The organism is Kineosporia mesophila, assembly GCF_021129235.1.
GTDB classification, from domain to species: Bacteria; Actinomycetota; Actinomycetes; order Actinomycetales; family Kineosporiaceae; genus Kineosporia; species Kineosporia mesophila.
In genome coordinates this window covers 1-56,529 of the sequence record NZ_JAJOMA010000001.1, presented here as the reverse complement: position 1 = coordinate 56,529, position 56,529 = coordinate 1, and the positions used below count along the sequence as shown (strand labels likewise).

Below are 56,529 nucleotides of genomic sequence, written 5' to 3'. Positions count from 1 at the left end.
GGTGGGCCCGGGATCGGCCGGTCGTTCGTCGGGTGCCCCGGCCGATCCGCCCGATGTGGTGGCTGTTCCGGCATAGGGGATCCCGGGGTTGGTCGTCTCGCTCTCGACCGAACCCCTGATGTCGCCGCTGCCGCCGTACCCACGTGCCATGAGGAGCAGCAGGGCAACGCCGGCGAACAGGATGACGACCAGCCAGCCCCGACTGATGGAGTTCACTTCGGCATCGAATCATGTCGGGACACTTGGTGCACATGTCCTTGCCGTCGTGTCTTCCGGGCCGGGAGCACGTCCGGCCCTTCACCGGGCCTTCACGATCCGGCCCCGACCGGGAGGCCGGGGTCCCGGCCAGGGAAGTTCGCGGGATCCGGTCCTGGTTCAGGGGGTGCTCGCGGGGTGCAGGACCACGGCTGTTCAGTCGTGGTCGGGCGGGGCGAGGTAGATCCGCATCGGCAGGTACCGACCGTCCGGGGTGGCCCAGTCCGCGACCCGGCGGTCGGCCTGCTGCCACCCGAGGCGCTCGTACAGGGCCACCGCCGATCCGCCGTCCTCCACCACATCCAGCATCAGAAGACGGTGGTGGTCGCGGGCCCAGGCGCGGGCCTCCCCCAGCAGACGTTCGCCCAGGCGCAGTCCTCTTCCCCGGGCGGCCGGGGTGACGAACAATCTGGAGACGCCCGCCAGTTCCGTTTCGGTCCGGCCGGTGGACCTCGCCAGGGCCGTCGCCGCGGGATCGTCGACACCGGTCACGACGCACAGGTGCCCCAGGACGCGGTCACGGTCGGCTGTCTCCACCGCCACCCAGGCCGCGGCGGTTCCCGGCGGGCTCAGCCACTTCTGCGGATCGTCCGGCCAGAGCGAGGGATAGCCGTCCTGTTCGTGCACGGTGCGCAGCTGTACGGCCGCGGTCGTCACGTCGGCTTCGGTGCGTGGACGCAGGACGACGGGTTCCTGGGGCATCTATCCTCATGGCGGTTCCGGGGATGGGTGGGTGCCCGGAAATTGTCGGGGGTGGGACCTCACGTTCGGGTCTTGGGTGGCGTTTACCAACTGTGAAGCGAGAACCTTTCGAGCGAGTGGTCGAGCGCCACGGGCCCACCGTCCTGCGGGTCTGTCGTGCTGTCGTCGGGCCGGTCGCTGCCGACGATGCCTGGTCAGAGACCTTTCTCGCCGCGCTGAGGGCCTATCCCCGACTGGCTCCCGACAGCGACGTCGAGGCCTGGCTGGTCACGATCGCCCACCGCAAGGCCGTCGATCAGATCCGGTTGGCCTCGCGCCACCCGGTGCCGGTGCCCCAGATCCCGGCCGGGAGCGATCCTCCTGACGATGCACCCGACATCGACGAGATCGTGCTGGGCCACACCATCGCCCAAGGGCGCGAGGCCGAGCTGAACGGGGCCGAGGTGGTCGGCGCCGTACCGAACGCCGATCACCTGCTCGACCCGTGGCCGGCCGTGCTGGCCCTGCCCCTGCGACAACGCCAGGCCGTCGCCTATCACCATGTGGCAGGGCTTCCCTACGCCGAGGTCGCCGCCATCCTCGGCTGTTCGGTGCCCGCTGCCCGCCGGGCCGCAGCTGACGGTATTGCCACGCTGCGGAACATTTTTCAGCCACAGAAGTCTGCCCTGACCTTGGAGACGCCGTGAACATTTTTCACCAGCGTGCCGCGCTTTCGACGCCTAAGGAGGCCGCGGTGCTGACCGACACCGACGAGGCGTTCCCCGAAGAACTGGCCGAGCTCGACGCGGTGGAGTTGAGTGCCGTCGAACACGCGCTGACCGACCTGCTCGACCGTGGACCGACCGAGCACGGGAAGGGCTTCGGGCCCCGCACCGATCACGCTGATCATCAGGCCAGGTTGCGAGCGCGCCTCGCCCGTGCGGCCGGTGAGCACGAGCTGCTCGATGTCGCGTACCGCACGATCGATACGGAGCTGGGCCCGTTGCTGCTGGCGGCGACGCCGCAGGGGCTGGTCCGGGTCGCGTTCGCGGTGGAGGGGCACGAGAAGGTGCTGATCGATCTGGCCGATCGTGTCGGTCCGCGGGTTCTGCACGCGCCGGCGCAGCTCGACCTGGCCGCGCACCAGATCGACGAGTACCTGCACGGTGACCGGCACCGTTTCGACCTCACGCTCGATCTTCGCCTGGCGTCCGGCAGTTTTCGGCACAGTGTGCTCACCCACCTGCAGACTCTCGCGTACGGCAGCACGGCCAGCTATGCCGCCGTCGCGGTGGCCGCTGGCAGCCCTAAGGCCGTGCGGGCTGTGGGCACGGCCTGCGCCCGCAATCCCCTGCCGGTGGTGGTCCCCTGTCACCGGGTGGTGCGCAGCGACGGCACGATGGGTCAGTACGTCGGCGGGCCCGTGGCCAAGCAGACGCTGTTGCAGCTGGAATCGTCCGGTGCCGCGGCTTAGGTGGCAGCAGAAGAGGCAGGTAGCCAAGGTCCGACCTAAGGTCGCATCATGATGACGGATGCCGCCTTCGCCCATCGTCGGCGCGCGAGAATCATTGTCGTGGGCGCGGGCTTCGCCGGGTTCGAGGCTGCCCGTGGGCTGAGCCGGACCGCGGGTGAGGCTGCCGAGATCGTCCTGATCAATCCGACCAACTACTTCCTCTACCTGCCGCTCCTGCCCGAGGTGGCGGCAGGGACACTCGATCCCCGGCGGGTCACAGTGTCCCTGTCGCACGCGCTGCCGAAGGTGCGGCTCGTGCTCGGGTCGGTAGAGGGCATCGACCTCGCGGCCCGGGCGGTGACCTACGTCGATGCCGAGGATCGGAAGGGCACGCTGGGCTACGACCGGCTCGTGATCGCTGCGGGAAGCGTGAACAAGTTGCTGCCGGTGCCGGGTGTGGACGAGTACGCCCACGGTTTCCGCGGTATCCCCGAGGCCGTTTACCTGCGCGACCACATCGTCCGGCAGATCGCGCTCGCCGACACCACCGACGACCAGGCCGAGCGTGACCAGCGGTGCACCTTCGTCGTGGCCGGTGCCGGGTACACGGGCACGGAGGTGGCGGCGCAGGGTCCTCTGATCACGGATGCCCTGCTGGCCGACCGGCCCCGGTTGGCGGGGCAGAAGATGCGATGGCTGCTGCTCGACACCGCGGAGCGGGTGCTGCCCACGCTCGACCAGCGGCTGTCGGAATCGTCAGACCGGGTGCTGCGCCGGCGCGGTGTCGAGGTGATGATGGGTGAATCGGTGAAAGAGGCCACACCCGAGGGTGTTCTGCTCACCAACGGAGACTTCGTACCCACCCGCAGCCTGATCTGGTGCGTCGGGGTGCAGCCCGATCCGCTGGTGTCCGACCTGGGCCTGCCGGCCGAGAAGGGGCGCCTCGTGGTCGACGAATACCTCAACGTGCCAGGGCATCCCGAGATCTTCGCGTGCGGAGACATCGCAGCCGTCCCCGATCTGACCCGGCCCGGTGAGGCCACCGCGATGACCGCCCAGCACGCCACCCGTCAGGGCAAGCGCGCCGCGGCCAACGTCGCGGCCTCGTTCGGGCACGGTGAGCGCAAGGCCTACAAGCACCACGACCTGGGCTTCGTCGTCGATCTCGGCGGAACGCAGGCGGCCGCGAACCCGTTGCAGATCCCCCTGTCCGGCTTCCCCGCCAAGGCAGTGACCCGCGGCTACCATTTGCTCTCGATGCCCGGGAACCGCGTCCGCACCGCCGCCGAGTGGGCTCTCAACACCGTGCTCCCCCGGGAGTCCGCCGAACTGAACCTGGTCCGGGCCCACGCCGTCCCTCTCGACTCCGCCTCCCCCGAAATTCCCCGCCGCTGAGCCCTTTCGAAGATTGAGCAACCCGGCGCCCCGATCGGCCGCGAGGCAATACTGCGGTGCGGTGGGCGTTGGGCAAAGCGCGGTGGGTGCCGGACGAAGTGGCCGCCGCACGAGGTGGCTACCGGACGAGGTGGCTACCGGACGAGGTGGCTACCGGACGAGGTGGCTACCGGACGAGGTGGCTACCGGACGAGGTGGCTACCGGACGAGGTGGCTACCGGACGAGGTGGCTACCGGACGAGGTGGCTGCCGGACGAGGTGGCTGCCGGACGAGGTGGGTGCCGGGCGCGGTGAAGTGCGCGCCGGACGCTCGCCGAGGCACCGTATCCGACTGGTCGAGTACGGCTGGTCAAGGCGGCGGGAATCAGCACCGGTGTCATCACGTACAGTCGGGCGCATATTGAGCTGCCCCACAAGGCTTTGAACATCATTGGGTAGGTTCCGTGCGGTCAGGGCGCACGAAACTCACCCAGCGATTGATGCAGCTTGAGCGGGAACCGGTCGAGGTTCGTGACCACCGCCCAGGCGACCCAGTCGAAGCCACCGGAGACCCTCAGACCCTCAGAGCCTTCGAGCCTTCGAGCCTTCGAGCCTTCGAGCCTTCGAGCCTTCGAGCCTTCGAGCCTTCGAGCCTTCGAGCCTTCGAGCCTTCGAGCCAGGAGAAGCCCCGCGCCGGAGCTTGAGCCAGAGCAGATCTGGAGCCGCCTGGGCGCAGCCGATCCCTGCCTACCTGGCGAGGTGCCGCTCTTCCCCCTGAGGCCTCCCTCCCATGGTGGCAACCGGGGAGACTTTGCATGATCACGAACAACTAGTCGAGTGGCACCGCGCACCGCGGGGATGCCGGCACGGCCCAGTACCGTCGTACTCGTGGAATCCGTGGTCAGCCCTGCCGACGGCACGCGCATCGTCTACCGCACCTTTCCGTGCGACTCGGGTGACGAGGCGGCTCCAGCTGTGCTGATGTCCCACGGCACCGCGTTGTCCCAGGCGATCTGGCGGGGCTTCGGGTACGTCCGCGCCCTCACCCACACGCATCGGGTGATCACGGTGGACCTGCGGGGCCATGGGCGTAGCGAGGGCCCGCACCAGGCTTCCGCGTACGGCTTGGACTCGTTCGTGGCGGACCTTGTCGCGGTGCTGGATAAGACCGGGACCCCGACGGCGGACTACGTCGGCTACTCGCTCGGCGGGCGGGTCGGGTTCTCCCTGGCCGCCGCCCACCCGGAACGGCTGCATCGATTCGTCAGCATCGCCGGTGCCGCGAGCACGGTCCGGGGCACGTTCGACCGCGTCTTCTTCCCCGGCTGCATCGCGACCCTGGAGGAAGAGGGGATGGACGGGTTCCTCCGGGGCTGGCAGGCCCACACCGGTGCACCGCTCGACGCCGCCACCCGCCACGCCTTCTCCGCGAACGATCCCGTGGCACTCGCTGCCTACATGTCCCGCGCGGAAGAGGACCCGGGTGTGGATGACGAGACGCTGAAACGGTTCGACATACCGACCCAGATGATCGTCGGCTCCCTGGACCTCGAGCGCGTGACCACTGCGCTGCACGTGCACGAAGTGCTGCCCGATGCACAACTTCTCGTGGTGGACGGCGCAACGCACGGCACGATCCTGCGGGAGCCGCGCACGCTGGAGACCGTGACCGGTTTCCTCGCGCCGGTCTGAAGCGCTCCAGCGGGCCAGAGCGCATCAGACCGCCCCGAAACGCTCCACACCCTCCCGAACCGCTTCACGCGAATCGCTTCAGCGACCGCCCGAAGGGGCTCGCGAATCGTTGCACGAGCGTGACACGCCGGTGAATCGCTTCGCCGTTGACCGCTTCGTGCAGCGATCCGTGCGAAGCGATGCACCCGCAACGTCCCCATGAACAACCTGTTCAGGCAGGTGAACAGCAGCTGTCCGGCCTTGATCGTTCCGTGGTCAACTCTCATGAAACCGCAGGTCAAAGCCCCATTTCCGAAACCTCGCCAAGGCCGCGAACCACCCCCGGCCCGCCTTCCGCGGCAAACCGTTCACCTCGGATCACTGAACCTTGAAGTACCCCTGAACAAGTTTCGGATCGAAGGGCTTGAACAATTGCTGACTCGGTTAGTAAGGTCTAACCACTCGATCAGCCGAGGGGCTGGTCACTGCAACACAGCGGAGGTTTCCCATGGCTGAGCTCTCTCGTCTCCCCGTCCCCGTCGCCGACGTGTGGGAGTGGCAGTACCAGGGTTCGTGCCGCGAGGCCGATCCCCAGCTCTTCTTCCACCCCGAAGGCGAGCGTGGCCCGGCCCGTCACAAGCGTGACGCCGCAGCGGTCGCCGTGTGCGCCGGCTGCCCGGTCATGCAGCAGTGCCGTGAGCACGGCCTGTCGGTGCGGGAGCCGTACGGTGTGTGGGGCGGTCTCACCGAGGAAGACCGCGAGGGTATCTACACGGCGGAGCGCAAAGAGCGTCGTGAGGCCCGCAAAGAAGCTCAGCTGCGCGAAGCCAGCTGAAACCAGCAATTCCCCCCGCTGAGCAGTACCAGTACCTAGAAGCGCCAGAACCTGACAGCCGAGTCGAGCCCGTTCGGGGCCGCACCAGGGTCACGTGAACGGCCAGCACCACAGTCACACGGCACGACAGCAACACCCCACGGCAGGCGTCCTGAAGACGGCGCACTCCACGGGCAAAAATCCAGAGCGGCACGAAATGCCAGAGGGAACACGATGAGGGCCACTCGACCCGAGCCGGTGTTCTCCCGACCGGGGTCGGCACGGGAGTCGTGCGACACCGACCAGATAGTTAAGAAAATATGGGACGAGCTCCTGGTCCTGCGATGAGCATCGCAGGATCGGTGGAGCCACCAGAAGAGGTGGGCCCGCCCCTGAAGCGGGCCCCCTCTCCTCAAAGCCTTTAACAAGAACTACCCGCGGCCGGTGATTCGGCCGCCCCGGGGACGGTCATCCGCAGCGAACCGGCAGCCTGTCCGTGAATCTCTCCCCACGGTCAGGGGAGAACTGCCGAAACGCGCGAGCCGGGCCGCTGCTGGAGTCGCCGAAACACCGGCCGCGGGTTCATATCATGAAGAAAACACAGAGCGCAGCGCCGGATCATTCTCCGGCGGTGTACTCCCAGTGCCATGGCTCGTAGGGGCCGCCACCACCGGTCTTCGCCCAGTTGGGGTTGTCCCAGCCGTACGACGCGGCGTTGTCGACGAGCCACTGGAAGCGGGCACCGCTACCGGTCTCGACGCCGTCACACATGTCGACGGCCAGACCCCAGCCGTGCTCGCTGGTACCGGGAACGGCCGCGAGCGTGGGCTTACGGGCCTTCACCGAGTACTGCTGGCTGAGCGAGCGGTACGAGTCGGTCAGGCACATGTCGTCGCCGAACTGCTGCTTGTACGCGATGTTGAGCTTCGCCAGGGCGACAGCGGCATCGGCGCGCAGACGGTGGTTCGTGTCCCACAGCGTGCAGAGCGAGCTGTCCGGGAGCTGACCGTTGCTCGCGGTGCTCGTGGTCGGCACACCGCTGCAACCGGGGAGCACCGAACGCTCACCCGAGCGCGAGGCCCGGTCGACGATGATCGTCTTGGGCGCGGCGAGCAGGTCGGGCGTGTCGGCCGAGACCGAGTCGGTGGTGACGACCTTGAGGGTCGTGACCCCGACACCCGCGGCGTCGGCCCGGGTCGGGAAGGCCACCGTGCTGACGCTGGCGACCGTGCTGCTGATCTGGTTGACCTTCGCCTGCGGCATCGGGTCGGCCATCGCACCACTGATGGGTGCGGCGATCGTGGCGATGCCCAGCGCGCCGGCGATGCCGACCTGGGGGGCGCTCAGCGATGAGCGGGGCTTACCGATGGGACGACGGGCAGAGCTGGAACCTGAACGACGCTGCGGTCCGGTGGACCGCGATCCCTTGTTGTTTCTGGGACGTAACGCAGGGGCAGCTGTGTCGGCGCGATGCGACGGCACTGGTGATCCTCCTGGAGGCTGAAGGAGGTGGAGGGGGTTCCTACCAACCGCACTCTGGGTGATGAGTCACGGAACTATAAAGGCCACGGGGTGGGGTAAATCAAGTCGAGACGCGCTGCGGGTCTTAACCCGTTCGTACGACGTCCAATATCCCGCACTTGGAGCATGAAATCCTCAACCCAGTGTTATCACTTCCGTGACACCGAGCACGGATCGAATCCGATCAGTGACACATCGTGAAAATCTTGATGTGGCACGGAACTCAGTGACACCCCGCTGTGCCATTCGCAGTCAGAACCTCGATCGAAGCGTCTGAAACCTGCGGGACGACGGCGCGTCCGGACTTTTATCGCGCAGTGCCATTAAGCCGTTACGCCGGATCCACGTGAAGAGGCTCACTCCCCGGGCTGCCGGGAAATGAGCCTCTTGACCACCACGACTGATCAGTGCCACCAATCGTCAGGCCTTGGCCGGTGCCCGCTCCTGATCGCGACGGGTGGCGTCACGGACCTCACCGACGAGCTCCTCGAGCACGTCTTCCAGGAAGAGCACGCCCAGCGTGCGGCCCTCGTGGTCGACGACCCGGGCGAGGTGACTGCCCGCCCGCTGCATCGTCGCCAGGGCCTCCTCCACCTCGTCCTCACCGCTGACCGACACCAGCGACCGCACCCGCTTCTCCGGGATCGGCAGGGTGTGACGCTCGTCGTCGGCATAGAGCAGGTCTTTCAGGTGCAGGTAGCCCAGCACCTCGAGCTCACCGGTCACCGACCGCACCACCGGGAAACGGCTGAACCCGGTGCGGGTGACCAGCCGCTCGACCTCGGCCGGCGTGCTGCCGACCGGCACGGTGACCAGCCGGCCCACCGGGATCATCAGGTCGCCGGCGGAGAGCTCGCTGAACTCCAGGGCGCCGGTGAGCAGGCCATGGTCGTCGAGCAGACCCTCACGGGTCGACTCGTTGACGATGGACGCCACCTCGTCGGCGGTGAAGGTGGAGGCCACCTCGTCCTTCGGCTCGACCCGCAGCAGCCGCACCGCGTGGTTGGCGAACCAGTTCAGCAGCCGGATCACGGGCGACGTGGCCCGGGCCACCGCCATCAGCGGCGGGGCCAGGAGCAGCACGGCCCGGTCGGGGCCGGCCAGGGCCAGGTTCTTCGGCACCATCTCGCCCAGCACCACGTGCAGGTAACTGACGACGGCCAGGGCGATGGCGAAGGCCATCGGGTGGATCAGGCCCTCAGGCAGGTGCGCCGCCTCGGCCGGGGCCTCGATCAGGTGCGCGATCGCCGGCTCGGCCACCAGACCGAGGCCGAGCGAGGCGATCGTGATGCCCAGCTGGCAGCAGGCCAGCATCAGCGAGACCTGTTCCATGGCGACCATCGCGGTCTTCGCCGCCCGGCTGCCGGCGTCGGCCAGCGGCTCGACCTGGCTGCGCCGGGCCGAGATGACGGCGAACTCGGCACCGACGAAGAAGGCGTTGAGGGCCAGCAGCAGGAGGGCGATGAGCAGGTTGGTCATGAGCGCTCCCCTCCCGAGGACGTGAGGACCGAACGGGTGCGGGTCTCCTGACCACGCACCGGGGCAGCTCCCTCGGCCAGCACCAGCCGGACCCGGTCGACCCGGCGTCCGTCCATCCGCTCGACCCGCACCCGCCCGTCGTCCAGCAGCACCTCGTCACCGACCACCGGGATCCGCCCGAGACCGGCCATGACGAACCCGCCGAGAGTTTCGTAGGCGTGCCCGTCCGGCACACCCACCCCGGTACGCTCACGCACCTCGTCGGGCCGCATCAGGCCCGGCACCAGCCAGGCCCCGTCGCGCCGGCGCACGATGCCCGGGCGGCTGCGGTCGTGCTCGTCGGACACGTCGCCGACCAGCTCCTCGACCACGTCCTCGAGGGTGACGACGCCCGCGGTGCCGCCGTACTCGTCCACCACCACGGCCAGCTGCAGGCCCAGGGCCCGCAGCTCGACGAGCAGCGGGTCGAGCCGCATGGTCTCCGGCACACGCAGTGCCTCGGACATGATCGCGGCGACCGGCACCTCGTCGCGGCGCTCCATCGGAACAGCCACCGCGCTCTTCAGGTGCACGACACCGACGACGTCGTCGAGGTCACCGTCGACCACCGGGAACCGGGAGTGCCCGGTGCGGCGCGCCATGGTGATGACGGCCGAGGCCGCATCCTCTTTCTGCAGCACCAGCATGCGCACCCGCGGGGTCATCACGTCGGCCGCCGAGCGGCTGGAGAAGCCCAGCGACCGGGTGAGCAGCGTGGCCGTCTGCTGGTCGAGCGTGCCGGCCGCGGCCGAGTGCCGCACCAGCGCGGCCAGTTCCTCGGGCGAACGGCCCGCGGACAGCTCTTCCTGCGGCTCCACGCCGACCAGGCGCAGCAGCCGGTTCGCCGAGCCGTTGAGCACGGTGATCAGGGGCTTCATCACCGTGGAGAACGCCCGCTGCGGGCCCGCGACCACCCGGGCCGTGGGCAGCGGCACGGAGATCGCCAGGTTCTTCGGGATCAGCTCGCCGACGACCATGGAGAAGCCGGTGGCCATGATCAGCGCGATCGCGACACTCACCGACCCGACGGCCGCGCCCTCCAGGCCGACAGCCTCGGCCGGGCCCTCGAGCAGCGACGCCAGGGACGGCCGCACCAGGTAACCGACCACCAGCGTGGTGATCGTGATGCCGACCTGGGCCCCGGACAGCTGGGTGGAAAGGGTACGGATGGCGGCCAGAACGCCGACGGCGCGCTTGTCGCCGGACTCGATCGCCCGCTCGACGGTGGAGCGGTCGAGCGCGACCAGGGAGAACTCGGCCGCGACGAAGATCGCGGTTCCCAGCGTGAGCAGTACGCCGAGGCCGAGCAGGATCCATTCGGTCATAAGACTGTGACGCCGCGGCGGAACGAGACGTTCCGCGACCGGCTGTGCCCGTTCGGGCCGAACTCGGGGGCAGGCGCCGGAGCAGTCGGAAGCGGGCCCGAGCGGGCCGTTCCGGACGGCGCTCGGTGCGAGCCGCTGGTGGATGCCGCGCGACGTTGGCGCGACGGCGACGTACAGGACTGGGGTAAGCCGGCCACAGGCCGGCACCTTCGTGGAGGCATGGTAAATCCATCTTACGGCAGGTCGTGGCGCAGCCCACCCCGCGGCGGCGCCGAGTGGAAGTGCTAATCCCTCGCACTCCCACTCGATCGGGTTAGGGTTGACACACCCTTCAGCCCCGCACTGAAAGAAGGCGATTCTCGCCGTGTCCTCCGAGCCTGTGGTGACCGAGTTCGGACCGAACGAGTGGCTGGTCGACGAGCTGTACCAGCAGTACCTGTCAGACAAGTCCTCGGTGGATCCCGCCTGGTGGGAATTCTTCGCGGACTACCAGCCGAGCGAGACCCCGCACCTGCGGGCCAGCTCCCGGCAGCCTGACGAGACCACCTCGGATCCCTCGGACACCATTCCTGCGACGGGCCCGAACGGGGCGGCCGAAGGCCGTCCGGTCGCGACCGCCGCGCTGCAGCCACCGAAGCCTGCGGCCCCACCTGTTACCGCCCCGGCCACCCCGGCCGGCCGGAGCGAGACCAGGCCGAACGAGGCGACACCGGCGCAGCCCGCCCCCGCAGCCAGTGCCACGACCACCCCGAACTCAACGAACTCAACGAGCACCCCGGCCAGGAAGCCCGCGCAGCAGCCGGCCACCCTGCCGGCCGCCCGCACCCCCCGGGAACCGGCGGCCGCCGCCCCGGCGAAGACCAACCGGGACGCCCCGCAGGTCACCCGGCTGAAGGGCCCGGCGGCCCGGGTCGTGACGAACATGGAAGCCAGCCTGGAGGTGCCCACCGCCACCAGCGTGCGGGCCGTCCCGGCAAAGCTCCTGATCGACAACCGGATCGTGCTCAACAATCACCTGGCCCGCTCCCGCGGCGGCAAGGTGTCGTTCACCCACCTGATCGGTTTCGCCCTCGTCGAGGCGCTGGAACTGATGCCGTCGATGAACACCTCGTACACCGAGGAGGACGGCAAGCCGGCGATCGTGCAGCCGGCCCACATCAACCTCGGTATCGCGATCGACATGCCCAAGCCGGACGGCACGCGCCAGCTGCTGGTGCCGAACGTGCGGCACTGCGACGGCATGGACTTCGCCGAGTTCTGGGCGGCCTACGAGGACGTCGTGCGCCGGGCCCGTAACGGCAAGCTCGGGGCCGACGACTTCGCCGGCACCACGCTGAGCCTGACCAACCCCGGCACCATCGGCACCGTGCACTCCGTGCCGCGGCTGATGAAGGGCCAGGGCGCCATCATCGGCGTCGGCGCGATGGACTACCCGGCCGAGTACCAGGGCGCGTCGGAAGAGACCATCGCCCGCCTGGCGGTCAGCAAGATGATGACGCTGACCTCCACCTACGACCACCGCATCATCCAGGGCGCCGGGTCCGGCGAGTTCCTGCGCGTGGTGCACAGCAAGCTGCTGGGCGAGGACGGTTTCTACGACCGGGTCTTCCGCTCGCTGCGCCTGCCCTACGAGCCGGTGCGCTGGGTGCGCGACATCTCGGTGTCGCACGACGACCAGATCAACAAGACCGCGCGGGTGCAGGAGCTGATCCACTCCTACCGGGTCCGGGGCCACCTGATGGCCGACACCGACCCGCTGGAGTACAAGCAGCGCCGTCACCCCGACCTCGACATCACCACCCACGGCCTGACCCTCTGGGACCTCGAACGCGAGGTGCCGACAGGCGGTTTCGGCGGCAAGCCAGTGGCCAAGCTGCGCCACATCCTCGGCGTGCTGCGCGACACCTACTGCCGCACGGTCGGTATCGAGTACATGCATATTCAGGACCCGGAGCAGCGGCGCTGGCTGCAGGCCCGGCTGGAGCGGCCCTACGCCAAGCCGACCCGCGAGGAGCAGCTGCGCATCCTCGGCCGGCTCAACGCGGCCGAGGCGTTCGAGACCTTCCTGCAGACGAAGTTCGTCGGCCAGAAGCGCTTCAGCCTCGAGGGCGGCGAGTCGGTCATCGCCCTGCTCGACGAGCTGCTGTCGAACGCCGCCCGGGAGAAGCTCGACGAGGTCTGCATCGGCATGCCGCACCGCGGCCGGCTGAACGTGCTGGCCAACATCGCGGGCAAGAGCTACGGCCAGATCTTCCGCGAGTTCGAGGGTCAGCAGGACCCGCGCAGCGTGCAGGGTTCCGGCGACGTGAAGTACCACCTCGGCACCGAGGGTCATTACACCGCCGAGACCGGCGAGAAGACCAAGGTCTACCTGGCCGCGAACCCCTCCCACCTGGAGGCGGTCAACCCGGTGCTCGAGGGTGTGGCCCGGGCCAAGCAGGACCGGCTGAACCGGCAGGGCGAGATCTTCTCGGTGCTGCCGGTGCTGATGCACGGCGACGCGGCGTTCGCCGGGCAGGGTGTGGTCACCGAGACGCTGAACCTGTCGCAGCTGCGGGGTTACCGCACCGGCGGCACGGTGCACGTCGTCATCAACAACCAGGTCGGCTTCACCACCGCCCCCTCCTCCTCGCGCTCGTCGGTCTACTGCACCGACGCCGCCCGGATGATCCAGGCGCCGATCTTCCACGTGAACGGGGACGACCCGGAAGCCTGTGTCCGGGTGGCCCAGCTGGCCTTCGAGTTCCGGATGGCGTTCGACAAGGACGTCGTCATCGACATGGTCTGCTACCGCCGCCGCGGCCACAACGAGGGCGACGACCCCTCGATGACCCAGCCGCTGATGTACAACCTGATCGAGGCCAAGCGGAGCGTTCGCAAGCTCTACACCGAGGGCCTGATCGGGCGCGGTGACATCACCGTGGAAGAGGCGGAGCAGGCGCTGCGCGACTACCAGCAGCAGCTGGAGCGCGTCTTCGCCGAGACCCGCGACACGGTGAACCACCCGCCCACGGTGAACCGCGACGTCACGGCCGGTCTCGACCTGCCCAAGGCGCAGCAGCAGGACAGCAACGCCGGCAACGGCCACACCAGCGCGGTCCCGGCCGAGGTGCTGAAGCAGATCGGCGACGCGTACGTCTCGCCGCCCGCGGGCTTCTCGGTACACCCGAAGCTGCAGACGCTGCTGGAGCGCCGGGCCACGATGGCCTCCGACGGCGGGGTCGACTGGGCGTTCGGCGAGCTGCTGGCGCTGGGATCGATCCTGATGGAGGGCACCAACATCCGGTTCACCGGGCAGGACACCCGGCGCGGCACGTTCACCCAGCGGCACGCGGTGCTGACCGACAAGATCACGGCCGAGGAATGGACCCCTCTGCTCAACCTGAACGAGAACCAGGGCAAGTTCTGGATCTACGACTCGCTGCTGTCCGAGTTCGCCGCGATGGGCTTCGAGTACGGCTACTCGGTCGAGCGGCCCGACGCCCTGGTGCTCTGGGAGGCGCAGTTCGGTGACTTCGCCAACGGCGCCCAGACCATCGTCGACGAGTTCATCTCCTCGTCCGAGCAGAAGTGGGGCCAGCGGTCGTCGGTGACGCTGCTGCTCCCCCACGGCTACGAGGGCCAGGGGCCGGACCACTCCAGCGCCCGCATCGAGCGCTACCTGCAGCTGTGCGCCGAGAACAACATGTTCGTCGCCCAGCCGTCGACCCCGGCCAGCTACTTCCACCTGCTGCGCCGTCAGGCCTACGCCAAGCCGCGCAAGCCGCTGGTGGTGTTCACACCCAAGTCGATGCTGCGCCTGAAGGCCGCCGTGTCGCCGATCGAGGAGTTCACCAACGGTGAGTTCCTCCCGGTCATCCCCGACAACGCCAAGCTGGGGCAGGTCGACCGGGTGCTGCTGTGCAGCGGGAAGATCTACCACGACCTGGTAGCGGAGCGCACCAAGCGTGGTGACACCAGCACCGCGATCGTGCGGCTGGAGCAGCTCTACCCGCTCGACGCCGAGGGTGTGCAGGCGGCCATCCAGCCGTACCGCGACGCCCAGCTGGTCTGGGTGCAGGACGAGCCGGCGAACCAGGGTCCCTGGCCGTCGATCGCCCTGAGCCTTCCGCAAGACCTGGGCGGGCGTCCGCTGCTGCGCATCTCCCGCCCCGCGGCGGCCTCCCCGGCCACCGGTTCGGCCAAGAAGCACCAGGCCGAGCAGGCGGCCCTGATCGCTCAGGCGTTCAACCGCTAAGCGGGACAACGCGAAACGGCTCCGCATCCATGTGGGTGCGGAGCCGTTTCAGCGAAATCGCACTACTCAACCGGTCCACCTACGAGATCTTGCGGATGAAGTCGGACAGAATACGACCATGTACTTCACCGACCGAGGGATCGAGGAGCTCGAGCAGCGCCGTGGGGACGAAGAAGTGTCGTTCGCCTGGCTGGCCGAGCAGCTGAAGCATTTCGTCGACCTCAACCCGGATTTCGAGACCCCGGTCGAGCGACTGGCCACCTGGCTGGCCCGGCTCGACGACGATGACGACGAGGTCCAGTGAGCCGATTGCGCCTAGCCTCCAGCACCCCCGCCGGTGCACCGGAGGTGAGGATCTGCGTCGTCGGTGACGCGCTGGTCTCCGGGGTGGGCGACCCCAAGGCGCTGGGCTGGGTGGGCCGGGTCGCGGCGCGCACCCCTCAGGACGAGATGGCCCTGTCCGTCTACACTCTCGGTGTTCCCGGGGAGAACACGGCCGACCTGGGCACCCGCTGGTGGTCGGAGGCCGGGCGCCGCTTCGGCGACCACCAGGGCGAACACCGCGTGGTGATCGGCCTGGGCCGGGCCGACATCGAGGCCGGCCTGAGCATCCCGCGCTCGCGGCTGAACCTCGCCAACATGCTCGACGACGCGCACGCCCGACGGCTGCCCGCCTTCGTGGTCGGCCCGCCCCCGGCCGCCGACCACGCGCTGAACCTCCGGATCGAAGAGCTGTCAGCCACTTTCAGTGACGTCTGCCGCCGTCGCAGCGTGCCCTACGTGGATTGCTTCGACCCGCTCTACGCGCACGAGGACTGGCTCACCGACCTGGCCTCCGGCGACGGGGAGCACCCGCGCCAGGCCGGCTACGGCCTGATCGCCTGGCTGGTGCTGCACAACGGCTGGTACGAGTGGCTCGGCGTGCCCCGGCCCTAGAAAGAAATTGCCTGAAGACACGCGTGCCCGCTCGGCTCCCCGAAGGGGAGCGGGCACGCTGGGAGCACCCCCGGCCCTCCAGGGCTGGGGGACCTCCATTTTCAGCGCGTGAACACGACCTTGCCCACCACGTCTCCCGACGCGAGCTTCTCGAATCCCTCGCGAGCGCGTTCCAGGGGCAGCACCGTGTCGATCCGCGGGCGCACCCCGCTGGTGAGCAGGAAGTTCGCCAGGCGGCCGAGTTCCTCGCGGGTGCCCATGGTCGACCCGAGCACCCGTAGTTGCAGGAAGAAGATGCGGTTGAGCTCGGCGTTCTTCGGGGCGGCGCCGCTGGTGGCACCGCAGATCACGATCGCCCCGCCGGATTTCAGCGACTTCACCGAGTGACTCCAGGTGGCCGCGCCCACGGTCTCCATCACCGCGTCCACCCGCTCGGGCAGCCGGGCCCCGCTCTCGAAGGCGCGATCGGCACCCAGCTGTACCGCCCGCGTCCGTTTGCCCTCGTCGCGACTGGTCGCCCAGACCCGCACCCCCGCGGCCCGGCCGAGCGCGATCAGCGCCGTCGCGACCCCACCACCCGCGCCCTGCACCAGGATGGTCTGGCCGGGAAGCACCTGGCCCTGGGTGAAGAGCATGCGGTAGGCGGTGAGCCAGGCCGTGGGCAGGCAGGCGGCTTCTTCCCAGCTCAGCCCGGCCGGCTTGGGCACCAGGTTGCTCTTCGGCACGATCACCTCGTCGGCGAGCGCGCCCTGGTGCAGCTCGGAGAGCAGGCTGCGGCGCGGGTCGAGGGTCTCGTCGCCCTTCCAGTCCGGATCGCTGATGACGGCGTGCACGATGACCTCGTTGCCGTCGTCGTCGAGGCCCGCGCCGTCGCAGCCCAGGATCATCGGCAGGCGCTCGTCGGGCAGGCCGACCCCGCGCAGGCTCCACAGATCGTGATGGTTCAGGCTGGCGGCCTTCAGCCGGACCCGGGCCCAGCCTTCGGGCACGTCCGGGGCGGGGCGCTCTGCGACCTGTAGTGCGGAGAGCGGGTCGTCGGCATCGGTTCTGGTGACGAAGGCAGCCAGCATGGGGACGACGCTAGTCCTGCCGCCCCCACGACCTCTAGGCCGGTCCTGTGACCACCCTCACACCACGTAGATCGATCTGACCGGTTCCGAGGGGATCGCGCGGATCGATGTTGAGGTCGTCGTCGATGGTCGCGTGGCTGCCGGAGTGCCCGTGCGAGGAGTAGTCGTCGCGCACGTCGATGACCTCGTGCAGGTCGGGCGGCAGGGCGTCGTCGTAGATCTCCCCCTCGACCGGCTCACCCTCGGGCCGTTGTTCGTCGCGGTTGTTCATGGCGGCCTCGACCGCGGCGGACAGCGAACCGGCCGCGGCATCGGCGCTGAGCAGCTGGCTGAGCACGTCGCGGATCTGGGCGAGCCGGTTCAGGGCCTCGCTGTGAGTGCCGGTGAGCGCGTCGAGACGCTGGGCGGCCAGGCCGTTGACGGCACCGGAGCGGCGCTGGGCGTCGTCGATCAGGTGCTCGGCGTGCCGCACGGAGTCGAGCCGCAGCTGATCGGCCTCGGTGCGGGCCGAGGTGATGGTGATCTCGGCCTCGCTGTGGGCGCGGGTCAGCTCGTTCTCGGCGGCCTGCCGGGCCTCGTTCACCTCCCGCGTAGCCGTCTCGCGGGCGATCGTCAGCTCCTGCACGGCACTCGCGCGGGCCTGCTCCAGGTCTTGCTGGGCCTCGGCCCGGGCCTGGGTGACGATGCGCTCGGCCTCGACCTGGGTCTCCTGCCGGAGCCGGATGATGTCGTCGCTGGCGCGCGAACGCTCCTGCTCGGCCTCCTCGTTGGCCAGCCGCAGGATCTGCGACATCCGGTCGCTGAGCTCGGCGTGCACCGGCTGCGGCTTGGGCGCGTCGCGCAGTTCCTCGACCTGGGCCTGCAGCCTCTGGGTCTCCGCGACGGCGGCCTCGGCCCCGGCGCGGGCGCGCTGGCCCTCGGCCCGCGCCACCGCGAGCTGCCGCTCGAGGGTGCTGAGTAACGCGTGCGTGCGGGTCATGTACTCCATGACCTGCTGCCGGTTGAAACCTCGCACAGCGATGTCGAAGGAATCTTCCCGAGGTGCCCCGGATACGACCGGTCGATTCTCGTCCATGAGCCTTCACAGGGGTGGGAGCCGAAGTGTGATGCGAACTCTTCCGCGCACGGGCAACCTTATGCAACTGGTTGCCCAACAAATGCCGTTCAGGTCCGAGTTTGCCGTCACACAGGGTCAGCCCCGGGCCACCCCTTCGTCCCGCGCCGCCTGCCCGACTGCCCTCGCCACCGCTCCGGCCACGCGTTCGTCGAAGACACTGGGTACCACCTCACCCGCGGTGGGGTGCTCCACACAGTTCGCGATCGCCCGGGCCGCGGCCAGCTTCATGCCCTCGGTGACGGCCGTGGCCCGCACGTCGAGCGCGCCGCGGAAGATGCCCGGGAAGGCGAGCACGTTGTTGATCTGGTTGGGGAAGTCGCTGCGCCCGGTACCCACCACCGCGGCGTACCGGTGGGCCAGGTCCGGATGCACCTCGGGCGTGGGATTGGCCAGCGCGAACACGATCGCCCCGGGCGCCATCGAGGCCACCACCGGCTCGGGCACCTGGCCTCCGCTGACCCCGATGTAGACATCGGCCCCTTCCATCGCCACGGCCAGGCCACCGCTCAGCCGACGCGGGTTGGAGCGCTCCGCGAGGCCTTCCTTGTACCCGGCCAGATGCGCCCGGCCCGGCGCCAGCACGCCCCGGCTGTCGCACACCACGATGTCGAGGATGCCGGCCCCGGCGAGAATGGCCGCGATGGCCACTCCCGCGGCACCCGCCCCGGCGACGACGACCTTCAGCCCGGCCAGGTCCCGCCCCGTCACCCGGGCGGCGTTGGTCAGGGCCGCGAGCACCACCACCGCGGTGCCGTGCTGGTCGTCGTGGAACACCGGCAGGTCGAGCCGCTCGCGCAGCCGGGCCTCGATCTCGAAGCAGCGCGGCGCGGCGATGTCCTCCAGGTTGATGCCGCCGAAGGTCGGGGCCAGCCGGGCGACGGTGTCGACGATCTCGTCCGGATCGGTGGTGTCCAGGCAGATCGGCACGGCGTTGATGCCGGCGAAGTGCTTGAACAGCATCGCCTTGCCCTCCATCACGGGCATCGCGGCGCCGGGGCCGATGTTGCCGAGGCCGAGCACGGCCGTGCCGTCGGAGACCACCGCGACCGTGTTGCCGCGACCGGTGTAGACGTCGAGCAGGTCCGGGTCGGCGGCGATGGCCAGGCAGACCTCGGCCACCCCCGGCGTGTAGGCGAGTGACAGGTCGTCGCGGGTCTGCAGGGGCACCCGCAGCGCGGTCTCGATCTTGCCGCCCCGATGCAGGGCGAACACCGGGGCCAGGGCGGTCACGGTAGGAATGTCGGAATCAGTACCGGTGGGCATGTCGATGGTCACGCGAGCACCTCGGGACAGGTCTGGACAGGTCGGTGGGAACGACGAAAAGACCGCCAGGATGCGGCGATACGCGCGCAGTGAGAGGGCGGGAGATACGCGGGCGGCGGGGTGGCGCCACCGGCCCAGGTGAACGGGGGTGACCCGTGGCGCTCATCGTGGCACAGCGATGCGCCCCTACGAGCACGTACGGTGTAACCGGCCCCACCTTTCGTCATCAATGAAAAGATCAAGACTGAGGACGCGGATGAGCTCCCCTACGGTGCACCGGCCACTGCTGCCGATCGGCCAGGTGATCGTGCGCGGCCGTTCGATGGAACCGTCCCTGCGGGACGGCGACCGGCTGCTGGTGCACTGGGGAGCACGGCCCCAGGTGGGCCGCGTGGCGGTGGTGCGCCTGCCCGGCGACCGGCCGCTCTCGGTGAAACGGCTCTCGTTCCGCGAGGACGGCGGCTGGTGGGTGGAACGCGACAACCCGGCCGAGGGCGTCGACTCCTGGCAGGTGGGCGCGGTGCCGGACGACGACGTGCTGGCCGTGGTGCTGTTCCGGATCTGGCCCGACCCGGGGAAGATCACGGGCCCGCGGCGCGCAGATCAACAGGGTGCGGAGTAGGTTACGAGTCCTCAGCCTCTAGCCTCGCGAAAAGGAGTACCCATGCTCTCGCGGTTCCTCAACGCCTTCACCGCGGTCGAGGTCAGCGCCCACTGCGACCTCCCCTGTGGCGTCTACGACCCGGCCCAGGCCAAGATCGAGGCCCAGTCGGTCAAGGCCTGCATCGCGAAGTTCAACGCCTCGGACGACTCGGTGTTCAAGGAGCGCGCGATCTCGATCAAGGAGGAGCGCAGCGACCTGGTGAAGCACCACCTCTGGGTGCTGTGGACCGACTACTTCAAGCCCCCTCACTTCGAGAAGTACCCGCAGCTGCACGGCCTGTTCAACGAGGCCACCAAGCTCGCCGGTGCGGGTGGCACGAAGGGCAGCACCGACGAGGCCGTGGCCGACCAGCTGCTGGCCAAGATCGACGAGATCAGCACGATCTTCTGGGAGACCAAGGCTGCTGCCTGAGTCTTTCGAGCACGCGACAGCGCCCGGTGGGTCCGATCGGACCCACCGGGCGCTGTCGTTTCCGGAAACGTGGGATGAATTCTGGCCATAGTGACCCACGCCACAGTGTTTACGAGTCGCGCTTTAAATGTAACAACTTGATAATGGACCAATCGGGCGTTGCGAGGGCAGTCTCAACGCCCCAGCTCCCTGGTCACGACGACGAGACCGGGTGAGCCCGTAGGAGGTGGAGGGCGGAACGGGACCCCGCCGTCCATCTCCTACGGACCCTCGCCGGCCGCAGGGCAGGCCCTAGGCCACCAGCCCCAGCCGGCGTAGTTCCACGGTGAGGTCGTGCGGGTTGCTGGCCACGGCCATCCCGTCGTGCAGGCTCACCACCCCGTCGCGGATCAGCTCCACCAGGTGCATGTCGAACGACTGCATCCCGTAGAAGGCACCTTCCTTGATCAGGTCGGTGATGGTGCTGGTCTTGTCCGGGTCGGAGATGGCTTCGGAGATGCGCCCGGTGTTCACGCAGATCTCCATCGCGAGCGCCCGGCCCGAGCCGTCAGCCCGTGGCACCAGGCGCTGGCAGATGATCCCGCGCAGCGACCCGGCCAATGAGAGCCGGACCTGCTTCTGCTCGTGCGGCGGGAAGAAGTCGATGATGCGGGAGATGGTCTCCTTGGCGTCCTGGGTGTGCAGCGTGGACATCACGAAGTGACCGGTCTCGGCCGCGGACAGCGCCGAGTGCACCGTCTCCTGATCGCGCATCTCACCGATCAGGATGACGTCGGGGTCCTGCCGCATCGCCGCGCGCAGCGCCACCGAGAAGTCCTGGGTGTCCACCCGGACCTCCCGCTGGTTGACCATCGCCAGCTTGTCCTCGTGCAGGACCTCGATCGGGTCCTCCACGGTGACGAGATGCACCTCGCGCTCGGTGTTGATCTTGTCGACCATGCCGGCGAGCGTGGTGGTCTTGCCCGAACCGGTGGGGCCGGTGACCAGTACCAGGCCACGGGGCTCGAGGGCGAGGCGGCCGATCACGTCGGGCACGCCGAGCTTGTCGAGCGGGATCGCGCCGACGTTGACGCGGCGGAACACCAGGCCGGCCGACCCGCGCTGGCGGAAGGCGTTCACCCGGTACCGGCCGACGCCGCTCAGGGAGTAGGCGAAGTCGGCCTCGTTGGTGCTCTGGAACTGCGCCCGCAGGTCGTCCCGCAGCACCTCGGCCACCATCGCCTCGGTGTCGGCCGGGGAGAGCGCGGGCACGTCCAGGCGGCGCAGCTTGCCGTCGATCCGGATGCGTGGCGGCGAACCGACCTTGCAGTGCAGGTCCGAGCCGTACAGCTCGGACAGGGCCCGCAGGAAGGGCACCACGGAGACAGGAGGGCGGCTCACGGGTACTTCGATCGGCCGTCCTGAGCAACTCTTGAGAATCCCGGGTCAAGGCCGCCCGGTCCCGGCTCGATCCCTGCTCCATCCCGGCCTGGCCGGAGCACCGGCCCGGGCATGAAATGATGGCGGGTAGTCGAGTGAAGGAGAAGTGCCATGAGCAAGCGCGGACGCAAGCGCCGCTCGCGCAAGGGCAGCGCGGCCAACCACGGTCGCCGTCCCAACGCCTGAGCCAACGCGCATCAGCGAAACACACAGAAGGCGTTGCCCCCTCACGGGAGCAACGCCTTCTGTGTGTACGGGCCAGGCTCTAGGTCCTGTCCTGCGGATCATCGCCTACTGTGGGGCAACCGGTGGGCCGGCTGGACAGGTCCTAGCCGTTCAGCTCGATCCGGGCCTCGGTAATCTTGATCATGATGCGGTCGCGCAGGTCGGCGGGGGCCGTCTCCCGGCAGCAACGGCGCACCAGGGCCTTGAGCGCTACGTCGAGGTCGTACTGCTGCAGGCAGGGCGAGCAGTCGTCGAGGTGCTGGCGGATCTGGTCCAGATCCGCCTCGCCGAGCTCACCGTCCAGGTATTCGTAGACCTGGTCGAGCACCTTGGAACAGTCGGGCTCATTGCAGCTGCTCATGCCGCACCATCCTCTGACCGCGCGGCGACGAAGCCGCGTTCCGCAGCGTACTCCTCGAGCAGGTCACGCAGCTGCCGTCGGCCGCGGTGCAGCCGCGACATGACCGTGCCGATCGGGGTGCCCATGATCTCGGCGATCTCCCGGTAGGCGAAGCCCTCGACATCGGCGAGGTAGACCGCGATGCGGAACTCCTCGGGGATGCGCTGCAGAGCCTCTTTCACGTCCGAGTCGGGCAGCCGGTCGAGCGCCTCGGCCTCGGCGGAACGCAGCCCGGCCGAGGTGTGCGAACCGGCCCGCGCGATCTGCCAGTCCTCGATCTCGTCGGTCTGGGCCTGCTGGGGCTCGCGCTGCTTCTTGCGGTACGTGTTGATGTACGCGTTCGTCAGGATCCGGTACAGCCAGGCCTTCAGGTTCGTGCCCGGCTGGTACTGATGGAAGGACGCGAACGCCTTGGTGAAGGTCTCCTGGACGAGATCCTCGGCGTCCGCGGGGTTACGCGTCATCCGGAGGGCCGCCGAGTAGAGCTGGTCCAGGTACTGCAGGGCATCCCGCTCGAAGCGGGCAGACCGCTCCTCGGGGTTCTCAGTCGCCGGTGCGCGACCCGCTTGGGCATCCATCACCGACGAGCCTAGCTGCACCGGAGCGGCTTTTCCCGCCCAGGTTCGCCCTGTGGACTGGCCGGACGACTGATTGGTCCCGGAAGACCGTTCTTCCACCGTCGTCACGAGTAGCAACGGCGCACTCCTCACTCTTCGCGGACGCCCATGAACAACCCCGCCGTCACGATCACGGTTGCTGTCATGAGGGATTTACGTAACGGTCACCGAAGGTCACGAACCCACCTGCCTGGATTCTCCGACACGCCCGGGCCCACGGGCCGATGATTACTTTCGCAGTGGTCACAACGCACGAAGCCGGGAGGTCATTCCGCTCCGTCGACCGCGGTTGGCCACGCCCTGGCCCATTCGGGCAGGCGGTCGGCGACCGCGTCCGCGACCGGTCCGTACTTCTTCAGAGAGTGATCACCTTCGACGCCGCGGACCTCGACGCCGGGCAGTTCCAGCGCCGCGATGTCGGGCCCGGAGCCGAACGCGTCGCGGTGCCCCTGCACCACCAGCACGTCGATATCGGCCTCGTGCGGCAGCGCCAGTTCGTGGGCCCGGGATTTTTCCGGACGGCCGGGCGGGTGGAGGGGGAAGGCCAGGCAGAGCACCGCCCGGGCGCCGTGGGCGGCGGCGGTGCGGCAGGCCACCCGGGCCCCCGCGCTGCGGCCCCCGACCACGAGGGGCACCCCGGGCAGGGCGGGCAGAGCCTCCATCACGGCGTTCCAGCCGATGTCGAGCCGGGGCGGCGGCGAGGCGACCTTCTTGCCGGCCACCCGCCAGGGCTGCTCGACCAGCACGGCCTGCCAGCCGGCGGCCACGGCCCGATCGCGCACCGCGACCAGGTCGGCCGCACCGATACCGCCCCCGGCTCCGTGCCCGAGCACGATCCGGCCCACCGGCGGCCCGTCCGGCGTCCAGAGGTGGGCGCGGGCCGGGCCCGTCCCGGTCGGGATCTCGACCACGACCGACGCGAGCTCCCCCACCGGACGCTCGGCCTCGTCCTCAATCACTCGGCTCGCCATCAGAACAGGGAATCCTCGACCGGACCGCCGAGCAACTCCCCGGTGGCCGGGTCGACCACGCCGATCAGGCTGTCGGCGGGGGCCGGCTCGAGCAGGGCGGGCCCGTCGTTGCGCACGGAGTTCACCCGGGTGGTGATCGGCAGCGCCGAGAATCGGCCCGCCGGAAGGTCAATGGTCAGATTGTGGACGTCGGCGGCGGCCTTCACGCCCGGGTCCAGCCAGGCGGCCCAGCGGTCTTTCGGCAGCACCAGCGGCATCCGGTCGTGGATCGTGTCCAGACCGGGCTCGGCGGCGGTGGTGATGACGGCGAAGGTGACCAGCCAGGCGACCGGGCCGTCGGGGTCCGCGGCCCGGTCGCGCCAGAACTCGTAGATCCCGGCCAGGGCCAGGCCCGGCGAACCGTCGGCGGGGCTCATGAAGAACGGCTGCTTGCGGGGCTTGCCCTTGGCATCCTTCTCGGTCGGGCTGACCTGCCACTCGTACCAGCCGTCGGCCGGCACCAGGCAGCGCCGCGACAGCGCGGCCTTCTTGAAGGCGGGTTTGTCGAGCAGTGTCTCCAGCCGGGCGTTGATCATGCGGGCGCCCCCGGAGGCGTCCTTGCTCCACGACGGCACCAGACCCCACCGCAGCGGGCGCAACTGCCGCACCGCCCGGGCGTCGTGCTGCGCATCGTTGGCCAGGGCAGCCGTCACCAGGGCATCCACATCGGACTCGTCGGGCGCCGGTTTCTCCATCCGTTCCATCACCACGGGCACGGTGTCGGTGGGCGCGATGTTGTACTTCGCCTCCACCGCCCGGGGATCGTCGAGATGGTCCTCCTCGACCTCGAACTCGACGACGAGCTCCTCGTGACCGCGACTCGACGCGTACCGTCCGCACATGTGATCCAGCCTAAACGCCGCGCCGGGCTGTGAACCGGTGCTGATTTAGGTGCTTTTCCGGCCTGTCCGTTCGCGTCGGAGGGCGATCAGGAGTAGCAAAGGACCATGACGATCGTCCGCCGTATTGCCCGCCCCCTGCTTGCCGCTCCCCTGATCCAGTCCGGGGTCGAGGTCGCGCGTCATCCCGCCTCCCACGCCGAGGCCGCCAAGCCGGTCCTGAACCAGGTCTCGGGGCCCCTGCGCCTGCCGAACGACCCGGTGATGGTCGTGCGTTCCGCCGGTGCCGTGACGGCCGTCGCGGGTTCGCTGCTGGCCGTCGGCCGCCTGCCGCGGCTCTCCGCGCTGGCGATCGTGGCCACCGCCCCCGTGGTGCAGCCGATCGAGCCCTTCTGGAAGGAGAAGGACCCGACGCTGCGTCGCGAGAAGCAGGCCACGTTCGTGAAGACGCTCGGCCTGATCGGCGGCGCGCTGCTGGCGACGGTGGACACGCAGGGCAAACCCAGCGTGGCGTACCGCGGCCGCAAGGCCCGCAAGGCCGCCGCCGTCGCGGTGCGGGAGGCGCGCGTGGACGCGTCCGAGTCGCTGATCGAGGTGCGCGACTCCGGCCGCAAGGCCACGAAGAAGGCCAGGAAGGCCGCTCAGCAGGCCGCGAAGGACGCCGGCAAGACCAGCCGCCGGGCCCGCCGCAAGGCCGAGAAGGTCACGGCCAAGCAGTACGCCAAGGCCCAGAAGGCGGCTCGCAAGGCCGGTGACAGCCTGCACGTCTAGGGCGTGTGCTCCCCGGGCTGCACGAGCCCGGGGACACGGGGCTGCCTCCGCACGCTCACGGCGGATAGTCTCGTCGCTCGATACCTGTGTTAACGGTGAAGGCGATGACGGAAGTGGCGCGAGCGAAACGATGAGTACCCCGGTGAGCGACGAGGCGACAGAGAACTGGCCGGCCCCGACCGTGGAAGGCCCGGTCTCCGCGACGGTGTTCCTGCCCGGTTCCAAGTCGCTCACCAACCGGTATCTGGTGCTGGCCGCGATCGCCGACGAGCCGTCCCGGCTGCGCGCTCCCCTGCGGTCCCGCGACACGCTGCTCATGGCCGAGGCCGTGCGCAGCCTGGGCACCGACCTCCAGGACGCGGGCGCCACCGGGGCGTTCGGCGCCGACTGGCTGATCACGCCTGGGCGTCTGCGTGGCCCGGCCTCGATCGACGTCGGCCTGGCCGGCACGGTCATGCGTTTCGTGCCGCCGATCGCGGCCCTGGCCGACGGCGACATCTTCTTCGACGGTGATCCGCACGCCCGGGTCCGGCCGATGGGCCCGATCATCAACGCCCTGCGCGGTCTCGGGATCGACGTCGACGACAACGGCGGCGGGCGTCTGCCGTTCACCGTGAAGGGCACCGGCTCGGTGCGGGGCGGCACGCTGGAGATCGACTCCTCGGCGTCGTCCCAGTTCGTCTCCGCGCTTCTGCTGGCCGGCGCCCGGTTCGAGGAGGGCCTGACCCTGCGCCACATCGGCGGTCAGGTGCCCAGCGAGCCGCACGTCACGATGACCGTCGAGGCGCTGCGTGACGTCGGCGTGGTCATCGACGACTCCGAGCCCGACGTGTGGCGGGTCGAGCCCGGCCGGGTCGGCGGCCTCGACGTGATGGTCGAGCCCGACCTCTCCAACGCCGCGCCGTTCCTGGCCGCGGCCATGGTCGCGGGCGGGCAGGTGACGATCCCGGGCTGGCCGCAGTACACCACCCAGGCGGGCGACCACCTGCGCGACCTGTTCGACGAGATGGGTGCCGACGTCACCCTCGACCGCGACGGGCTGACCGTGCGCGGCACCGGCGAGGTCTACGGCCTCGACGCCGACCTGAGCGCGGCCGGTGAGCTCACCCCCACCGTTGCCGCGATCGCGGCGCTCGCCGGTACCCCGTCGCACCTGCGCGGCATCGCGCACCTGCGGGGCCACGAGACCGACCGGCTCAAGGCCCTGGCCACCGAGCTGAACCGGCTCGGCGGCGACGTCACCGAGACCGAGGACGGCCTGATCATCAAGCCGGCCCCGCTGCGCGGCGGCGTGTTCCACAGCTACGCCGACCACCGGATGGCCACGGCCGGTGCGGTGATCGGGCTGAAGGTGCCGGGCATCAGCGTGGAAGACATCGGCACCACCGCCAAGACCCTGCCCGAGTTCACGCAACTCTGGGAGCGGATGCTGACCGGTCCGGACGGCACCGGACACCGGTGAGTCCCCGGCGGAGGGGCCAGGACGACGAGTCCCAGATCCGGTTCCGGCCCAACCCCAAGGGGAACCGTCCCCGCACCAAGGAACGCCCGCTGCACGCGGACGCCGTGACGGCCCAGGTCGTCACCGTCGACCGCGGCCGGTTCGGCTGTCTGCTGGGTGGTTTCGGCAGTGAAGAGGCCGACGACCTGGTCATCACCGCGATGAAGGCCCGCGAGCTGGGCCGCACCGCGGTGGTGGTCGGCGACCGGGTGGGCCTGGTCGGCGACGTGACCGGGTCGGCCGGTTCGCTGGCCCGCATCGTCCGGGTCGAGCCGCGCACCTCCCTGCTGCGGCGCAGCGCCGACGACACCGACGTGGTCGAGCGGGTGATCGTGGCGAACGCCGACCAGCTGGCCATCGTCACCGCGCTGGCCGACCCGGTGCCGCGCCCGCGCATGGTCGACCGCTGCCTGGTCGCGGCCTACGACGCCTCGCTCGACCCGCTACTGGTGCTGACCAAGGCCGACCTGGCCGACCCGGCGGAGTTCACGGCCCAGTACGCGGCGCTCGACGTGCCCTGGCTGGTCTCCCGGCGCTCCGGCGAGGGCGTCCAGGGGCTCGACGCCGTGCGTGAACGCCTGGCCGGGCGCGTCACCGTGCTCGTGGGCCACTCCGGCGTGGGCAAGTCCACCCTGGTCAACGCCCTGACCGGGTCCGACCGGGCGATCGGCCGGGTCAACGACGTGACCGGCCGGGGCCGGCACACCTCCACCTCGGCGGTCGCCCTGCGACTGCCCGGCGGCGGCTGGGTGGTGGACACCCCCGGCGTGCGGTCCTTCGGCCTGGGGCACGTCGACCCCGACCGTCTGGTCGGGGCCTTCCCGGAGCTGGAGGCCGGCACCGACGAGTGCCCGCGCGGCTGCACCCACGACGAGCCGGAGTGCGGGCTCGATGCGTGGGTGGCCGAGGGCCGGGCCGGGGCGTCCGGCCCGGCCCGGCTGGAGTCGTTCAGGCGACTCCTGCGGGCGCGGGTGGGAACGCCCGACTACTGATTCGTCGAGGCGATCGAGTCTTTCCACACTGCCTTGGCGCCGCTGTCGCCCACCCGGTAGGTCCAGGCGATCGCCGCGACGCCGACCGCCAGGGTCAGCACGATCGAGGTCGCCAGCTTCGGGGTGGAGGTGCGGGGGGCCTCGTCCCGGGTGCGCAGTAGCAGCCAGACGACGAGCGAGACCACGAACTGCGCGATCGCGAAGTAAATCAGGTACTGCGCAATATCACCGTGGTCCTTGGCCACCGGCTCGAAACCCGGATTACTGAGACGGGCCTGGAGTTTCTCGCCGGATTCCAGGGCGGCGTAGGTCGCGGCGGCGGCGAGAAGATTTCCCAGCACGGCCCACGGGAGCTCGCGGCGCCAGCGGGGACGGATCACGAATGCGACCGTGACCACCGACATCAGCGGCAGCAGCACGACGACGGCGTGGACGACGAGCGCGTGGACCGGCAGACCGTTGATGAGATCGAACATGGCGAGAAGCTTAAACCCTCAATCAATTCTCGGCGATGTATCAAAGGTTCTAGTACCTGGTCCTACTCGGCCCGGACACAGGAATTCCTGAGCCATTTCCCAGTAATCGCAGTGTTCACCACCGTGACCTTCGCGTGACCAAGGGGCTGTACCGTCGGCGGCTGTGGGCTATGAAGACGATCTCCGCCTTGCACACGTGCTCGCGGACCAGGTGGACTCGGTGACGCTGGCCCGGTTCCAGGCGGCGGACCTCCGGGTGGAGACGAAGCCCGACCTCACCCCGGTGAGCGACGCCGACCGTTCGGCCGAGGAGATGATCCGCACCCAGCTCAAGCGCACGCGGCCGCGCGACTCGGTGCTCGGCGAGGAGTTCGGCGTGACCGGGAACAGCCCCCGGCAGTGGATCGTCGACCCGATCGACGGCACCAAGAACTTCGTGCGGGGCGTACCCGTCTGGGCCACCCTGATCGCGCTGGTCGACAACGGGACGCCGGTGGTCGGCCTGGTCTCGGCCCCCTCCCTCCAGCGGCGCTGGTGGGCGAGCCAGGGCACGGGCGCCTGGACCGGGCGGAGCCTGACCAAGGCCCGGCGCATCCAGGTGTCGGGCGTCGCCGAACTGCAGGACGCCTCGCTCTCCTACTCCTCGCTGGGCGGCTGGGACGAGCGCGGCCTGGGCGACAACTTCGCCGAGCTGATGCGCACGGTGTGGCGGACCCGGGCCTACGGCGACTTCTGGTCGTACATGCTGCTGGCCGAGGGCGCCGTGGACATCGCCTGCGAACCCTCGCTGGAGCTGTACGACATGGCCGCGCTGGTGCCCATCGTGGTCGAGGCCGGCGGCGTGTTCACCTCGGTGGAGGGCAAGGACGGCCCGTTCGGCGGCAGCGCCGTGGCCACCAACGGCCTCCTCCACGCCGACACCCTGGGACTGCTCACCAGCACCTGAAGCCCGGCCTGAAGTCTGGGTGCCAGCAACGTGGCCCACAGGTCGAACCAGCCGTACCCACCGGCGGCGCCCGAGGGAGGGTTGCCCTGGCCGATCACGCCCAGCACCGGGTCGAACGGCGCCCAGGCCCAGGTGTTCAGGTGGGTGCCGAGCAGTTCCAGGTAGGTCACCACGACGAAGGCCCCGACGTAGAGCAGCCGGGCCCGGCCCCAGACCAGGAACCCGAGCAGGCACAGGAACCAGAAGGCCCCGAGCACGTCCTGCCGCTGCGCGAGAACCAGGCCGTGCACCGCCCAGGCCCCGCCCACGAGCGCGGTCGCACCGACGAAGAACCGCGGGTGGGCCCGGAGCGGACGGCTGCGGCCGAGGGCGAGCGCGGCCAGGTAGACCAGGCCGTGGCCGGGCGGGACGAACAGCGGCACGGTGCCGATCCGGTACACGTAGGCCTCGAGCAGCGGCGAGAACGTGTACTCGACGATCGAGGCGAAGAGCACCACCAGCAGGGTCTGCCAGCGCACCAGCACGCTCTCGCGGCTCAGCAGGTAGCCGAGCATCGCCCAGGTACTCACCCCCAGCACCAGCTGGCGGGTCAGCTCGCTGACCGGCAGTGATGCGACGGGCACGGCATCGACCAGCAGGAACATCCCGATCCAGAGCAGGACCACGCCGACGAGGACGAGCTCGGGGTCGACACGCCGCCTGGTCATGTCCACCAGGTTCGCAGAGCCCCACACCCGGGCGGCGAGCAGGTCGAGCAGGTCGGCCCATCCCCCGGCTACCGGCACAATGGCCTGGTGCGCATCTCCGCGAAGACCGACTACGCAGTCCGGGCGGCCCTCGAGCTGGCCGCCGCCCCGGAGGGTGTGTGGATCAAGACCGAGACCGTGGCCGAACGGCAGAGCATCCCGCTGCCGTTCCTGCTGAACATCCTCGCCGAGCTGCGTACGGCCGGTCTGGTGCAGAGCCGGCGCGGGGCCGAGGGTGGTTACCGCCTGGCCCTGCCCTCGACCGAGATCAAGATCGCCGACGTGATCCGGGTGATCGACGGCCCGCTGGCCAACATCGCCGGTGAGCGGCCGGAAGACGTCGCCTACTCGGGCGCCGCCACGGCGCTGCGCGACATCTGGGTGGCACTGCGGGCCAAGATGCGCGTCGTGCTGGAGGGCGCCACCCTCGCCGACGTCGCCAACGGCACCCTGCCCGCCGAGGTCACCGCGCTGCTCGCGGACGACGACGTCTGGCGCGCACGCATCTAGGTCTTACGCAGCGTCCGGGAGATCTCGGCGACCACGTCGTCCATCGGCTGCCCGGCCCGGAACACGGCCACCACCACGTCGTCCCGGTCCCCGACGGGGACCGGCGGCGGGTCGGTGCGGGCGCCGAACGTAGCGGTCACCCAGCCGCACGAGGAGTCCAGGTCGGCCACCGGGTCGTAGTTCCCCCCGGCGCGCAACCACTCCCGCAGCACGGCGTTGTGGGCGGCGACGACCGCGGCCGCGATCACGTCGGCCCGCAGCACCACCTGGGCCTCCGGCAGGCTGCCCGAGAGCCGGCCGCGCAGATAGCGGCTGAACGTGCGCTCGTACCGCTGCACGCTGGCCAGCTCTCGGTCGCGCAGCGCGGGGACACTGCGCGAGAGCCGGTACCGCTGCACCGAGACCTGCGGGTCGTCGAGGTAACTGAGCAGCACCAGCTTCACCGCCCCGCAGATCGCCTCGATCGGGTCGAGCGCGGTCTGCGCGATCAGGTGCTGATTGACCATGGCGAGCAGGGAGTCGTGATCGGGGAAGATCACGTCGTCCTTCGAACGGAAGTACCGGAAGAACGTGCGCCGGGCGATCCCCGCGCGCTCCGCGATGGCGTCGACGGTGGTGCCGTCGTACCCGCGGGCCTCGAACAGCTCGAACGCCGCCGCCGCGATCCGCCGCCCGGTGTCCGGATGGCTGCCCGGGGCGGTCTGCTCTCCAGGGACGAGCGGAACCCGTGACATGCCCGTGACCATACCCGGCGAACAAGAACAGGCGATGGCGCAGACCGAGGGCCGGCTCACCCCACATACCTGCTGGAGGACGCGGGTGGGCGCCCAAGGCGCACCGGCGCCGGTAGGTGCGGGCCTACGTCCCCGCCCAACCCCTTCGTGATCATGCAAAACCTCCCCAGAGTTCTAGAACTGTCGAGTCAGGAGTTCTAGAACGCCGGGGAGTGGGGGCACCTCCCGGCCGAAGGCTGGGGGATTTGCATGATCACGAACTAGGGAAGTTCAGGCTGTGCGGCGCAGGGCCGGGTCGAGGCGGCGGCGGGAGGCTTCCGGGAGACTGGCCTCGACGCAGGCGGGGCAGGCGTCGTGGGGGGTGGCGGAGAACGAGCGCTCCCAGAACACCGTCCAGCCCGAGGTCCATTCACCGCAGAGCGTCTTGCGGGAACCGGCCGGCCAGGCGTGCTGCACCCCGTAGGGCACCCAGGCGAACGGCGGCTTGCCGGACGTCGACCGCACCTTGTGCGTCGCGGTCACGTAGAGCTGCGTGTCGGCGTGTTTGGTACCGCCGAGGGTGGGGGACAAGGTGCTGGTCATGGCCCGACTCCTCTCGTGAGGCCGAGACGGCCCGCCGGGGAGGGAGACCGCACGGCTCGCGTGCCCAACAGGGGGAGGGTCGGCGCTCGTGAGGGCGCCGATGCACTCAGTGCCATCATTAAGGCACCGGATGCATACGGCGCGCAAGAGGTCCTCCCGGTTTCGGGCCGACCGGACGGCCGGGCGTCGACGAACGGCTCTTCCGCACGGTCCGGCGGTCAGGGCTCCAGATCGACATCTGGGCCTCCGAGAATCCGTTCAGCACACCGGGGGGCCGAGAACGGGGACTTGTTTCGCCATGGGTATCGACACGCTGGTCGACCGGATCCGCGAGTCGCGGGAGACCATTGCGGCGACCGGCGAACAGCAGTCCACCACCGCCGCCGGCGTGGCCGGCACCAGCTCCCGTGATCACCGAAAAGGCCCAGCTCACATGGAGCCGGGCCATGGAGGTGCGCCGCTGCGGGATCTCGGTCCAGGACCGGACCACGGTGCTGCGCGAGCTCGTCGAAAGCCCGTGATCAGCAATGAACAGGCCGGAAGAGGCGAAAATGCGTGGGCCTGAGGCCCCCGCCTTGACAGACTGGCGCCTGTGTTCCTGACCATCACCTCGACCAGCGACCGGGACGAGGCCCCGGCCACCGACCTGGGCTACCTGTTGCACAAGCACCCCGACCGCGCGCAGAAGTTCGGCCTGCCCGTCGGTACGGCGCATGTGTTCTACCCCCGGGCCGATGCGACGACCTGCACCGCGGCGCTGTTGCTGGAGGTCGACCCGATCGCGCTGGTACGGGGTCGCGGCTCGAGACCGGTAGACGGTTTCTCCCTCGCGCAGTACGTGAACGACCGGCCCTACGCCGCGTCGTCACTGCTCGCCGTCGCCCTCGGCAAGGTGTTCAAGACTGCCATCTCGGGCCGCTGCGACGTGCGGCCGGAGCTGCCCGGCACCCCGCTGAACCTGGAGATCGAGGTACCGGCACTGCCCTGCCGGGGCGACTCGGACCTGGCCCGCAGCCTGTTCGAGCCGCTGGGCTGGACCTGCACGGTGACGCCGGTGCCCCTGGACCCGGAGCTCGGCTGGGGCGACTCGCCCTACGTGGACCTGCGGCTGACCGGTGAGCAACTGCTCTCCGACGCCCTGAGCCAGCTGTACGTGCTGCTGCCGGTGCTCGACGACGCCAAGCACTACTGGGTCACCGCCGACGAGGTGGACAAGCTGGTCCGCGCCGGGGAGGGCTGGCTCGCCACCCACCCCGAGCGCGCCCTGATCACCGAGCGGTATCTGCGCCACCAGCGGTGGCTGGTCGACGACGCCGCCGAGCGGTTCGCCGGGCTGGAAGACGCCCCGCCCCCCGAGAGTGAGCTCCTGGACGACGAGGCCGCCACTTCGGAAACCCGCGTCCCCCTGGCCACACAGCGTCTCGACGCCCTCCTCGAGACCCTGGAGGCCTGTAAGGCCCGGAGCGTGGCCGACCTCGGCTGCGGTGAGGGCAAGCTGCTCGGGCGGCTGCTGGAGAACCCTCGGTACCAGCGCATTCTCGGCGTGGACGTATCGCACCGATCGCTGCGCGCCGCCGCGCGCCGGCTGCACCTGGACGATCTGCCCGACCGCGCCGCCGAGCGCATCGAGCTGCGCCAGTCGTCGCTGGTCTACGCCGACCCCGGCCTGGCCGGCTTCGACGCGGCGGTGCTGTCCGAGGTGATCGAGCACGTCGACGAGTCCCGGCTGCCGGCCCTGGCCTCCAGCGTCTTCGGTCCGGCCCGGCCCGGCGTGGTGCTCGTGACCACCCCGAACGTGGAGCACAACCAGCACTTCGGGATGTCCGAAGGCCAGATCCGGCACACCGACCACCGTTTCGAGTGGGACCGGGCGACCTTCCAGGCCTGGGCCTCGGCCGTGGCCGGGCAGTACGGATACGCGGTGCGCTTCCAGGGCATCGGGGCGGAACACCCCGAGGCCGGGCCGCCCACCCAGATGGCCGTCTTCACTCTCGACCCGTCGTCTGCCGCAGAGGTGTCCCGATGACCGACCACCACCTGACCCTCCCGGACACCTGCCTGGTGGTGCTCGTCGGGGTCTCCGGCTCGGGCAAGTCCACCTTCGCCGCCGCGAAGTTCGGCCGCTACGAAGTGCTTTCCAGCGATTTCTGCCGGGGCCTGGTCTCGAACGACGAGAACTCGCAGGACGCCACCACCGACGCGTTCGACGTGCTGCACCACATCGCCGGTAAGCGCCTGGCCGCCGGGCTGCTGACGGTGGTCGACGCGACCAACGTGCAGAAGGAGTCGAGGGCGAGCCTGCTGAAACTGGCCCGCGACCACGACGTGCTGCCCGTGGCGATCGTGCTCGACATGCCGCAGGAGGTCTGCCTGCAACGCAACGCCGCGCGCCCCGACCGCACCTTCGGCGACCGGGTGATCCACCGGCAGGCCGACCAGCTACAGCGTTCGATCAAGGGCCTGCGCCGCGAGGGTTTCCGGCGGGTGCACGTGCTCGACACCCCGGAGAAGGCCACCGCCGCGGTGATCGTGCGCGAGCCGCTGCTGAACGACCTACGCGACCGTACCGGCCCGTTCGACGTGATCGGCGACGTGCACGGCTGCCGCTCCGAGCTGGAGAGCCTGCTGGGCAAGCTCGGTTACGGCGTGGTGCTCGACCCGGACGGCCATCCGGTCGACGCCGTGCCGCCGACCGGGCGCACCGCCGTGTTCGTCGGCGACCTGGTGGATCGTGGCCCCGACTCCCCCGGCGTGCTGCGCCTGGTGATGGGCATGATCGAGTCGGGCCACGCGCTCTGCGTCAGCGGCAACCACGAGCACAAGCTGGTGCGGGCGCTCAGCGGGCGCAACGTGAAGCTCACGCACGGGCTGGAGCGCACCATGGCCCAGCTCGAGACCGAGACGCCGGAGTTCCGGGCCGAGGTCGCGAGTTTCTGCGACCGCCTGGTCGCGCACTACGTGCTCGACGGCGGCAACCTGGTGGTGGCCCACGCCGGGCTGAAAGAGGCTTACCACGGCCGGGCCTCGGGCCGGGTGCGGAGCTTCGCGATGTACGGCGACACCACCGGTGAGACCGACAGCTACGGCCTGCCGGTGCGTTACCCGTGGGCGAAGGATTACCGCGGCCGGGCCATGGTGCTCTACGGGCACACGCCGACCGTCGTGCCGGAGTGGGTCAACAACACGCTCTGCCTGGACACCGGGTGCGCGTTCGGGGGAAGCCTGACCGCGATGCGTTACCCGGAGAAGGAGATCGTCAGCGTGCCGGCCGAGCAGGTCTGGTACGAACCCGCGAAACCCCTTGCCACACCAGCCGCATCAGCCGCCCCGGTCGCGACCCGCGACCCCGATCTCCTGACACTCGCCGACGTGTCCGGCAAGCGGTCGGTGGAGACCCGGCACCACGGCCGGGTGACGGTCACGGCCGAGAACGCGGCCGGTGCCCTGGAGGTGATGAGCCGCTACGCGATCGACCCGCGCCGGCTGCTTTACCTGCCGCCGACCATGGCCCCGACTCCGACGAGCAACCGGCCCGGACTGCTGGAGCACCCCACCGAGGCCTTCGCCGCCTACGCCAAGGAAGGCGTGCCGGAGGTGATCTGCGAGGAGAAGCACATGGGCTCGCGGGCCGTGGTACTGGTCTGCCGCGACGCCGGGGTGGCCTCCGCCCGCTTCGGTCTCCCCGCTGACCGCACCGGTGTGATCCACACCCGCACCGGGCGTCCGTTCTTCTCCGACTCCGACACCGAAACCCTGCTCACCACCGTGCGTTCCACTCTGGAGAGCACGGGGATCTGGGACGAGCTGGAGACCGGGTGGCTGCTGCTCGATTCCGAGATCCTGCCCTGGTCGCTGAAGGCGGGTGACCTGATCCGTCAGCAGTACGCCGCGGTCGGAGCCGCCGCCGGAGCCTCGCTGCCCCCGGCCGTGAGGGCGCTGACCGCTGCGGCACAACGGGTTCCGTCACTCCTCGAACTGCGCAACCACACCACTGCACGCCGGGAGGCGGCCACCGCGTTCCGCCAGGCCTACCGGCGGTACGTCTGGCCGACCGACGGCCTGGAGGGTGTGCGGATCGCACCGTTCCAGGTGCTCGCCGGCGAGGGAAAGACCTTCCACGACCGCGACCACCTCTGGCACCTGGCCCTGGCCGACCGGCTGGTGGCCGCCGACCCGCTGTTCCGGACCACCGCCCGCACGGTGCTGGATCCCGCCGACGAGACCGCCGTGGCCCAGGCCGTGACCTGGTGGGAAGACCTGACCGGTCAGGGCGGCGAGGGCATGGTGGTCAAACCCCTGGCCAACCTGACCCGGACCAAACGCGGCCTGGTGCAACCCGGTTTGAAGGTGCGTGGGAAGGAGTACCTGCGCATCATCTACGGCCCCGACTACCTGCTCGAAGAGAACCTGAGCCGGCTGAAGTCCCGTGCGGTGGGCCGTAAACGGTCAGCGGCCCTGCGGGAGTACGCGCTGGGCCTGGAATCTCTGGAACGGGTGGCGGCGGGCGACCCGCTGTGGCGGGTGCACGAGGCGGTCTTCGCGGTGCTGGCCCTGGAGTCCGAGCCGGTCGACCCGCGCCTGTAAAAACCCACCCCTTGTTCGTGATCAGGCAAAACCTCCCCAGTGTTCTAGAACTCCTGGTTGGAAAGTTCTAGAACTCCGGGGAGGTTTTGCATGATCACGGAGGAGTGCGTGGGGGGCCTAGGCCAGGCCGGTTCCCGGGGCCACGGGGGCCAGGGGGAGGCTGGCGCTGGCGTTACGGGCTTCCGCCGCCGCCTTCGAGGTCGCGTCGGCCTCGTGGCTGTAGTAGATCGACATCGGCGAGACCCAGGCATCGGTCGCGCCGGCGGCGATCACCGCGGGCAGGGCGTAGGGCACGGAGGCGCGGGGCAGCGTGACGGTGGCGGTGAAGCCCTGTCCGTTGACGGCATCGGACGCCGAGACCACTCTGGCGTCGGGTCCGAGGATCTCTTCCAGGGACAGGGGTTTGTCGGCCACCACGCGCAGCTCGACCACGTCGTTGGCCCGCAGCGCGCCGCGGATCAGGTGCGAGACGGCGTCGAGCTTGTTCCGCTTCCACTCGTCGTCACGGTAGATCTTGCGGCTGACGAAGAACTGGTTGGTCGAGCTGAACACCTCCGCGACCTCACGAAGATGGTTGGCCCGCAGCGAGTTACCGGTCTCCACGCCCTCGATGATGGCGTCGGCGAAGTATTCCGCCTTGGCCTCGGTGGCGCCCCAGGAGAACTCCACGTGCGCGTCGACACCCTGGCGGGCCAGCCACATCCGGGAGATCCGGGTGAGCTCGGTGGAGATGACGAACGGGTCGCCGGTCAGACGACGGCGGTCGCACTCGGCGCGCAGGTCTTCCACGGTCTTGATGGACGACGACTGCGGTACCGCGAGCACCCAGCGGATCGGGCGCGAGGTCTGCCGGGAGAAGGGCAGTTCCGCCTTCACCGCGATGTCCTGCAGCACGTCCTGCTCGACGATCCAGTCGCGGCCCGACAGACCCGCGTCCAGACGGCCGGACTTCACGTAGATGGGGATCTCCTGCGGCTTCAGCAGGACCGGCACGATCTCCGGGTCGTTCGAGCTCAGCCACAGCGTGCGCGAGCCGCCGGTGAACTGCAGCCCGACCCGCTCGAAGATGCCCAGCGTGCTCTGCTGGAGGCTGCCCTTGGGGATGCCGAGGGTGATCTGCCGGTCGCTCATGCCTTCTCCTCCAGGGTGTCGCCCAGGATCTCCCGGACGGTCGCCGTCAGATCGGCGCGCGGAACGGTCATCTGCCCGGCCGACCTGGCCGCGCGGTACTCGCTGTTGTCGGCGATGGCGGCCCGGGACTCGGCCCCGGCCTGCAGGTTCTTCACCGTGACGGTGCCGTCCTGGACCTCGTTGCCACCGATCATCACGGCCGCCCGGAAGCCCTGGGCGTTGGCGTAGGCCAGCTGCTTGCCCACCTTGCCCACCGACTCACCGACGTAGAGCTCGGTGTTGACGCCGGCCGCGCGCAGTTCCGCCGCCACCCGGGTGGCCTCGGCCGGCTCGACCTTGGGCATCACCAGCACCACGACGTCGGCCGTGGTGCGGGCCGTACCGAACTCCACGCCCAGGTTGGCCAGGCCGGTCACCAGCCGGTCGATTCCGATGGAGACACCCACCGCGGCCACCGGGTCGTCGCTGAAGCGGCTGACCAGCCCGTCGTAGCGGCCACCGCCACCGACCGAGCCGACCCCGGCGCCGACCAGCGTGGCCTCGTAGACCGTGCCGGTGTAGTACGCCAGACCACGGGCCAGGCTCGGGTCGAGCTGCACACTGGCCTCGCTCACCCCGAGCGCGTCCAGGTGGGACAGGAACTCACGCACCTCAGCCACGGCGGACTGGGCCTGGTCCGTGGCCGGCAGCAGGGCCTCGAGCGCGTCGAGCGTCTCGCTGCGGGTGTCCTTGCCGATGCCCACGAAGACCAGCAGCGCGTCGATCAGGTCGCCCGCCAGCCCGACACCCCGGATCCGGTCGCCGGAGACGTCGAAGCGCCCCTCCCCCAGTTCGGCGCGCAGCGCCTCGGGGCTGATCTTGTCGGCCTTGTCGAGCACGCGCAGCACGTGCCGGGCCGTCTCGAAGTCCTCGATACCCACCCCGGCGAGGAACGCGTCCACCAATTTGCGGTTGTTCACCCGCACGAAGTAACCGGTGGAACCCTCCAGGCCGAGGGAGTCGAAGGCCGCGCTCATCACCGCGACGATCTCGGCGTCGGCAGCCACCGTGGAGCTGCCGGCGATGTCGGCGTCGAGCTGCGTGAACTGCCGGAACCGGCCCTGCTCGGGCTGCGGGTCGTCGGCGCGGAAGACCGGGCCCACGTGGTAGCGGCGGAACGGCAGCTTGATCTGCTGCGGGGCGTACTGCGCGATGATGCGGGCGAACGGCACGGTCAGGTCGAACCGCATACCGACCTCGACGGGGGCGGCTTCGCCCTCGGCGACAACGGGTTTCGTGTTCTCCCGAACCACGAAGATCTGCTTGTCGGCCTCTTCGCCACCACTACCGAGCAGCGTGGGCAGGCTCTCCAGCACCGGGGTGTCCAGCGGTACGAATCCGTAGGACTGGTAGACCCGGGTGATGCGGGCCACGACCTCGTTGCGGAGAAGCATCTCCTCGGGCAGCAGGTCACGGAATCCACGGAGATTCTGCGGACGGACCAGGCCGGTCATCGTTGTGCCTTCTTCCTCATGAGCTGGGGAGGTAGCCCGGCGCACGAAGAGACCGACGAACGATCTACTTGTACCGGGAGGGGGTATCGAACCCCCGCCTCCTGATCCACAATCAGGTGCTCTACCACTGAGCTATCCCGGCTCGCCGAGTAGATTAGCAGAGCATCGGCCGGGGTATGAACCACGGCCTTCCCGGACGGCCCCCGGCCGGTCCGGATCACGCTTTCGACGCACCCGTAGGAGCTTTCAGGGCGCATCAGAGAGCCAGGTCGGCGTCGGGGTCGACCTTCTGCGCATCCGCGAACGAGACCTGGTCGTACAGCGCCCCGGGCCGGCGGTAGTAGCGCGCCCACTCCTTGTCGCCGTACGAAAAGTGCCACCACTCGCCGTCGAAGGGCGCGAAGCCGGCCGCCATCATCGCCCGGCGCAACAACTGCCGGTATTCCCAGGCGTCCCGGGAGACGAACGGCGAGAAGGTGAAGGCGTCGCGGTCGGCCTGCATCACCGGGGTGCCCATGTCGACCGGCTCCCCGTCGCGCAGCAGCTCAACCGCCACCGCGCCGCCCGTCGGATAACCCGCCACCGACGGCACCGCGACGTGCCGGTGGGCCGCCTCGGTCAGCTCGTTCTCGTCCGGATACTGCTGCCGCAGAGATTCTTTCGCCTCATCGAACAGCCGGGTCTGCACCTCCAGCGCACGGAAGCCGTAGACCACGCGGAGCGTCAGTGAGCGGTCGAGGCTCTTCAGTTCCTGACCGGCCGCGTAGAGCATGTCGACCACCGGGCGGCGCACGTAGATGGCCCGGCCGGTGAGTTCACTCATCTCCGCGTCGATGTGCTCGACCCGCAGCACCCCCTGCTGCGGAACCGCCTCGAAGAGAACGACCTCGTCCACCTCGATCACCGGAACCTCGGCGTAGTCGGCGTACTTCAGCATCTTCTCTTCGAGCAGCTGGTAAACGTCTTCCCGGGTTCCCACGTGGGCACCTTCCTGATTCTGCGCAGTTCTGGCATCGATGTGCCCACCGACGGCCCATTTTCATGGCCTGGAGGGTGGACGCGTCCGGGCCCACCGGTCTCGGGCACGCGAAAGGCGCGTTGTGGCCACGAGAGTGGTGTGACAGGAGCGAGGGGCAGGGCGCCGATCGGTGTGGGCTCACCCGTTTCAGGCCGTCAGACCTGGTTCAGCGGGAGCCAGCACCCACCGGCGAGATATGGACGCCGTGATGGGCATGCCCATGATGCACATGAGCGCCGGCCACCGGGCGAGCGGGCACGACGACGGCAGCCGACACGAAGGTCAGCGCGCGAGTCGAGAAGATGCCCATGATGTGCGGCAATTTAGCAATGCGGGTGAGGTGCTGGCAAATGGTGGACGCGTGCCAGCCCCCCTTTCGGGGGTGGCCCTCGGTGCCCAGGTGGGCACCGGGGCTCGTCCTCGTCCTTAATGACCCAGCTCGGCCCGTACCAGAGGTGCGACCTGCGTGCCCAGCAGCTCGATCGCCCGCAGCACTTGTTCGTGCGGCAGGGTGCCCACGCTGATGTGCAGCATGAAGCGCTGCACGCCGAGCACGCGGTGCACCTCGACGATCTTCTCGGCCACCTCTTGGGGCGAGCCCAGCACCAGCGAGCCGCCCCGTCCCCGGAGGTTGTTGAACTGGTTGCGGGTCATGGCGCCCCAGCCGCGCTCGCGGCCCAGCACCGTCATCGCCTGTGCGTAGGAGGGGTAGTACTCGTCCACGGCCTGCTCGGTCGTCGGGGCCACGTAGCCGTGCATGTGCACCGCGAGCGGAGCGTCGTCCGGCTCGAAACCGGACTCCTTGATCGCGTGCCGGTGCAACTGGGCCAGCGGACCGAACTGGGCGGGCCGGCCGCCGATGATCGCGAGCGCGACGGGAAGGCCGTACGCGGCGGCGCGCACGATCGACTGCGGGGTGCCGCCGACCCCGATCCAGACGGGCAGCTTGCGTTCGGGGCGCGGGAACACGCCCTGCTCGTGCAGCGCCGGGCGGAACCGGCCCCGCCAGGTGACCTGCTCCTCGCGGGTGAGCTCGACCAGCAGGTCGAGCTTCTCGCCGAAGAGGTCGTCGTAGTCCTCCAGGTCGTAGCCGAACAGCGGGAACGACTCGATGAACGAACCGCGGCCGGCGATGATCTCGGCGCGGCCGGAGGAGATCAGGTCGAGGGTGGTGAACTGCTGCCAGACGCGGACCGGGTCTTCCGAGGAGAGCACGGTGACGGCGCTGGTCAGGTTGATCTTCCCGGTCTTCCCGGCGGCGGCCGCGAGAACGATCGCCGGGGCACTCGCGGCGAAGTCGGCGCGGTGATGCTCGCCGATGCCGTAGACGTCCAGACCGGCCTGTTCGGCGGCCACCGCCTCCTCGACCACCTGGCGCAGCCGCACCCCGTGCGGGGTCGGCACGCCGTTCACCGGATAGGCGTCGGCGAAGGTGGTGATGCCCAGTTCCATCGGACGTCCTCATTTGGTTGAGCGCGCAACTGATAGGTCTTCGAGGGTATCGGTTCGGCTCTGCGGGGTGATTGCTGAGGAGTAATTGAGGACGCCCGTGGTCACCTGTTTCGGGTGAGGCTGGCCTGGTCAGCGATGAGAGGGGCAAGTTTGTCGGTGCCAACCAATAGGCTCTGTCATGTGATGGAACGATGAGCAAAGCAGACGCCCTGCGGGCCATGCGTGAGGCGCGGTTCGCGCGATACGCCCAGCAGAAGAAGGAAGAGGCGAAGGCTGCGAAGCCGGCGCGCCCGGCCGCTTCTGCGCCCAGCGTGTCCGCGGAGCCGATCGAGCTGTTCGAGCAGGAGCCGGCCAAGCCCGCCAAGAAGACCGCTGCGAAGCGCGGGCGGGGCAAGGCGGCGAAGGCGGTCGCGGCCGAGCCGGCTGTGACCGGGGCGGTCGTGACCGAGCCGGCTGTGACCGGGGCGGTCGCGGCCGAGCCGGCTGTGACCGGGGCGGTCGCGGCCGAGCCGGCTGTGACCGGGGCGGTCGCGGCCGAGGCTGGTGCGACCGATTCCGCTGCGACCGACTCGGCTGCGACCGAACCGGCTGAGGCTGAGACCGGTGTCACGCAGACGGCCGAGGTCGAGCCGACTGCGGTGACCGAGCTGACTGTCGTGGCTGACGCCGACGCTGACACCGCCGGGGCCGAGCCCGTTGCGCAGGCGAGCCCGGCCGAGGCCAAGGTCATCGACCTGCGCCCGGTCGAAGCCGCCGAGGCCGCTGCCGCCGAGGAAGAAGAGCCCGAGGAAGAGCTGTGCGGGCACCGCAGCATGAACGGCCGCATCTGCACCCGGGCCAAGGGGCACAGCCAGAAGAGCCACCGGTACGGCTGAACGACGGATGCGGCCTGAGGAGTGACTCTCGAGGAGCCGCATCCGCCGTCCAGCCTGCTGAGGGGGTGAGGGTGCCTGACCGGTTCTACGACTGGTTCTGCGGTGCCTTCGCCGCCGAGAGCGGGGAGGCGATGTCTTCCAGCGTGCGGTTCTCCGCGTCCACCCCGATGAACCACTCCAGCACGCCCGCGGCGAACATCAGCCCGGCCCCCAGGTAGTACCCGCCCGCCACGGCGCCGAAGCTCTCGGTCTCGACGAGCTTGCCGAAGAGCAGCGGCCCGATGATGCCGCCGAGCCCGGTGCCCACGGCGTAGAAGAAGGCGATGGCCATGGCGCGGGTCTCCATCGGGAAGATCTCGCTCACCGTCAGGTAGGCCGCGCTGGCCCCGGCCGAGGCGAAGAAGAACACCACGCTCCACGCGACAGTCAGCGTGGTGGCACTGAAAACCTCTTGCTGGAACAGGATTGCGGTGACCACCAGGAACACCGAGCTGAGCACGTAGCTCAGGGTGATCATGGTGCGGCGGCCGATCGTGTCGAACAGCGGCCCCAGCAGGATCGGCCCGAGGAAGTTCCCCAGCGCCAGCGGGATGATGTAGAGCCCCGCCGTGCCCGAGCCGATGTCGAAGAACGTGGTCAGCACCAGGCCCTGGGTGAAGAACACCGCGTTGTAGAGAAACGCCTGGCCGACGAAGAGGCCCAGCCCCAGGGCGGAACGCTGCGGGTACGACCGGATCATCGTGCGGATGATCTCGAAGACCTTCACCGGGCCGCGCTCGTGGATCTCGATGCTCTTGTCGTCGGCCACCGGTGCGAGTTCGAGCTTGTCCTGGTGCTCGACGATGTGCTCGATGTCGGCGACAACCTTCTCGGCCTCTTCGTGCTGGCCGTGAATCGTCATCCAGCGCGGGCTTTCGGGCACGTTGCGGCGCACCAGCAAGATCACCAGGCCGAGCACGGCGCCCAGGCCGAATGCGAGCCGCCAGCCGATGTCGGCCGGGAGGATGTCGGTGTCCAGCAGCACCAGGGTGAGGGCCGCGCCGACGGCGGCGCCCAGCCAGTACGAGCCGTTGATCATCAGGTCGATGCGGCCTCGCAGGCGGGCGGGCATCAGCTCGTCGATCGCCGAGTTGATCGCGGCGTACTCACCACCGATACCGGCCCCGGTGAAGAACCGGCAGACGAAGAAGAACAGCGGGTTCATCGAGAACGCCGTGAGCACCGTGGCGACCAGGTACAGGCCGAGGGTGATCATGAACAGCTTTCGCCGGCCCCACTTCTCGGTGAGCTGGCCGAAGAAGAGCGCGCCCAGGCAGGCGCCCGCCACGTAGATCGCCGCGGCCTGGCCGATCTGCCCGGCCGAGAGTTGCAGGCCGCTGCCCGCCTCGGTCAGCCGGTCGCCGAGCGCACCGACGATGGTGACCTCGAGACCGTCGAGGATCCAGACCGTGCCGAGCCCGATGAGTACGGTGATGTGCCAGCTCGACCAGGGCAGCCGGTCGAGCCGTGCGGGGAGATTGCTCCGCAGGACACGTCCGTCCCCCGGAGTCTGCTGCTGCGTCGTCACAGAATGACCTTGAACCCGGTTCTGGGGACCTGCATGTCGACCTGTCGCCGGTCCGTCCCGGAAAGTTCCCGGTTCCGCAACGCTCGTTGATCACACCCCCGATCGCCCGCACCCCCTCTACCCTGGGCTTATGCAAAGCAGCTTGTTCCACGAGTCGAATCTCGAGATCAACGGCCAGAACCGGTTCGCGCTGCAGAACTCGCAGATGCTGCGGGTGGCGCTCGGTCCTGACGTGCTCGCGACCAAGGGGGCGATGGTCGCGTTCCAGGGGCAGATCAGCTTCAACCACGAGGGGTCCGGCAGCGTCGGCAAGTTCCTCAAGAAGGTGCTCACCAATGAGGACCTGCCGCTCATGCGGGTCAGCGGCCAGGGTGAGGTCTTCTTCGCCAACGAGGCCGGTTACGTGCATCTCGTCGAGCTGACCGGCGACGCCCTCAGCGTCAACGGGCAGAACCTCATCGCCTTCGACGCCAGCCTGAGCTGGGACATCAAGCGGGTGCAGGGCGCCGGCATGATGGCCGGCGGCCTGTTCAACACGGTGCTCTCCGGGCAGGGCACCGCCGCACTCGTCTCCGTCGGCCAGCCCGTCGTGCTGGACTGCTCGCAGCAGCCCACCTATGTCGACGTGCAGGCGGCCGTCGCATGGTCGGCGAACCTGGTGCCGAACATCGTCTCCAGCATGAACATGCGCTCGATGCTGCGCGGCGGCACCGGCGAGGCGTTCCAGTACGCCTTCCACGGGCCGGGTTTCGTGATCGTCCAGCCCAGCGAGTGGAGCGCCGCCGCACAGCAGGCCCAGTCGGCCGGGGGCGGCGGCGGTCTGGGTGGCTTGTTCAGCTGAGTTCCACCGGGAACTCATGATCACGGGCGTGAGGCCGCCCGGCCACCCCACCACGAGCCGGCCACCCCACCACGGTCCAGCCACCCCACCACGAGCTGGTCCCCCCACCACGGTCCGGTCACCCCGCCACAGGCCGGTCACCCCACCACGAGCCGGTCACCCCAGCACGAGCCGGTCACCTCACCAGCAGCGCTTGGTCTCGGCGACCGGCCGGCGGCGAAGGCCCCTGGCCGTTGTGTACACCTGGTACATCCGGTACCGGATGTACCAGGTGTACACAACGAGGACTGCTCGTCTCCCGGGCCGGATGATGCCGACCTCCCTCACGTACCCGGCACATCCCGTCAGCCACCGACCCGGGCGACCACGACGTCCTTCATCGACCGACTGAGAACCGCTCTCCCAGCCAGGTGCGCAGGTCCTCGAGCACCGGCATCGAGATGCCGTGCCCGCCCGGCGCCCGGAGGGCGTGCACGAGGGCGCCGGAGCCGTCGGTCAGGTACTGCCAGGTGCGGTCGAGCAGCTCGCGCGGGATGACCCCGTCGTCGAGCCCCTGACCGACGAAAACCGGCAGCCCGGCGAGATGGTCGGCATCCACCGGCACTCCGGCGTCGAACGGGAGGGTGCCGTAGAGGATGGCCGCACCGGCGAAATGCTGCGGCCGGTCGAGGATCAGGCCACCCGCGAACGCCGCCCCGCCGGAGAACCCGACCAGGTACACCGGGCGCTCCCCCGCGAAGGGATCGAGCCAGGCAGTGAACCAGTCCATGGTCTCGCGCAGCGACTCGGCCCGCGGCCGCCCGATCCCCCGGTTGGCGAACCAGGCGTAGCCCCCACCCTCGGCGATCGGCGCCCGGACGGCCACGTACTGCGCCCCCTCCGGCAGGTGCCCGGCCAGGCCGATGATGTCCGCCTCGTTCGAGCCCCGCCCGTGCAGCAGAACCACCAGCGGACGCCCGGCGTCACCGTCCGGCCCGGCCTTCGCGACGACCGGGTCCGGGAAGTTTTTGTTGAGCATTCAAATAGATTACCGCACCCGTCCGAGAGGACCGAGAGCCGAACGGCGGATCGCCTCGACCCGCGCATCCAACAGACCACTGGCCATGAACCCGCGGCACGAAGTGGCACACGGTGCCACCGTTATACCGTGAGCATTCATGAGATCACACAACGCGATCTTCGATCCCGTTCCAGGGAGATCATGGATGCCGTCGAGCACGGCGAGACATTCATCGTCACGCGAGACGGACACCAGATCGGCGAACTGATCCCCCTGTGGCGACGGCGTAGATTCGTCTCAAGGCAGGAGTTCGCCGCAATGTCCCGCAATTCGCCGGCCATCGATCTGGATGCCTTCCGCGCCGACCAAGACGCTGCAGCAGACCATGGCGCCGGTGGCGCATATGAGGACTGACAGCCGCCCGCAGGGCCTTATCGACACCAGCATCCTCATTCTCCGCGCTTGGCTCGCGCCAACCGAACTGCCTGTTGAGATGGCCATCAGCTCCGTGACTCTCGCCGAACTGTCAGCCGGGCCGCACGAGGTTCGCAGTAATAGCGAACAGCACTCTTACGACGAGCGGGCGCGGCGCATGGAGATCCTTCAGCGCGCCGAGAGCGAATTCGACCCGATTCCATTTGATGCCGAGGCTGCGCCCAGACGACTTCAAGGGCCTGGAGCGATTGCTCGACATCGTGGCCGTGGCCCGTCCGATCCTTCCGCCTGAGACGAAAGGCTGATTTCCGGCAAGGACCACCTCAGCGACCTCTCATGGCCGTGTCACCCGTCGCGGCCGGCGGGCGCCGGTCGGGTTCTTGCGGAAGAGGGATTCCTGGGCCAGGCCGGCGACCAGCCGGCCGTCCGCAGAGAAGATGCGCCCGGAGTACATGCCCCGGCCCGCCGCGAGGGAGTGGCCGGTCAGGTCCATGAGCACCCAGTCGTTCATGTCGACCGGGCGGTGGAACCAGATGGCGTGGTCGAGGCTGGTCAGCAGGGTGTCGGGCGAGGGGACGGCCAGGGTGGACAGGCCGGTCAGGACGTCTGACAGGTAGGTCAGGACGCAGGCGTGCAGGTGCGGGTCGTCGGGGATCCGGATCTGCGGGCGGGCCCAGACCCGGGACGGGCGCGCGTCCGGCCGCCGCTCCCCCGGCAGGGCCGGCTCCCACCAGGGTTCGGCGTTCCGGCGGCCCGGAAGACCGCCCGGGGCCTCGAAGAAGTCGATGCCGATCGTGCCCGCGCGCAGCCCGGTCGTGTCCGGACCGGGGAGGGGTTCGTCGGGCATCTTCCCGGCCTGCACGTCGGGGCCGTCCTCCGGCACGTGGAACGACGCCGCCAGGTTGAAGATCACCTGACCTCCCTGCCGCGCCACCACCCGGCGGGCCGAGTACGAACGCCCGTCCCGGTCGCGATGAACCTCGAACACCACCGGGCGCCCGGGATCTCCGGGGCGCAGGAAGTATCCGTGCAGCGAGTGCACCCCACGATCGGCCGTGACGGTGAGACCCGCCGCCCGCAGGGTCTGGGCGGCAACCTGGCCCCCGAAGAGGCCGTACGGATCGGGGTGGAGCACGCTCGTGCGGTAGAGGTCGGTGTCGAGCTCTTCCAGGGTGAGCAGATCCAGCAGGGTGAGTGCGGTGATGGCTACCTCCCGATGACGAATGCACCGGAGCGTACCCACGGGCGGAGGGTGGCCCCACCCCGCCGGCGGGTGATCGCCGGGCCTCGGCAGGGAGAGGATCGTCCGGTGCTGAATCAACCTGACGAGATCATGGCCGCGTTCCGGGGAACAGCCCTGGACGGGATGGCCGTCGAGCCGGTGCCGGACTGCGATGTGCTGGTGGTGCAGTGGCCGGAACCCGGTGACGTGCTCACCGGCTGGAGGGCGGCGCGGGACGTGATGGCCGTGACCGGACGGCGCCCGGTCGCGGTCTCCGACGAGCACGACGGCGAGCTCTGGTTCCCCGAGGTCGAGCCGGCCGACCTGGCCCGGATCGAGACGGCCGCCTTCTCACTGGACCCGTGGCCCGGGATGTACGGGTGGAACAGCGACGAACCCGTGGAGACCGTCGATCTGGAGACCGTCTCGTACGTGCTGGGCTTCGGGCCGACCGGGCCGGAATGGGATCCCGACGCCCTGGCCCGTGAGCTCCTGCCCGGCATTCCGGCGCCGACCACCTGGAACGCATTGAACCGCCACCTCCTCGACCAGATCTGGGACGACCCGGAACGGCTTGCGCAGCTACGTCACCCCGGCGGGAAGGAGACTTCCGGGGCGCTGGGCTGGTACGTCCCCGATCGCGTGCAGCTGGCCCTGCTCCCCACGACCAGCGCCTGGTCGCCGATGGCCTGGCTGGACTACTTCGGTGAGGACGATCCTCGGGTTCTGGCGGCCTGCCTGCAGCAATGGCATCAGGCCTGGGGCGCCGAGCTCGTGGCGTCATGGGGAACCATGCTCCAGTTCGTCAGCACCCGGCGTCCGCGCTTCGGGCCGGAGGCCTGGACCCTCGCGCGGCAGCAGCTGGCCCTGGGAGGCAGCCTCCAGATACCCCCGATGACGCTCGCCTGGGACCTGGCCCACACCGACGCCTGGTTCCTGCACGACCGACCCTGAGCGGGCGATTCACTGATACGAATCCGGGGTAGCAGTGAATCAACATCACTGCTACCTTTCTTTCGTATCGCCGTTACGAACATGTCGCGGCAGTGATTCCTGGAGGAGATCCATGAGCCAGCAACGCGTAGCAGTCGTCACCGGAGCCAGCCGGGGCATCGGCCGGCAGATCGCCGTCACCCTGGCTGCCCAGGGGCAGGCCGTCGTCGTCGGGTACGCGGGCCGGGCCGATGCCGCCGCCGAGGTGGTGCAGGAGATCACCGCGGCTGGCGGCCGGGCGGTGGCCGTGCAGGCCGATGTCGCCGACGAGCACGCGGTCGCGGCGATGTTCGACACGGCGGAGAGCGAGTTCGGCGGGGTCGACGTGGTGGTCAACTCGGCCGGGCGCATGGTTCTCACCACGATCGCCGAGCTCAACCTCGATGATCTGGATGCCATGCACCGCACCAACATTCGCGGCACCTTCGTCGTCCTGCGGGAGGCGGCGCGACGCGTCCGCGCGGGCGGCGCGGTGGTCACGCTGTCGACCTCGGTGGTCGGGCTCCAGTTCCCCACCTACGGCGGCTACGCGGCCAGCAAGGGCGCGGTCGAGTCGACCACCCTGATCCTGGCCCGCGAGCTGCGCGGGCGTGACATCACGGTCAACACGGTGGCCCCCGGCCCGACGGCGACCGAGCTGTTCCTCGAGGGCAAAGACCAGCCCACGATCGACCACCTGGCCAAGCAGCCTCCGCTGGAGCGTCTGGGCACGCCGGAAGACATCGCGAACGTGGTGGTGTTCCTGGCCGGGCCGGGCGGGCGCTGGGTCAACGGCCAGGTGCTCCGCGCCAACGGCGGAATCATCTAAATCCTCACCGAAAAAACCAATCTCAAGGAGAATCATGCCTTTCGCGAACCTGAAGGTCCCCGCCGGAACCCTCACCCCCGAGTCGAAGAAGATCCTCATCGACGCCGTCACCGATGCCTACGGCAAGGTCTACGGCGATCAGGCCCGGCAGAACGCCCTCGTCATCGTCGAGGAGGTGGCCGACGGCGGTTGGGGTCTGGGCGGTAACGTCCTGACGGCCGAGATGCTCGGGCGCCACTGATACCCGCTGCGCCGTGACGGGTACTGCACGGGCAGCCGCCCTCGGTGATCCGGTTCACCAGGGCGGCGCCCCGGCTCTCAGAGTCTGAGGGCCGCCGTGAATTCCGCCAGGCGGGAGAGGCCCTGCTCCAGCTCGGCGACCGAGGCCGAATAGGAGAGCCGCACGTAGCGGTCGGCCCCTCCGGGGCCGAAATCCTTTCCGGGGGTGAGGGCTACGTGCTTCTCCGTCAGGGCCCGCTCGCAGAAGTCCCAGGCGCTCAGACCGGTTCCGCTCACGTCGAAGTAGACGTAGAAGGCGCCGTCGGGCAGTACCGGTACGGGCAGGCCGGCCGTCGCCAGGCCGGCCAGCACCACGGCCCGGCGGCGCTCGAACTCCTCGCGCCGGTCCTCGGCCACCTGCAGCGACTGGGGCGTGAAGCATTCCAGGGCCGCGAACTGGGCCGGGGTGGAGGAGCAGATGTAGTAGTTCTGCGCCAGACGTTCCATCACCGGCACGAATTCGTCCGGCACCACGCACCAGCCGAGTCGCCACCCGGTCATGCCGAAATACTTGGAGAAGCTGTTGATGACGAAGGCGTCCGGGTCGACAGACAGCACGCTGGCCGGGGCCCGGCCCGCCGCGTCCCGGGTGCCGAGGTTCAGGTAGATCTCGTCCACGATGCGCCAGGCGTCGCGCGAGCGGGCGAAGTCGCAGATGTCACGCAGTTCGGCGGTCTCGATAGAGGTGCCGGTCGGGTTCGAGGGAGTGGCGATCATGATGCCGCGGGTGTCGTCGGCCCAGTGCTTCTTCACCGCGGGCAGGTCCAGCTGGAACCGGGACTCGGGCGTGGTGGGCACCAGAATGACGTCGGCGCCGAAGCTTTCGGCGAACTGGCGGTTGCACGGGTAGGACGGGTCGCTGATCAGCACCTTGTCACCGGCGTCGACGAGGGCGGCGCTCACCAGTAGCAGGGCGGCCGAGGCGCCGGCGGTGACGATGATGCGGCGGGGGTCGACCTCGACGTCGTGCTCCTGGCGGTAGAAGCCGGCGATCGCCTCGCGCAGTTCCAGGAGGCCGGTGGCCCCGGTGTAGGGAAGGGGACGGCCGTCGGCGACCTTCTGCAACGCGCTCAGCACGGCCGGGGGTGCCCCGAAGTCCGGCTCGCCCAGGTTCAGCTTCACCACGTGACGGCCCTGGGCCTCAAGGGCCTGCGCCCGCTTGGCGAACTCCATCGCGTAGAAGGGCTGGACGGCCTGGGCACGCTGCGACGCTCTCACCCAGTCAGCATAAGGAGCGCCCGGCGAAACGACACGAAGGTCATATTCGGGGGTGCGCGCCGGGGCCCGGGGTGGAGCGGGCATGATGCGGCAGGAACTTTGGCTGGGCGCACACGTGGAGGCACGATGTCAGGGGCGGTCGCAGCTCTGCTGGAAGTAGAAGACCTCGAGGTCGGGTACGGGCTTCCGGTCTGCCCACCGATCACGCTGACCCTGGCGCCGGGCGACGTGGTGGCCGTGGTCGGGGCCAACGGCTCGGGCAAGTCCACGCTGCTGCGCACGGTGGTCGGGTTGCTGGCGCCGCTGGGCGGGCAGATGAATCTGCTGGGGTCCGGCCTGGACGAGCGCAGCAGCACGTTCCGGGCAGCGGTGGCCTCCGAACTGGGCGACGAGGCGTTCTTCCCCAGCCTGACCGTGCGCGAGCATCTGATGCTGACCTGCTTCGGCCATGGGGTGGACGACCCGGTCAGCGTGACCAACTATCAGCTGGACGCTTTCGGCCTCACCGAGCGGGCCGAGGCGATGCCGGGGGCCCTGAGCTCCGGGCAACGCCGACGTCTTCTGCTCGCGGCCACGTTCGCCCGGCCGCGCGCCCTGATGATCCTCGACGAGCCCGAGCAGCGCCTCGACGCCGCCATCCGCGACGCCCTGGCCGGCTGGCTGGTCGAGGAACGCTCCGAAGGGGGCGGCGTCCTGATGGCCACGCACGACCCCCAGCTGGTCACCATCGCGGCGACGAAGGTCGTGGCGATCTCCGACACCGAGGTCCGGGTGGTGGATCCCGAGCGCGGGGCCGCGATCATCCGGAACGAGCTTTGAGCCCGGCCCTGCCCACCGGCGGCCAGGTCCGCCGGGTTACCCGCGACGCCAGCAACTACCACTCCGAGACCAAGCTCACCGACGTGCTGGGCGACGTCTACGTCGGGGTTTTCGCCGTCGCGATGGCCGCGACGATGGTCTTCTCCCTGAGCACCCGGCTCGCCCCGGGCGAGGGCCCGTTCCGCCAGGCCGCCCAGGACGGACCGGGTCTGGCGGTCGGCTGGATCGCCGTGCTGCCCGCGATCGCCGCCGTCGCGGCCTTCGTCGGGCTGGTCACGCGGCTCGGGCCGCTGTCCCTGTCCGGGGCCGAGAGCACCTGGTGGCTACCGCTGCCCGTCGACCGGCGCTCGCTGCTGCGGCCCGCCGCCTACCGGTGGCCGGGGATCGGCCTGGTGGTCGGCGCGGTGTGCGGAGCGGCCATCTCGTTCGCCATGCCCGCCGGGCCGGCCGCCATGGCCGGAACGACCGCCCTGTTCGCCGCTCTCACGGTGACCCTGGTGATCACGGCCGGGCGGTTGCAGAGCCGCCCCACCGCGCACCGTGCGATCCGGGTGGCCGCCGACCTGGTGACCGCCGGCGTCCCCTTGTTCGGCATTCTCATGGCCCTTTCGCGCACGGCCCCACCCGGCACCACGTGGATCGCCCTGCCGGTCGCCGTGGTGCTGCTCGTCGTCGCGATCGGGCTGGCCGTCAGCTGGGACCGGCGTCTCGGCGACGTGCACGCCGTGAGCCTGCGGCACAGCGGGGCGGTGACGGACGAGGCTCTGGTCGCGGTGCTCTCCCTGGACACCCGGGCACTGGGACGCGCGCTGGCGGTCCGCACGGAATCGCCCCGCCGGGCCCGCTCCTCGACGATGCGGTGGCTGACACGCGTCCCCCGGGCCTGGAGGCCGCAGGCCGCCCTGATCACCTCGGACGTGCTGCTCTTCCTGCGCACGCCGCGCCAGCCCGTGCAGGTGCTCGTGGCCCTGGGCCTGCCCGTCCTCGGGCTGCTGGTGCCCGACCCGGGCCCGGCCAGCACGATCGTGCTCCTGCTGATCGGTGCCTACCTGGCCTCGCTGGCCACCGTCGAGGGTGCTCGCCGGGCCCAGATCAGTCCCGGGCTGGACGCGGCGTTCCCGATCGGCCAGCGCGACGTGCGCCTGACCCGGATGGCCCTGCCGATCGTGGTGATGGAGTTCTGGTTCATCGTCATCACCGCGGTCCTGGGCTGGCGCTTCGGCGATCCGGCCTGGTGGGTCCTGCTCGGCATGCTGTCGGCCCCGGCCTGGGCCGCCGCCGCGGTCCGGGGCGCGTACCGGCCGAACGCGACCTTCGGCGGCCCGACCATCACCTCACCGATGGGCGCCCTGCCGCCGGGTCTGGCCTCGTCGGCCGTGAAGGGCCCGGACATCGCGGTGATCGGCAGTGTGCCGATCGTGGTGGCGCTCATCCTCGGCTCCACGCATCCGGAACTGCTGTCGCTCCAGGTACTGCTCAGCGGCATCGCCGTGGCCGTGGCGCTCCACCAGAAGACCGAGAACCCGGAAGAAGCCAATCCGAGAGAGAAGCCGTGACCGACATCCTCCCTCCCGACGCACACGTGCAGGATGCCTGGACCGCCCTGCTCGACGCCCTGGCCCGCGCCGGCTACGCCGTGGACGAGCTGGCCCGGCCCGGCGCCTCCCCGGCCCAGATCGGCACGGCCCAGGAGACCGTCGGCCGGACCCTGCCCGCCGACCTGGCCGGCCTCTACCAGCTGAACGACGGCCAGACGAACTACGCCGACCTGGCCGACGAGGACGCGGGTCGTGAGCGCGGCCGCTGGGTCGGCCCGGTCTTCGGTGACGGCTGGACCTTCGACCCGATCGGCGAACTGGCCGACACCTGGACCCATCTGGAGAACATCCGGGCGCACTTCAAGCCGGGCGAGATGGCCCAGGAGCTCGACCGGGCGGTCACCGTGCGCGGGGACGACCCGGTGATGGGCGTGTACAGCTCGCCGGACTGGATCCCCTTCGCCTCGGACGGGGGCGGCAACTTCCTCGCCGCCGACCTGGCGCCCCGTCCCGGCGGCACCGTCGGGCAGGTCATCGTGATCGGCCGCGACGAGGACCTGCGCCGGGTGATCGCGCCCGGCATCGTCGAACTGCTGCGGCTGTGCGTGGAACGGCTCGGTGACCTCGACCCGGAGCAGGCCGATCCGGAGGAACTCGCGGAGGGTGTGCTGCTCTACGACCTCGAATTTAGTTGAGAACGGTTCTCATTCCATCTAGAGTGCTCAGTCATGAGCAGGGAACGCAAGCCCCGGCGTCCCGGCGACCACCTGGCCGGCCGGCCCGTGCCGCACCGCGAGCACCTGCGCGAACGGGAGACCGTGGGCCCGGTGGTCGCCGCCTGCACCGGGCCCCGTTGTGCGGCACTGTGCCGAATGGCGGGCACCGGCACACCGGCCGACGCCCTGAACCCCGGCCTGCGGGACGCCACCCGTCGCACACCGGGCGGCATCCTGGTCTCCACCGGCTGCCTGGGCCGGTGCGACCTCGGCGCGGTGATCCTGGTGGCCTGGCGGTTCCGCTCCCCCGTGCCGGTCGCCCTGGCCGGCATGCACGAGCCGGCCCGGCTCACGGCGCTCACCGACTGGCTGCCCGGGCCCGGCCCTCGCCGGGCCCTGTTCGAACGGGTGCTCCCCGTCGGTGAACTCGCCGACGCGGCGGCCGAGGCCGCCGGACCCCAGCTCATCCCACCCGGCCCGTGACGGCCGGCACCTCCCGACCAGAAGGCGTTCGTCACCGGGTTCGGCACGGGTGAGGTCATCGCGCGCTGGGTGAGCGGAATGCCCGCCCCGGCTCTTCTACGCCGAGCGCGGCCGCGCCTCGCGCCACGCCAGGAACCGCGCGATCACGGCCCGATGCCCACCCCCGAAGGCGAACTCGTCGAGCAGCCGGGCGGCCGCCTCACCCCGCACCACGTCGGCCGCCGGGATCCAGGCCGAGTAGAGCCGGACACCCCGCCGCGCCGCCCAGGTGATGCGCACGGAATCTCCCGACCAGGCCTGCACCGCCGCCGGAACCACGGTCAGCACCTCACCGCTGTCGCCCCGCAACAGCGCCAGCACGGGAACGGCCTCCGGCGGCGTGCGCACCCGCTCGAAGGGATCACTAGGAAGACTCTGACGGACGGCTCGGGACTGCATCGGTCGCACGTAGCACCACCCCCGCAATTGGCGTGCCGGACACGCCGATTCTATCGAACATCCGTTCGAACAACCATGGCCCCACCCATTCCTCCGTGATCATGCAAAACCTCCCCGACGTTCTAGAACTCTCGCTCAAGGAGTTCTAGAACTCTGGGGAGGTTTTGCATGATCACGGAAGGTTTGCTGAGGTTGTTGCGCCTCCGCGAGGGTCAGGCTGGGGCTGCTGACGCCAGGACCACCAGGGCGTCGCCCGGGGCCACCTGGGCTCCGGACACAGCGGGGACCTCGTGCACCACGCCGGCCGCGGTCGCCTGCACCGAGGCCTCCATCTTCATCGCCTCGAGCACCACCACGTCCTGCCCCGCCTCGACCACGTCCCCCGGCTTGACCAGCACCTTCCACACGTTGGCGACGAAGGGGGCGTCCACCCGGGAACCGCCCGGGGGCACCACCACCTCGACCGGCGACGGCACCACCGCGGCCGCCGCCCGTTCAGCCCGGTCGAACTCGCCCGCCGCTTCCCAGGCCCGGCGCTCCGCCTCGAACGCCCCGGCCTGCACCTCGCGGAAGGCCGCGATCGAATCGGCGTTCTCGGCCAGGAACCGCTCGTGCTCGGCCAGGGAGAAGCTGCCCTCGGTGATGTCCGGGGTGCTGCGCCCGGCGGCCAGGTCGGCGCGCAGGTCGAGCAGTTCCTCGGGCGACACCGGGTACCAGCTGATCCGGTCGAAGAAGTCCAGAAGCCACGGGTTCCGGCCGGGTTCGGGATAGGTGCGCCAGACCTGGGTGGTGCGCCCGACGAACTGGTAGCCGCCCGGGCCCTCCATCCCGTAGATGCACAGGTAGGCGCCGCCGATGCCGACGGAGTTCTCCGCGGTCCAGGTGCGGGCCGGGTTGTACTTGGTGGTGACCAGGCGGTGCCGCGGGTCGAGCGGGGTGGCGACGGGGGCACCGAGGTACACGTCACCCAGCCCGAGCACCAGGTACTCGGCGTCGAAGACGGTGCGGTAGACGTCGTCCGGGGTGTCGAGACCGTTGATCCGGCGGATGAACTCGATGTTCCAGGGACACCACGGGGCATCGTCGCGCACACCGGCCATGTACCGCTCGACAGCCAGCCGGGTCGCCGGGTCGTCCCAGCTCAGCGGCAGCCGCACGCGACGGCTGGGCACCACCAGGTCACTCGAGGACGGCAGCTCACCCTCCACCTCGGCCAGGATCCCGAGCAGACGCGGCACCGGCAGGACGTCCGGGTCGACATGCACCTGGAGGCTGCGAATTCCGGGGGTCAGGTCGACGACACCCCGCAGATCGAGTTCGGCCAGCCGCCGGTACAACGCGTGCACCCGCGCCCGCAGGCCCAGATCCAGCACGATCGGCCCGTATTCGACCAGGACGTTGTCGTCACCGCTGCGGCGGTAGGTCACCTCGGGGGTGGCGCCTGCGGCGGGGAGACGCTTGAGGACGCCGTCCTCCCCCGCCGCTGTCGGCAAGACTTTCGTCCGGGGCACGAAGGACACGGTGTCCCCCCGGCGCCACTG

General features: G+C 69.7%; 54 protein-coding genes and 1 tRNA gene (1 of these 55 only partly in view). 28 read left to right on the top strand and 27 right to left on the bottom strand.

The annotated features are described in order from the left end of the window. Window positions 1-216: the beginning of a hypothetical protein gene (locus tag LR393_RS00270; RefSeq protein WP_231480790.1), read on the bottom strand. Its footprint begins 384 nt before the window's first position; the window shows 216 of its 600 coding nt (coding positions 1-216); the start codon lies at window positions 214-216; its stop codon lies off the left edge, out of view. A 195-nt stretch (window positions 217-411) separates the two neighbouring features. Further along, the gene (locus tag LR393_RS00265; protein ID WP_231480789.1) at window positions 412-957 is read right to left on the bottom strand and encodes a GNAT family N-acetyltransferase; all 546 of its coding nucleotides are present in this window, start codon (window positions 955-957) and stop codon (window positions 412-414) included. A 92-nt stretch (window positions 958-1,049) separates the two neighbouring features. On the opposite strand from LR393_RS00265, the gene LR393_RS00260 reads away from it, so the two are divergent. The 5 genes from LR393_RS00260 to LR393_RS00240 all read left to right on the top strand — a co-directional run bounded on the left by LR393_RS00260 (window position 1,050) and on the right by LR393_RS00240 (window position 6,269). Continuing rightward, window positions 1,050-1,643 carry an RNA polymerase sigma factor gene (locus tag LR393_RS00260; protein WP_231480788.1) on the top strand — a complete coding sequence of 198 codons (594 nt, stop codon included), beginning with the start codon at window positions 1,050-1,052 and terminating at the stop codon, window positions 1,641-1,643. Between the two features lie 212 nt (window positions 1,644-1,855). Then, a complete protein-coding gene (locus LR393_RS00255; RefSeq protein WP_345718763.1) occupies window positions 1,856-2,410 on the top strand; it encodes a methylated-DNA--[protein]-cysteine S-methyltransferase in 555 nt (184 codons plus the stop codon). A 48-nt stretch (window positions 2,411-2,458) separates the two neighbouring features. Beyond that, a complete protein-coding gene (locus LR393_RS00250) occupies window positions 2,459-3,784 on the top strand; it encodes an NAD(P)/FAD-dependent oxidoreductase (protein ID WP_231480786.1) in 1,326 nt (441 codons plus the stop codon). Between the two features lie 867 nt (window positions 3,785-4,651). Beyond that, window positions 4,652-5,455, top strand: a complete 804-nt coding sequence (locus tag LR393_RS00245; RefSeq protein WP_231480785.1) for an alpha/beta fold hydrolase — start codon at window positions 4,652-4,654, stop codon at window positions 5,453-5,455. A 487-nt stretch (window positions 5,456-5,942) separates the two neighbouring features. Further along, complete coding sequence (locus tag LR393_RS00240; protein ID WP_231480784.1) at window positions 5,943-6,269, top strand: WhiB family transcriptional regulator; 327 nt, start codon at window positions 5,943-5,945, stop codon at window positions 6,267-6,269. A gap of 597 nt (window positions 6,270-6,866) precedes the next feature. On the opposite strand, the gene LR393_RS00235 is transcribed toward LR393_RS00240, so the two are convergent. The 3 genes from LR393_RS00235 to LR393_RS00225 form a co-directional block, all read right to left on the bottom strand. Beyond that, window positions 6,867-7,730 carry a M15 family metallopeptidase gene (locus LR393_RS00235; RefSeq protein WP_231480783.1) on the bottom strand — a complete coding sequence of 288 codons (864 nt, stop codon included), beginning with the start codon at window positions 7,728-7,730 and terminating at the stop codon, window positions 6,867-6,869. 459 nt (window positions 7,731-8,189) lie between these two features. Continuing rightward, window positions 8,190-9,248, bottom strand: a complete 1,059-nt coding sequence (locus tag LR393_RS00230) for a hemolysin family protein (protein WP_231480782.1) — start codon at window positions 9,246-9,248, stop codon at window positions 8,190-8,192. Next, a complete protein-coding gene (locus LR393_RS00225) occupies window positions 9,245-10,612 on the bottom strand; it encodes a hemolysin family protein (RefSeq protein ID WP_231480781.1) in 1,368 nt (455 codons plus the stop codon). Before LR393_RS00225 ends, LR393_RS00230 begins: the two co-directional genes overlap by 4 nt. A gap of 364 nt (window positions 10,613-10,976) precedes the next feature. On the opposite strand from LR393_RS00225, the gene LR393_RS00220 reads away from it, so the two are divergent. From LR393_RS00220 to LR393_RS00210, 3 genes are all read left to right on the top strand, one after another. Beyond that, entirely contained in the window at window positions 10,977-14,849 is a 3,873-nt protein-coding gene (locus LR393_RS00220; protein WP_231480780.1) for a multifunctional oxoglutarate decarboxylase/oxoglutarate dehydrogenase thiamine pyrophosphate-binding subunit/dihydrolipoyllysine-residue succinyltransferase subunit, read from the top strand. A 118-nt stretch (window positions 14,850-14,967) separates the two neighbouring features. Then, window positions 14,968-15,153 (top strand): DUF6104 family protein, encoded by a 186-nt coding sequence (locus LR393_RS00215; protein WP_231480779.1) that lies wholly within the window; start codon window positions 14,968-14,970, stop codon window positions 15,151-15,153. Between the two features lie 44 nt (window positions 15,154-15,197). Further along, the gene (locus LR393_RS00210; protein WP_231480778.1) at window positions 15,198-15,785 is read left to right on the top strand and encodes a GDSL-type esterase/lipase family protein; all 588 of its coding nucleotides are present in this window, start codon (window positions 15,198-15,200) and stop codon (window positions 15,783-15,785) included. Between the two features lie 101 nt (window positions 15,786-15,886). Here the strand turns inward: LR393_RS00210 and LR393_RS00205 are convergent, their stop codons facing one another. From LR393_RS00205 to LR393_RS00195, 3 genes are all read right to left on the bottom strand, one after another. After that, complete coding sequence (locus LR393_RS00205; protein ID WP_231480777.1) at window positions 15,887-16,855, bottom strand: zinc-binding dehydrogenase; 969 nt, start codon at window positions 16,853-16,855, stop codon at window positions 15,887-15,889. A 34-nt stretch (window positions 16,856-16,889) separates the two neighbouring features. Beyond that, window positions 16,890-17,834: a coiled-coil domain-containing protein gene (locus LR393_RS00200; protein ID WP_231480776.1), complete on the bottom strand. Its 945-nt coding sequence runs from the start codon at window positions 17,832-17,834 to the stop codon at window positions 16,890-16,892. Window positions 17,835-18,047: 213 nt separating this feature from the next. After that, window positions 18,048-19,235, bottom strand: coding sequence for an NAD(P)-dependent malic enzyme (locus LR393_RS00195; protein ID WP_269326488.1), 1,188 nt, complete (start codon window positions 19,233-19,235; stop codon window positions 18,048-18,050). 256 nt (window positions 19,236-19,491) lie between these two features. Between LR393_RS00195 and LR393_RS00190 the strand changes: the two genes are divergently transcribed. Then, window positions 19,492-19,857 (top strand): S24 family peptidase, encoded by a 366-nt coding sequence (locus LR393_RS00190; protein ID WP_231480774.1) that lies wholly within the window; start codon window positions 19,492-19,494, stop codon window positions 19,855-19,857. 42 nt (window positions 19,858-19,899) lie between these two features. Next, window positions 19,900-20,310, top strand: coding sequence for a superoxide dismutase, Ni (gene sodN, locus LR393_RS00185; RefSeq protein WP_231480773.1), 411 nt, complete (start codon window positions 19,900-19,902; stop codon window positions 20,308-20,310). Between the two features lie 291 nt (window positions 20,311-20,601). On the opposite strand, the gene LR393_RS00180 is transcribed toward sodN, so the two are convergent. Continuing rightward, the gene (locus LR393_RS00180; RefSeq protein WP_231480772.1) at window positions 20,602-21,690 is read right to left on the bottom strand and encodes a type IV pilus twitching motility protein PilT; all 1,089 of its coding nucleotides are present in this window, start codon (window positions 21,688-21,690) and stop codon (window positions 20,602-20,604) included. Window positions 21,691-21,840: 150 nt separating this feature from the next. Here LR393_RS00180 and LR393_RS36835 point away from each other — a divergent pair, with 150 nt between their 5' ends. Next, complete coding sequence (locus tag LR393_RS36835; protein ID WP_370449906.1) at window positions 21,841-21,915, top strand: 50S ribosomal protein bL37; 75 nt, start codon at window positions 21,841-21,843, stop codon at window positions 21,913-21,915. Between the two features lie 142 nt (window positions 21,916-22,057). Here the strand turns inward: LR393_RS36835 and rsrA are convergent, their stop codons facing one another. From rsrA to LR393_RS00160, 4 genes are all read right to left on the bottom strand, one after another. Continuing rightward, window positions 22,058-22,315, bottom strand: coding sequence for a mycothiol system anti-sigma-R factor (gene rsrA, locus LR393_RS00175; RefSeq protein WP_231480771.1), 258 nt, complete (start codon window positions 22,313-22,315; stop codon window positions 22,058-22,060). Further along, window positions 22,312-23,049 (bottom strand): sigma-70 family RNA polymerase sigma factor, encoded by a 738-nt coding sequence (locus tag LR393_RS00170; RefSeq protein ID WP_407937280.1) that lies wholly within the window; start codon window positions 23,047-23,049, stop codon window positions 22,312-22,314. The genes rsrA and LR393_RS00170 overlap by 4 nt, the downstream gene beginning before the upstream one ends. A 188-nt stretch (window positions 23,050-23,237) precedes the next feature. After that, entirely contained in the window at window positions 23,238-23,942 is a 705-nt protein-coding gene (locus LR393_RS00165; protein WP_231480769.1) for an alpha/beta hydrolase family protein, read from the bottom strand. Continuing rightward, the gene (locus LR393_RS00160) at window positions 23,942-24,823 is read right to left on the bottom strand and encodes an SOS response-associated peptidase (protein ID WP_231480768.1); all 882 of its coding nucleotides are present in this window, start codon (window positions 24,821-24,823) and stop codon (window positions 23,942-23,944) included. Before LR393_RS00160 ends, LR393_RS00165 begins: the two co-directional genes overlap by 1 nt. Window positions 24,824-24,928: 105 nt before the next feature. On the opposite strand from LR393_RS00160, the gene LR393_RS00155 reads away from it, so the two are divergent. From LR393_RS00155 to rsgA, 3 genes are all read left to right on the top strand, one after another. Next, a complete protein-coding gene (locus tag LR393_RS00155; RefSeq protein ID WP_231480767.1) occupies window positions 24,929-25,591 on the top strand; it encodes a DoxX family protein in 663 nt (220 codons plus the stop codon). Between the two features lie 130 nt (window positions 25,592-25,721). Next, window positions 25,722-27,053: a 3-phosphoshikimate 1-carboxyvinyltransferase gene (gene aroA / locus LR393_RS00150; protein ID WP_231480766.1), complete on the top strand. Its 1,332-nt coding sequence runs from the start codon at window positions 25,722-25,724 to the stop codon at window positions 27,051-27,053. Then, entirely contained in the window at window positions 27,050-28,084 is a 1,035-nt protein-coding gene (gene rsgA / locus LR393_RS00145) for a ribosome small subunit-dependent GTPase A (protein ID WP_231480765.1), read from the top strand. The genes aroA and rsgA overlap by 4 nt, the downstream gene beginning before the upstream one ends. Here rsgA and LR393_RS00140 read toward each other — a convergent pair. Further along, the gene (locus LR393_RS00140; protein WP_231480764.1) at window positions 28,078-28,560 is read right to left on the bottom strand and encodes a DUF2231 domain-containing protein; all 483 of its coding nucleotides are present in this window, start codon (window positions 28,558-28,560) and stop codon (window positions 28,078-28,080) included. The genes rsgA and LR393_RS00140 overlap by 7 nt on opposite strands. Window positions 28,561-28,756: 196 nt before the next feature. Between LR393_RS00140 and hisN the strand changes: the two genes are divergently transcribed. Next, a complete protein-coding gene (hisN, locus tag LR393_RS00135; protein ID WP_331282889.1) occupies window positions 28,757-29,506 on the top strand; it encodes a histidinol-phosphatase in 750 nt (249 codons plus the stop codon). Between the two features lie 794 nt (window positions 29,507-30,300). Then, window positions 30,301-30,762 (top strand): RrF2 family transcriptional regulator, encoded by a 462-nt coding sequence (locus LR393_RS00130; protein ID WP_231480762.1) that lies wholly within the window; start codon window positions 30,301-30,303, stop codon window positions 30,760-30,762. On the opposite strand, the gene LR393_RS00125 is transcribed toward LR393_RS00130, so the two are convergent. After that, on the bottom strand, window positions 30,759-31,496 hold the full coding sequence (locus LR393_RS00125; RefSeq protein ID WP_231480761.1) for a TetR family transcriptional regulator: 738 nt from the start codon (window positions 31,494-31,496) through the stop codon (window positions 30,759-30,761). The two genes, LR393_RS00130 and LR393_RS00125, sit on opposite strands and share 4 nt — an antisense overlap. A 270-nt stretch (window positions 31,497-31,766) precedes the next feature. After that, window positions 31,767-32,078 carry a hypothetical protein gene (locus LR393_RS00120; protein WP_231480760.1) on the bottom strand — a complete coding sequence of 104 codons (312 nt, stop codon included), beginning with the start codon at window positions 32,076-32,078 and terminating at the stop codon, window positions 31,767-31,769. 592 nt (window positions 32,079-32,670) lie between these two features. Between LR393_RS00120 and LR393_RS00115 the strand changes: the two genes are divergently transcribed. Both LR393_RS00115 and LR393_RS00110 read left to right on the top strand, forming a co-directional pair. Next, window positions 32,671-34,104 carry a 3' terminal RNA ribose 2'-O-methyltransferase Hen1 gene (locus LR393_RS00115; protein ID WP_231480759.1) on the top strand — a complete coding sequence of 478 codons (1,434 nt, stop codon included), beginning with the start codon at window positions 32,671-32,673 and terminating at the stop codon, window positions 34,102-34,104. Continuing rightward, window positions 34,101-36,662 (top strand): polynucleotide kinase-phosphatase, encoded by a 2,562-nt coding sequence (locus tag LR393_RS00110; RefSeq protein WP_231480758.1) that lies wholly within the window; start codon window positions 34,101-34,103, stop codon window positions 36,660-36,662. The genes LR393_RS00115 and LR393_RS00110 overlap by 4 nt, the downstream gene beginning before the upstream one ends. 117 nt (window positions 36,663-36,779) lie before the next feature. Here LR393_RS00110 and hisG read toward each other — a convergent pair whose 3' ends face one another. From hisG to LR393_RS00085, 5 genes are all read right to left on the bottom strand, one after another. Continuing rightward, a complete protein-coding gene (gene hisG, locus LR393_RS00105) occupies window positions 36,780-37,793 on the bottom strand; it encodes an ATP phosphoribosyltransferase (protein WP_231480757.1) in 1,014 nt (337 codons plus the stop codon). Continuing rightward, a complete protein-coding gene (hisS, locus tag LR393_RS00100) occupies window positions 37,790-39,286 on the bottom strand; it encodes a histidine--tRNA ligase (protein ID WP_231480756.1) in 1,497 nt (498 codons plus the stop codon). Before hisS ends, hisG begins: the two co-directional genes overlap by 4 nt. 71 nt (window positions 39,287-39,357) lie before the next feature. Continuing rightward, window positions 39,358-39,428: transfer RNA gene (locus tag LR393_RS00095), tRNA-His, on the bottom strand. A 114-nt stretch (window positions 39,429-39,542) separates the two neighbouring features. Further along, window positions 39,543-40,265 (bottom strand): M15 family metallopeptidase, encoded by a 723-nt coding sequence (locus LR393_RS00090; protein WP_231480755.1) that lies wholly within the window; start codon window positions 40,263-40,265, stop codon window positions 39,543-39,545. 465 nt (window positions 40,266-40,730) lie between these two features. Then, window positions 40,731-41,756 (bottom strand): LLM class flavin-dependent oxidoreductase, encoded by a 1,026-nt coding sequence (locus LR393_RS00085; protein ID WP_231480754.1) that lies wholly within the window; start codon window positions 41,754-41,756, stop codon window positions 40,731-40,733. A 191-nt stretch (window positions 41,757-41,947) separates the two neighbouring features. Between LR393_RS00085 and LR393_RS00080 the strand changes: the two genes are divergently transcribed. Next, window positions 41,948-42,631 (top strand): hypothetical protein, encoded by a 684-nt coding sequence (locus LR393_RS00080; protein ID WP_231480753.1) that lies wholly within the window; start codon window positions 41,948-41,950, stop codon window positions 42,629-42,631. Between the two features lie 85 nt (window positions 42,632-42,716). On the opposite strand, the gene LR393_RS00075 is transcribed toward LR393_RS00080, so the two are convergent. Beyond that, entirely contained in the window at window positions 42,717-44,198 is a 1,482-nt protein-coding gene (locus tag LR393_RS00075; RefSeq protein ID WP_231480752.1) for an MFS transporter, read from the bottom strand. Window positions 44,199-44,328: 130 nt separating this feature from the next. Here LR393_RS00075 and LR393_RS00070 point away from each other — a divergent pair, with 130 nt between their 5' ends. Next, entirely contained in the window at window positions 44,329-45,039 is a 711-nt protein-coding gene (locus tag LR393_RS00070) for an AIM24 family protein (RefSeq protein WP_231480751.1), read from the top strand. Window positions 45,040-45,415: 376 nt separating this feature from the next. Here the strand turns inward: LR393_RS00070 and LR393_RS00065 are convergent, their stop codons facing one another. Beyond that, on the bottom strand, window positions 45,416-46,057 hold the full coding sequence (locus LR393_RS00065) for an alpha/beta hydrolase (protein WP_231480750.1): 642 nt from the start codon (window positions 46,055-46,057) through the stop codon (window positions 45,416-45,418). Between the two features lie 183 nt (window positions 46,058-46,240). On the opposite strand from LR393_RS00065, the gene LR393_RS00060 reads away from it, so the two are divergent. Beyond that, window positions 46,241-46,453: a prevent-host-death protein gene (locus tag LR393_RS00060; RefSeq protein ID WP_407937283.1), complete on the top strand. Its 213-nt coding sequence runs from the start codon at window positions 46,241-46,243 to the stop codon at window positions 46,451-46,453. 355 nt (window positions 46,454-46,808) lie between these two features. Here LR393_RS00060 and LR393_RS00055 read toward each other — a convergent pair whose 3' ends face one another. Further along, window positions 46,809-47,717: an acyl-CoA thioesterase gene (locus LR393_RS00055; protein WP_231480748.1), complete on the bottom strand. Its 909-nt coding sequence runs from the start codon at window positions 47,715-47,717 to the stop codon at window positions 46,809-46,811. Between the two features lie 66 nt (window positions 47,718-47,783). Here LR393_RS00055 and LR393_RS00050 point away from each other — a divergent pair, with 66 nt between their 5' ends. From LR393_RS00050 to LR393_RS00040, 3 genes are all read left to right on the top strand, one after another. Then, window positions 47,784-48,650 (top strand): DUF4253 domain-containing protein, encoded by an 867-nt coding sequence (locus LR393_RS00050; RefSeq protein ID WP_231480747.1) that lies wholly within the window; start codon window positions 47,784-47,786, stop codon window positions 48,648-48,650. Window positions 48,651-48,762: 112 nt separating this feature from the next. Next, window positions 48,763-49,497 (top strand): SDR family oxidoreductase, encoded by a 735-nt coding sequence (locus LR393_RS00045; RefSeq protein WP_231480746.1) that lies wholly within the window; start codon window positions 48,763-48,765, stop codon window positions 49,495-49,497. A gap of 34 nt (window positions 49,498-49,531) precedes the next feature. Further along, window positions 49,532-49,738, top strand: a complete 207-nt coding sequence (locus LR393_RS00040) for a tautomerase family protein (RefSeq protein WP_231480745.1) — start codon at window positions 49,532-49,534, stop codon at window positions 49,736-49,738. Window positions 49,739-49,815: 77 nt separating this feature from the next. On the opposite strand, the gene LR393_RS00035 is transcribed toward LR393_RS00040, so the two are convergent. Continuing rightward, window positions 49,816-50,994, bottom strand: coding sequence for an aminotransferase class I/II-fold pyridoxal phosphate-dependent enzyme (locus LR393_RS00035; RefSeq protein ID WP_231480744.1), 1,179 nt, complete (start codon window positions 50,992-50,994; stop codon window positions 49,816-49,818). A gap of 126 nt (window positions 50,995-51,120) precedes the next feature. Here LR393_RS00035 and LR393_RS00030 point away from each other — a divergent pair, with 126 nt between their 5' ends. From LR393_RS00030 to LR393_RS00015, 4 genes are read left to right on the top strand one after another with little or no spacing between them, the layout of a single operon-like run. Continuing rightward, window positions 51,121-51,813 carry an ABC transporter ATP-binding protein gene (locus LR393_RS00030; RefSeq protein ID WP_231480743.1) on the top strand — a complete coding sequence of 231 codons (693 nt, stop codon included), beginning with the start codon at window positions 51,121-51,123 and terminating at the stop codon, window positions 51,811-51,813. Next, window positions 51,810-53,369, top strand: coding sequence for a DUF6297 family protein (locus LR393_RS00025; RefSeq protein ID WP_231480742.1), 1,560 nt, complete (start codon window positions 51,810-51,812; stop codon window positions 53,367-53,369). The genes LR393_RS00030 and LR393_RS00025 overlap by 4 nt, the downstream gene beginning before the upstream one ends. After that, window positions 53,366-54,046: an SMI1/KNR4 family protein gene (locus LR393_RS00020; protein WP_231480741.1), complete on the top strand. Its 681-nt coding sequence runs from the start codon at window positions 53,366-53,368 to the stop codon at window positions 54,044-54,046. The genes LR393_RS00025 and LR393_RS00020 overlap by 4 nt, the downstream gene beginning before the upstream one ends. A gap of 33 nt (window positions 54,047-54,079) precedes the next feature. Then, window positions 54,080-54,550, top strand: a complete 471-nt coding sequence (locus LR393_RS00015; protein WP_231480740.1) for a hypothetical protein — start codon at window positions 54,080-54,082, stop codon at window positions 54,548-54,550. Window positions 54,551-54,646: 96 nt separating this feature from the next. Here the strand turns inward: LR393_RS00015 and LR393_RS00010 are convergent, their stop codons facing one another. Together LR393_RS00010 and LR393_RS00005 are read right to left on the bottom strand one after the other, a co-directional pair. Beyond that, complete coding sequence (locus LR393_RS00010; RefSeq protein ID WP_231480739.1) at window positions 54,647-54,937, bottom strand: hypothetical protein; 291 nt, start codon at window positions 54,935-54,937, stop codon at window positions 54,647-54,649. A gap of 263 nt (window positions 54,938-55,200) precedes the next feature. Continuing rightward, window positions 55,201-56,529: carboxyltransferase domain-containing protein (locus LR393_RS00005; RefSeq protein ID WP_269326440.1), on the bottom strand; the 1,329-nt coding region annotated here is incomplete at its 5' end.

What these genes read in the sequence shown, in the direction of transcription:
- LR393_RS00265 (WP_231480789.1), bottom strand. Translation starts at nt 957, where the DNA reads ATGCCCCAGGAACCCGTCGTCCTGCGTCCACGCACCGAAGCCGACGTG.
- LR393_RS00250 (WP_231480786.1), top strand. Translation starts at nt 2,459, where the DNA reads ATGATGACGGATGCCGCCTTCGCCCATCGTCGGCGCGCGAGAATCATT.
- LR393_RS00240 (WP_231480784.1), top strand. Translation starts at nt 5,943, where the DNA reads ATGGCTGAGCTCTCTCGTCTCCCCGTCCCCGTCGCCGACGTGTGGGAG.
- LR393_RS00230 (WP_231480782.1), bottom strand. Translation starts at nt 9,248, where the DNA reads ATGACCAACCTGCTCATCGCCCTCCTGCTGCTGGCCCTCAACGCCTTC.
- LR393_RS00225 (WP_231480781.1), bottom strand. Translation starts at nt 10,612, where the DNA reads ATGACCGAATGGATCCTGCTCGGCCTCGGCGTACTGCTCACGCTGGGA.
- LR393_RS00215 (WP_231480779.1), top strand. Translation starts at nt 14,968, where the DNA reads ATGTACTTCACCGACCGAGGGATCGAGGAGCTCGAGCAGCGCCGTGGG.
- LR393_RS00205 (WP_231480777.1), bottom strand. Translation starts at nt 16,855, where the DNA reads ATGCTGGCTGCCTTCGTCACCAGAACCGATGCCGACGACCCGCTCTCC.
- LR393_RS00200 (WP_231480776.1), bottom strand. Translation starts at nt 17,834, where the DNA reads ATGACCCGCACGCACGCGTTACTCAGCACCCTCGAGCGGCAGCTCGCG.
- LR393_RS00195 (WP_269326488.1), bottom strand. Translation starts at nt 19,235, where the DNA reads ATGCCCACCGGTACTGATTCCGACATTCCTACCGTGACCGCCCTGGCC.
- LR393_RS00190 (WP_231480774.1), top strand. Translation starts at nt 19,492, where the DNA reads ATGAGCTCCCCTACGGTGCACCGGCCACTGCTGCCGATCGGCCAGGTG.
- sodN (WP_231480773.1), top strand. Translation starts at nt 19,900, where the DNA reads ATGCTCTCGCGGTTCCTCAACGCCTTCACCGCGGTCGAGGTCAGCGCC.
- rsrA (WP_231480771.1), bottom strand. Translation starts at nt 22,315, where the DNA reads ATGAGCAGCTGCAATGAGCCCGACTGTTCCAAGGTGCTCGACCAGGTC.
- LR393_RS00165 (WP_231480769.1), bottom strand. Translation starts at nt 23,942, where the DNA reads ATGGCGAGCCGAGTGATTGAGGACGAGGCCGAGCGTCCGGTGGGGGAG.
- LR393_RS00160 (WP_231480768.1), bottom strand. Translation starts at nt 24,823, where the DNA reads ATGTGCGGACGGTACGCGTCGAGTCGCGGTCACGAGGAGCTCGTCGTC.
- LR393_RS00155 (WP_231480767.1), top strand. Translation starts at nt 24,929, where the DNA reads ATGACGATCGTCCGCCGTATTGCCCGCCCCCTGCTTGCCGCTCCCCTG.
- aroA (WP_231480766.1), top strand. Translation starts at nt 25,722, where the DNA reads ATGAGTACCCCGGTGAGCGACGAGGCGACAGAGAACTGGCCGGCCCCG.
- LR393_RS00140 (WP_231480764.1), bottom strand. Translation starts at nt 28,560, where the DNA reads ATGTTCGATCTCATCAACGGTCTGCCGGTCCACGCGCTCGTCGTCCAC.
- LR393_RS00125 (WP_231480761.1), bottom strand. Translation starts at nt 31,496, where the DNA reads ATGTCACGGGTTCCGCTCGTCCCTGGAGAGCAGACCGCCCCGGGCAGC.
- LR393_RS00120 (WP_231480760.1), bottom strand. Translation starts at nt 32,078, where the DNA reads ATGACCAGCACCTTGTCCCCCACCCTCGGCGGTACCAAACACGCCGAC.
- LR393_RS00110 (WP_231480758.1), top strand. Translation starts at nt 34,101, where the DNA reads ATGACCGACCACCACCTGACCCTCCCGGACACCTGCCTGGTGGTGCTC.
- hisG (WP_231480757.1), bottom strand. Translation starts at nt 37,793, where the DNA reads ATGAGCGACCGGCAGATCACCCTCGGCATCCCCAAGGGCAGCCTCCAG.
- hisS (WP_231480756.1), bottom strand. Translation starts at nt 39,286, where the DNA reads ATGACCGGCCTGGTCCGTCCGCAGAATCTCCGTGGATTCCGTGACCTG.
- LR393_RS00085 (WP_231480754.1), bottom strand. Translation starts at nt 41,756, where the DNA reads ATGGAACTGGGCATCACCACCTTCGCCGACGCCTATCCGGTGAACGGC.
- LR393_RS00080 (WP_231480753.1), top strand. Translation starts at nt 41,948, where the DNA reads ATGAGCAAAGCAGACGCCCTGCGGGCCATGCGTGAGGCGCGGTTCGCG.
- LR393_RS00070 (WP_231480751.1), top strand. Translation starts at nt 44,329, where the DNA reads ATGCAAAGCAGCTTGTTCCACGAGTCGAATCTCGAGATCAACGGCCAG.
- LR393_RS00065 (WP_231480750.1), bottom strand. Translation starts at nt 46,057, where the DNA reads ATGCTCAACAAAAACTTCCCGGACCCGGTCGTCGCGAAGGCCGGGCCG.
- LR393_RS00060 (WP_407937283.1), top strand. Translation starts at nt 46,241, where the DNA reads ATGGATGCCGTCGAGCACGGCGAGACATTCATCGTCACGCGAGACGGA.
- LR393_RS00045 (WP_231480746.1), top strand. Translation starts at nt 48,763, where the DNA reads ATGAGCCAGCAACGCGTAGCAGTCGTCACCGGAGCCAGCCGGGGCATC.
- LR393_RS00040 (WP_231480745.1), top strand. Translation starts at nt 49,532, where the DNA reads ATGCCTTTCGCGAACCTGAAGGTCCCCGCCGGAACCCTCACCCCCGAG.
- LR393_RS00030 (WP_231480743.1), top strand. Translation starts at nt 51,121, where the DNA reads ATGTCAGGGGCGGTCGCAGCTCTGCTGGAAGTAGAAGACCTCGAGGTC.
- LR393_RS00015 (WP_231480740.1), top strand. Translation starts at nt 54,080, where the DNA reads ATGAGCAGGGAACGCAAGCCCCGGCGTCCCGGCGACCACCTGGCCGGC.